This window comes from Gulbenkiania mobilis (genome assembly GCA_004346645.1).
GTDB lineage: Bacteria > Pseudomonadota > Gammaproteobacteria > Burkholderiales > Chromobacteriaceae > Gulbenkiania > Gulbenkiania mobilis.
In genome coordinates, this window is sequence record SMDA01000004.1 from 281,040 (window position 1) to 338,710 (window position 57,671).

The following is a 57,671-nucleotide window of genomic DNA, read 5'->3' on the forward strand; positions in this document are numbered from 1 at the left end:
CTGGAAGAGGCCTGTGGCCAGGCCGCGCTGTGGCAGGCTCAGGGGTGCGCCCTGAAGGTGGCGGTGAACGTGGCGGCACGGCAGCTGGCCGGGCCGGAGTTCGCGGCCGACGTGGCACGCGCGCTCTCGCTCAGCGGCCTGCCCGGCTCGCTTCTGGAGATTGAGGTAACCGAAAGCACACTGATGGCCGACCTGCAGCACACGGCCCGGCAGCTGGAACAGATCAAGGCGCTGGGCGTGGGGCTGGCGGTGGACGACTTCGGCACCGGCTACTCCAGCCTCGCCTACCTCAAGCGCTTTGCGCCAGATACGATCAAGATCGACCGTTCGTTCATCACCGACCTGCCGCAGGACAGCGAGAACGCTGCCATCGTCTCGGCGATCATCCAGTTGGCCAACGCCTTGGGCATGCAGACCCTGGCCGAAGGGGTGGAAACCCACGACCAGCGCCGCTTTCTGGCCGATCTGGGCTGCCATGCCCTGCAGGGCTTCCTCACCGGCCGGCCCCAGCCGCCCCACACGCTGGAAGCCCTGCTGGCCACACGGTTGGCCGAAGCGTCCGCCACAACGCCCTGAGGCGCCGCCAGACCGCGCGGCCGTTAGCCGGCCCCGATGGTTTTCAGTCGAAGCGCAGTGTGTAGCGCGACTCCACCGACGAGGCGGTGCCCGCGCGCAGCACCACCGACCAACTCTTGCTCAGCTTGTAGGCGAGTTTCACCGCCTGTTCGGCGCTGGTGATGCCGTATTCGTAGCCCAGATACAGCTCGCGGCTTACCTGCTTGCCCACGGTTACCACCTGTTCGGCCGGGCTGACCGAACCATTGGACAGTGTGCGCTCCCGGCGGGAGGTAAGACCGAAGTCGTCGAAGAGGCCGATGTCGTCATTGACCGACCCCAGCAGGTAGGCACCGGCCGAGGCAGCAATCGCCGCATCGTCGCCCCCGGTCCCCGAGGAGGCCCGGCCCAGCACCAGCCACGACAGTTTGTCACGATCCGACATCGGCTCGTCGGCGATCAGGCGAACCTGGGGCGCCGCCACCGGTCCGGTCACCTCCACTCCGGCGCCCACCGGCGACATCCGCCGGCGGGCGCGCACGTTGACACCCGGGTTGTCCAGCGGCCCGGCAAAGGCCACCACGCCCTGCTCGATGTCCAGATCCTGGCCGTAGGCCTTGTAACGGCCTTGCACCACGCGCACCTCGCCGACAGCGGCCGGCGCCATGCCGGGATTGGAGGTCACGCGCACCACCCCGGTCAGCTCCACATCCAGGCCACGGCCGACGAAGCGGAAGCGGTCCCCCAGATCGAGATCCAGCGCCACCGTCAGCGGCAGCGCGGACAGCGCCGAAGGCTGCTTCTCCTCCCGGCCACGGACGTACACGTCGTCCGATAGCTCAGGCTTGCCCGACTTGGGCAGATCCACGCGCCCCCGGTCGGCGCGCAGGCGTCCAGTGAGTGCGATGCGATCGGCGCCCAGCGTGATCTCGCTGGTGCCGGATACCACCAGACGGCGGTCGGGCCGGTCGAACACCTGGAAGCGAGTGAGCGTAACTTGGGCACGGGCATCCGGTTGGCTGCGGTTCAGGCTGAGCACGCCCGACCCCACTGCCTCGCCCTGACCGCTGGGAAAGCGCAGCCGGTCCACAACCAGCCGCTGGCCATCGAGCCGGGCAGCCAGTTCGCCATGATTAAGCGTAAGGCCGGTGCGACGGTCACTGAAGAGCAGGTCGCGCCCTTCGATTCGCCCCTGCCCGGCAGGCGCATCCAGTGTGCCGTTGAAGTTGATCGCTGCCGACAGACGGCCGCCGATCTCCAGCGCCGGCCCGCCGAAAGGCTCGAATACCTCCAGGCTGGGCAGTTCGGCGCGCAGTTCGGCGCGGATGGGGGTGTCACCGTTCGGCACGCCGTTAGGGGCCGCATAGCTGCCGCGGCCGCTGAGATCGCCATACTGACTGAGCACACGCGCCACGAACTGGGTGGCCCGACCATCGAACTCGGCGCTGATCTGGGCCTCGCGCAGGCCCAGCGGCTGACGCCGGCGGTTGTTGATCGGCAGCATTACATCACCGCTGACCCGGTTGACAGCGATGCGGCCGACCGGCTGGCCATTGCGCAGCGTGAGCTGCCAGGTGCTGTCCAGCACCAGCGTCTGTTCCACCGGCAACTTGAAGAGCGGGTCCAGATCCGCCACGCGCAGCCCGCTGGCTCGGCCGGCTGTCTGCAGGTTGCCTTGCGGATCGCGCAGGAAACGGTCCAGCACGATGGTGCCCGACAGGGCCCTCAGCCGGGTGGCACCGACGTCGATGCGCCCGTCTCCCACGTCCAGCGAGACCGGTGCGAGCAGCTCCACGCCGGGGCGGCCATCCAGGCTCAGCCGGCTGACCGTGCCCTTCCAGGCGGTGGTATTGGCCGGCATCCCGCCACTGGCGCGCAGGCTGACGCCATAGCCCAGGTCGCGGTAGCGCAGGCGACCATCGAGGGCAATCTGGTGCTGCGCACGAACCCCGTTGGCCGAAAGCGTGAGGTTGCTGACCGCCAGCGGACCAGCGTTGACGGCCTCCGCACCCATCTGGAGTTTGAAGGGGCTTCCAGCCTCACCGGTGATTTGTGCCTGCAGCGTCAGCATGCGGGCGCGGATGTCGCCAGGCAGGCGCAGCGCATCGGCACGCGCGTTGGCCCGCACCAGTGGCAGGCCATCGGTGGTGACGATGTCGGCGTTGCCGACCACACGGCCGGCGAAATCCGGCCCCAGCAGGGCGAGCGAAGGTGCATCCACCGCCACCTGCAGCCGGTCCCCTTTCTGCCCGTAGGCGCCCTTGGCGCGCACGCTGTTGCGGGCTAGCAGCAGATCGGCATCGATGTTCTTCAGCCGGCTACCCACCAGCGCCAGCGATGCCTTGCCGGTCACCGGTTCGCCGGAGAGACGACTGGGGTCGAAAGCCAAGGACAGGTTGGCCGAAACCCCGTGATGCTTGCCATCCTGTACCTGGGAGCCGCTCCCCAGCTGGCCATCGGCGCGCAGGCGGGCGTTGAGGTCGCCCTGCGGCCAGGCCTTGTTAAGGCGCGATGGATTGAAGCGGCTGAGCGTGCCCGTCAGGGCAAAGGGTTTTTCGCCTTCCAGCGCCAGCTCGCCCTTGGCTGCCAGCCGGCCATCTCCGGCAGCAAGCACCAGTTCGTCCAGGCGGACCCGCTCCGGACCGCTGGCCACGTACGCCAGTCGAGCCCGCGCCGACAGGTCGCGTGCGTCGATCCGCGCCTGCAGGATGGGCGCATCCAGCGAGCCCAGCAGGCGGAGCTTACCGGCCACGGTCCGGTCCGGTGCCGCGCCATGCAGCGCCCGCAGCCGCAGTCCGCCCACCTCGCCGAACAGGTTGAGGTTGCGCGGCTGCAGACGACCGAAAAAGGCCAGTTGGCCTTCGGTGAAGCGCGCTTCGCTCAGCCCCAGATCGAAGGTGTCCCCACGGGTGGTGAAGCTGCTGGCGAAGAAGCTCAGCGGCAGGCGCCCCTGGTCCACCGGGCCGGCCTCGGCATTCACCAGCGTCAGGCCGCCGCGCAGCCGGTCGTTGCCGGCCGGTTCGGCGTACAGCGCGAGGTTGAGCCGCCCACCGGGCAGAGCCGGCAACAGGGCATGTGGATTGACGCCACCCAGCCGCAGGTCCACGCGGCGGATGCGCTGGTAGAACGAGGGAGCGAACGGCTCGAATTTGCCATCCAGCAGGGCGACAATTCCCTGACCTTCCATCTCTGCATGCGCCAGCAGGTTGACCAGTGAGCCTTCCACGCCCAACCGGGTCCTTACCGGAATACGTTCCACCTCACCCTCGCCGGTGAGCTGGCCCGACAGCAGGAAGGGACGCTGGCTGCCCAGTGCCAGCGTCGCCTTCGCCCGGCCCCACGGCAGTTCGGCCCGCTCCACGATCAGGCGGTGGTGTGTGCCGTCGTAGCGGTACATACCCCGCAGATTACGGGGCACAACGCCACCACCAACCCCCTCGATGCTGGCCACCTCCAAGCGGCGAATCTGAACCGGCATCGGCAGCGACAGCTGGGCAGGCGGGGTCGGTCCACTAGCAGGCGGTGGCGTCTTGGAGGGCCGGGAAATCAGCTTCACATGGCCCAGCTTGAGGCGGTCAATGTAGAACTCGCCTTCCTGCCACAGCCGGCGCGGCTGCCACTTCATCTCCAGCCGGTCCATCTCCACATCGAAGCTTTCGGTGCGGTAGGCAAAGCCGTGCAGCACGAAGCCATCCCAGATGGAGCCCTCCACCCGCTCGGTGGACAGTTTCTGATGGGTGGTGACGCCGATGGTGCGCCACAGCCAGGCAAAGCCCACGGCATCGCCGATCACCCACGCCGCACCCATCATCGGGGCCACCACAGCCAGCACAAAGATGATGCTGAAGATGGCCAGCCAGTGGCGACGGTGCAGCCCCTTGCCGCCACGTCCGCGGCGGTGCCTGGGGGGCGGGCCTGCGGGCGGGGTGGGTTCGGGCGCGTCGGGTGGCAGTACGGAGGGTTCAGTCATCACAACTCGTCAGAAGGCAAGGCCAAGGCCGATGTTCCAGCGCAGCTTGCCATCCTTCGACCCGCGGGCGATGTCAAAGGCAAACGGCGCCACCGGGCTCATCCAGCGGGCACCAATACCCACCCCGGTGTTGAGGTCGAAGGTTTTCCAGCTGTAGGCGGCGTCGCCCACGTCGGTGAAGAGAGCCACGGCCCAGTCCCGCGCCACCGGGATCTGGTATTCGACGCTGGCGACCGCCAGCACCCGCCCGCCCAGCACTGCGCCCTCCGGACCGGGCACCCCCAGGCTCTGGTATTCGTGTCCACGGATGCTGCTGGCCCCACCGGTACGGAACAGGCGGGACTCGGGCACGGCATCGGTATCGCGCGCCCACACCTGGCCCAGCTCCAGCCTGCCCACGAAAGTGCCGTATTTCGGATACGGCGACCAATAGATCGCGCCCTTGCCGTAGCCGCGCACGAAGGTGGTGTTGGACAGGGCGCCGCCCAGCGTACCCGAGAGCTGGGCATCGATCAGGTAGCCGTTGCGGGGGCGCATATGGTCGTCGATCTCGCGCCGTGTCCAGCCCACACCAGGGATCAGCGCTTTGGTGTCGGTGGAGGGCTGGTTGACGATGGTCTCGCGTTCCATCACGTAGTCCACCCCGAAGCGGGCCTCGATGCTGTCGCGCTTACGGATGCGCCACAGGCCCGCCTCCAGCGTCTCGGTGCGCACGTTCTGCACCTCGCTGTTCTTATAGGTGGTGTTGATGATGTGCGAATAGCCGTTGCGGTTACGCGGAATGCCAAGGCCCAGCGACAAGGTCTGTTCGTCACGGTTCCAGTCGATCAGCGCGGAGCCGATGTAACCGCGGCGGAACACGTTGTAGTGGTCGTATGCCAGCCGCGTGCCGAAGCCTTCCTCCGAGCCATAGTTGAGGCCAAGCTCCAGCTTCTGCTTGGGAAACTCCGTCACCTTGACGTCCACCGGCACGCGCATCGCCTCGTCCAGCCGTGCCATGTCGGTGTTAACCACCGCACTGGAGAAATGCTGCGTCTGCTCCAGCGCCGACTGGTAGTCCAGCACCTTCTGCAGGGTGTAGGGGTCGCCAGGGCGGAAGTCCGCCTGGCCTTCGACAATCTTGCGCGGATAGCGCTGCGTGCCCTCCACCTGGATGGAGCCGAACGATACCAGCGGTCCGCTGTCCGCCACCAGCGTGATTTCGGCCGCATTGCGCGCCGGGTCCACGTCCACGCGGCTCTCGCTGATCTTGGCAAGTGGATAGCGGTCCACCGTCAGCAGGCGCCGCACGGCGCGCTTGCCGCTGTCCCACTCGTCCTGACGGAAGGGCGCGCCCAGCGGTAACGGCCAGGCTTCGAGCACGGCCGCAAGCCGGGCCTGATAGTCGCCGTCGTCGCGAATGGGACCGTCCAGGCGCACCGTCACGTCCTGCACCAGCGTGGACGGGCCCGGCTGCACGTGGATCACCAGTTGGGGCACGGGATCGTTGCTGATCCGTTCCACCCTCACCTGCGCATTGAAATAGCCCTGCGTCTCCAGAAGGGCGCGTGCCTCGTCGGGCGTTTCCTCGATCAGCGCGTCCAGCAGCTCCGGCCCCATGTCCGGGTCGTCACGCTGGTTGATGATATCCAGATGCGCGCCCAGGAGTCCGGCGATCTCGCCCGAGGCATCGATCTGCACGGTGTAGTCGAAATCGGCCGCGCAGGCTGCCCCCATGGACAGCAGCGACAGCGATACGGCCAGAAGGATGCGGTGGGACATGGAGGCGCACACAGGGAAAGACGCGCTCATGGTAATGAATCCGGACAGGGCTGGCCACGGGGCGCAGCGGCTACTGGGGGAGGCTTCGGCCAACCCGGGCCGCCGGCGCACCGGGCCGTGGCTTATTCTGTAGGCTTGAGGTCGATGCCTTCGATGTTCTGCACGATGCGCTCGCCGCCGCACTTGACGATGGCGGCCGACTGGCCGTTCACCAGCACGTTGACGCCCGCTTCCACCGGGTGGTCCTCCGCATTGCGGTCCGCGCCCCAAAACACGCTGTACACGGTGTGGCCATTGGGAATGTCCACGCTGTAGGAAATGTAGCGCCCGATGCCAGGCCATTGGCTGGTGGAAGCCGCACTGCGGGGCACCGACAGCATCATTTCCGGCCGGCCAGGCCGCCCGAAGCGGTAGCTGAGCGTGGCGCCCGCGTCGCACACCTCGACCTCTTTGCCCTGCGCCGTGGTGCAGGCGAACACGGTCCGGGCCTTGCCACAAGCCGCCCCGGCCTCGACGGCGGGCGCCAGCAGCAGCGCCGCGATGATCCATTGTTTCATTTTTCTCTCCCCCGTCCGTCGGAATGCGGACGTACCGCCAGCATGGCGAAGCCGGCGGGCAGCCGCAAGCAGCTTTTGCAAGGGCGTCAGCGCAGCAGTGTACGGTCGATCCAGGCATCCCAGTTGGTGTGACCATCGTCGAACCCGGTGGCGCGCAACAGTGCCAGACTGACCAGAATACGGAAGTGACGAAGTAGTCCTGCAGCCGGTAGAGGCAGGGCGTGCCGCCAGGATCCTTCTTCACGAACTCCAGCTTGCCGCTGTGGAACAGCGTGTTGCGAAAGTTGGCATAGGTCTGTAGCGAGCGGGCGGGTGCCTCAGGGTTGTCCTCGTACACCTGAAAACCCATCCGTTGCAGCAGATGGGCCATGGGTACCGCCACCTTGCGTGTCTCGTCGTCGCGCAGCGTACGGCGCACGTACGTCTCCAGCCCCGAGAACAGCAGGAAAAACGAGACTTCCAGATAGGGCCTGCGCTGACGGTAGGCCTCCGCCACCTTGAAGAACAGCGGACGGTATCCGCTCTCCTCGCAGAAGGCTTCGTCAGCAAGACGTTCGAGGGCGGCCTCGATGAAGGCCGGACGCGAGCGCGGCAGCCAGCTGTCCGGTGCGAGGATGGCTCCGCCCCCACTGTAGCGGCGGGACACCAGAATGGTAGCCGGCAGGCTGTGAAACGGGCCCTGGGCACCGGGCGGTTGCGGACGGGAGAGAATCACGTCCATGTGCTCGATGAAGGACAGGATAGCCTCCAGCCGGGCCAGCTGTTCACTGTCGGCGTGCGCCCCCACCAGCACGCCGGTGAGCTGGTAGCGCTCCGGATCGCGTGCCCATGCATGTGCCTCCGCAGCCACCGGGCTGCGCGGTATGAAGCGCCAGCCGGCCACGCAGAATTCGCGCGTGAACTCGTAACCGTAGATCCCACATACGAATGCCATGGCAGCTTTACCCTATCCAGTGCGGCAAGGATGGCTCCTTGCCGACGGCGGCAGCCCCCGGACCACCACCCTCTTCCTTTACCTCGACGACGGGCCAGAGCGGTATGGCGCATGCGCGCAGAAGGCGTGGAACAGCACGCGCTCTGCGCACCTTGGCTACCGAATGCGGTGCCCACGTATTGTCGGCCGCCGGCAATGCCAGCCACTACACGGGCACCCGAGCGGCACACTGTCGGCTTTCCCCAAGGGATTCCATCCGTGCCTTGCATTCCGGAGGCCCCCTGTAAAAGTGCCTCACCCTTTACGTGAGTCCGGCATGGTTCTCCACAGGGGACCCCCTTCCCCGACGTGGCCCCTTCTGCAGCGTGTCCAGATGCAGTTCGTCTGCCACGGCCGCTCCGGGCTCAGTGGCTGTGACACACCCTGTAGGCCCACGCCCCCCCGGGACGGCAGGGGGTTTCGTGTGGCCGGAGGGGGGCAGCGGCCTCAGGTCCGGCGCTGGGTCCGGTGGGTTTCTCTACCTTGAACAGGCTTGTCATGGCAGTGTCCGGGCACCGTTCGCCCCTGCGCCAGGCTGGCCCTGCGTAATGCAGGCCTACCTTTGGCTTTGCCTCAGACCCGCTCCTTTTCCTGTAACGCATGGCACTCGAAATGGAGCAGGCCATGCCAGCGGCCAGCCAGCTCAAAACTTCGCCGCGAATGGCCGAACTGCACGAAGCCGTTGCGTCTGAGCACGGCGCACGAGGCGGTGTTGGAAATAGCAGCGGTAGCTTCCACACGGCGCAGCCCGAGGCACCCGAAGGCCTGTTGCAGCACAAGACGGACAGCCTCGGTGGCATGGCCACGACCGTTGGCGGCGTGGGCAATGCGGTAGCCGAGCTCGGCCGAATGAAAGTGCGTGCGGCGCACGCGCGTGAGGTTGACCCGGCCCACCAGCACGCCTGTAGCGTCACGCAGCAGGAATTGGTAGGCCTGGTCTTCTGCCGCTTCCCGTACCGCCTGGGCGATGGCCGCCTGAATGCCCCCTTCAGCATAGTAGGCTGGCGGCCGGGCATTGACGTGGGCCTCGAAGAAAGCACGATTGGCGTGCTCGAAACGACTCAGGTCGTCGAGATCGTCGGGTGTGAGGGCAAGAAGCGACAGTCCGGGCATTGCAGGGCTCACAAGGGTGGGGCCGGCGGGTGGGCACAGCGCTCTTTGTAGCCCGGCCCGGCCATTCTGGAAAGGTGGCGCGACCGTGGCTGCCCGCCCTGACGGCACGGGCACTGCTCCGAAATGCAGATTCAGCACCGATGCCAGACGCAAAAAAGGCAAGCCCGATGGGCTTGCCTGTGCTGTGCTGCGGTTCGGCCAACCCTGCCGGCTGCAGGGGAGCGGTTTACTTTCTGCGCTGCGGCGGCAGGTCGGTGCAGCTGCCGTGAGCCACTTCCGCCGCCATGCCGATGCTCTCGCCCAGCGTCGGGTGGGGGTGGATGGTCTTGCCGATGTCGGTGGCGTCGCAGCCCATCTCGATCGCCAGGCACACCTCACCGATCATGTCGCCGGCGTGGGTGCCGACGATCCCGCCACCGATGATGCGGTGCGTGTCCGCGTCAAAGATCAGTTTGGTGAAACCTTCGTCCCGGCCATTGGCGATAGCGCGGCCGGAAGCCGCCCAGGGGAACACGCCTTTCTCGATGCGCAGTCCTTCGCGCTTGGCCTGCTCCTCGGTCACCCCTACCCAGGCCACTTCCGGGTCGGTGTAGGCCACGCCCGGGATCACGCGGGCGTCAAAGAAGGCTTTCTCGCCGGCGCAGTTTTCGGCCGCCACATGGCCTTCGTGCACCGCCTTGTGCGCCAGCATCGGCTGTCCGACGATGTCGCCGATGGCGTAGATGTGCGGCACGTTGGTGCGCTGCTGCTTGTCCACTTCGATGAAGCCGCGGTCGGTCACGGCGATACCAGCGTTTTCGGCGCCGATCAGCTTGCCGTTCGGCGCGCGGCCGGCTGCCACCAGCACCAGATCGTAACGCTGCGGCTCTTTCGGGGCCTTGGCACCTTCAAAGGTCACGTAGATGCCGTCTTCCTTGGCTTCTACCGCTACGGTTTTGGTGCCGGTCATGATGTTGTCGAAGCGATGGGCGTTCATCTTCTCCCACACCCGCACCAGATCGCGGTCGGCGCCCTGCATCAGGCCGTCCAGCATTTCCACCACATCCAGGCGCGCGCCCAGCGTGGAGTACACCGTACCCATCTCCAGGCCGATGATGCCACCACCAATGATGAGCATCCGCTTCGGGATGCTGCGCAGTTCCAGCGCTCCGGTGGAGTCGACGATGCGTGGATCCTGCGGGATAAAGGGCAGGTTCACCACGCGGCTGCCGGCGGCGATGATGGCGTTCCTGAAGCCGATCACCTGCCGGGCACCGGTCTTGTCCTGTCCTTTGCCTTCGGTGGCGTCCACCTGCAGGTGGTGCGGGTCCAGGAACTGGCCCACACCGCGCACGACCTGCACTTTGCGGGCTTTGGCCATGCCAGCCAGACCGCCGGTCAGCTTGGCGATCACCTGCTCCTTGTAGGCGCGCAGCTGGTCGATGTCGATGTCGGGTTCGCCAAAGCGGATGCCGTTGGCCGCCAGATGCTTCACCTCGTCGATCACCGCGGCGTTGTGCAGCAGCGCCTTGGATGGAATGCAGCCCACGTTCAGGCACACACCGCCCAGGGTGGCATAGCGCTCGACCAGCACCACCTTCAGACCGAGGTCGGCGGCACGGAAGGCGGCCGAGTAGCCCCCGGGGCCGCCCCCCAGCACCATCACGTCGCACTCGATGTCGGCGCCACCGCTATGGCTGGCCGCTGCCGGCGCCACCACCGGGGCCGTCGGTGCGGCCTCTGCGGCAGGGGCGGGCGCTGAGGCCGGGTTGGCCGAAGCACCGCTGCCGGCCTCCAGCACCACCATCACGTCGCCTTCGGACACCTTAGCGCCGACGGTGATCCTTACTTCCTTCACCACCCCGGCCGCTTCGGCCGGCACTTCCATCGTGGCCTTGTCGGTTTCCAGCGTGATCAGGCTGTCGTCCTTGGCGATGGTATCGCCCGGCTTCACGAATACTTCGATGACGTCCACATTGCTGTGCCCGCCGATATCCGGCACTTTCAGTTCGATCAGTTGGCTCATGCGAGTTTTCCTTGAGCTTGAGTCTTGAATGGCCACGCCAGGCGCGGCAGGTGGCGCGCGGGCTGGCCGGGCATGGGGGCAGGGGTGGCGCCTTCGCGCTTCGCCCCCTGCGACAGATAGAAGGCCCCGGCGGTCGGGTCGGCGTCCAGCACCAGACGATGGCCACCCCGCTGCAAGGCTTCGTCACGGGCCCGCGCCAGCCGCTTGCGGCCCAGCCCCTGCCGCTGCACGCCCGGGAGGACGAAGAGGAAATCCACCACCCATTCTCCCGTTACACCGCCTTCTGCCAGACAGACGAACCCGCAGCAGACGCCCCGGGCATCCACCGCCTTCCAGCCCAGGCCCGCCGCCAGTGCAGCGCGCGGCACTGCCAGCGCCTCCACCCAGCAGGCCATCCATGCGTCCGGATAGCCCACGGATTGCTTGGCCACCCGGGCGATGGCGCTCAGCAGGGGCGCATCTTCCGGCAAGGCACGCACCAACGGACAGGTCATGGCAGGTGGTTTACAGCATCAGCCGGCGGATGTCGCCCAGCACCTGTGCCAGATAACTGGTAAAGCGGGCTGCAGCGGCCCCGTCGATCACGCGGTGGTCGTACGACAGCGACAGCGGCAGCATCAGGCGCGGTGCGAACTCCTTGCCGTTCCACACCGGTTTGATGGCACTCTTGGATACGCCGAGGATAGCCACTTCCGGGGCATTGATGATGGGTGTGAAGGCGGTGCCGCCGATACCACCGAGGCTGGAGATCGAGAAGCAGCCACCCTGCATGTCGGTGGGCAGTAGCTTGCCGTCACGCGCCTTCTTGGCCAGCACGGCGGTTTCCTGCGCAATCTCGGTCAGGCTCTTCTTGTCGGCATCGCGTACCACCGGCACCACCAGCCCGTTGGGCGTGTCGGCGGCAAAACCGATGTGGAAGTACTGCTTGAGCACCAGGTTCTCGCCGTCCAGGCTGGCGTTGAACTCCGGGAAGCGGCGCAGCGCAGCCACTGCTGCCTTGATAAGGAAGGCCAGCGGGGTGAGCTTCACACCATCCGCCTTGAGCTCCTCGCCCATGCTCTTGCGGAAGGCTTCCATTTCGGTGATGTCAGCTTCGTCGAACTGTGTGACGTGCGGGATCATCACCCAGTTGCGCGACAGGTTGGCGCCGGAGAGCTTCTTGATGCGTGAGAGCGGCTGGGTCTCCACCGGGCCGAACTTGGCGAAGTCCACCTTGGGCCAAGGCAGCAGGTCCAGCCCGCTACCGTTGGTGGCGGCTGCGGAAGCCGGTGCCAGCGCCGCCGGGTTCTGCAGGGCGCCCTTGACGAAGGCCTTGACGTCGGCATCCAGAATGCGTCCCTTGCGGCCGCTTCCGCTCACGCGAGCCAGGTCCACGCCCAGCTCACGCGCGAGGCGGCGGACCGAAGGGCCGGCATGGGCCTTGGCAAAGGCGGCTTCGTCCACCGGCGCCGGCACCTTGGCCGAAGCCGCCAGCACGGTGGCCGGTGCAGGTGCGGCCGGAGCCGGCCGCGCCACCTCGGCGGACGGTGCCGCTGGTGCGGGCGTGGCGGCGGCCGGCTGCGCAGGCGAAGCCTTGCCCGCGCCAGCCTCGGCCTCGACGACCACGATCAGGTCGCCCTGGCTGACCTTGTCACCCACCTTGACCTGCACCTCGAGCACGCGCCCGGCAGCCGTGGCCGGCACGTCCATCGTGGCTTTGTCGGTTTCCAGCGTGATCAGGGTGTCGTCCAGTGCGATCACGTCGCCAGCCTTCACCGCCACCTCGATCACGTCCACGCCGCTGTGGCCGCCGATGTCGGGCACACGCACCTCGGTGCGGTCTCCTGTGGGGGCACGCTGCGCCGGGGTCTGCGGGGCAGTTTCGGCCAACGGTGCGGAGGCCGGCTGGGCTGCCGGTTCCGCCGGGGCCGAGGCTGCCACGGCACCGGCTTCCACCCGTGCCAGCACGGTGCCTTCGGACACCTTGTCACCCACCTTCACCAGCACCTCACGCACCACGCCAGCCGTCTCGGACGGCACTTCCATCGTGGCCTTGTCGGTTTCCAGCGTGATCAGGCTGTCGTCAGGTGCCAGGGTCTGGCCCGGCTGGATGAAGACTTCGATCACGTCCACGTTTGCATGCCCGCCGATGTCGGGCACTTTCAGTTCAATCAGATTGCTCATGCTTCGCATCCCTGACGGACGGCCGGGGCCGTCCGTTCGATCCTGTTGGCGAGGGCTTCGGCCAGGCCCTGCGCGGGCTCTGGCCGACCGGCGCTTACACTTTCCAGCTGGGCAGCTTGTCCGCGCTGATGCCGTAGCGGGCGATGGCCTCGGCCACGCGCGCCGCATCGATACGGCCTTCACGTGCCAGGGCCGACAGTGCGGCCACGGCCACGTGGTAGCGGTCCACCTCGAAGAACCCACGCAGCTTGGCACGGCTGTCCGAACGGCCGAAGCCGTCGGTACCCAGCACCACATAGCGGCCCGGCACCCATTCGCGGATCTGGTCTGCATAGCCACGCACATAGTCGGTGGCGGCCACGAACGGCCCGGTGCGGCCGGCCAGTGCGGCCTCCACATAGGCCTGGCGCGGTGCCTCGGTGGGGTGCAGCAGGTTCCAGCGCGCGGTTTCCATGCCTTCGCGCTTGAGCTGGTTGAACGAGGGCACGCTCCAGATGTCGGCGGCGATGCCGAAGTCGTTGCGCAGCAGGTCCGCCGCGGCAATCACCTCTCGCAGGATGGTGCCCGAGCCCATCAGTTGCACCTTCACCTCAGCCTCGCCCCCATCCTTGAGCAGGTACAGGCCCTTGAGGATGCCTTCCTCGGCCCCCTGCGGCATCGCCGGGTGGGTGTAGTTCTCGTTCATCAGGGTGATGTAGTAGAAGACATCCTCCTGCTCCACGTACATGCGGCGCAAACCGTCCTGCAGGATCACCGCCAGCTCGTAGGCAAAGGTTGGGTCGTAGCTGATGCAGTTGGGGATCAGGCCCGCCTGGATGTGGCTGTGCCCGTCCTCATGCTGCAAACCCTCGCCGTTGAGCGTGGTGCGCCCGGCGGTGCCACCGAGAAGGAAGCCGCGCGCGCGCATGTCGCCCGCCGCCCACGCCAGGTCGCCCACCCGCTGAAAGCCGAACATCGAGTAGTAGATGTAGAACGGAATCATCGGGATGCCGCTGTTGGCATAGCTGGTGGCCGCGGCAATCCAGCTGGACATCGCCCCCGGCTCGTTGATGCCTTCCTGCAGCATCTGGCCGTCCTTCGACTCCTTGTAAAACATCAGCTGGTCGGCGTCCTGCGGCACGTAGTTCTGACCTTGGGTGGACCAGATGCCGTACTGGCGGAACATGCCTTCCATGCCGAAGGTACGCGATTCGTCCGGCACGATCGGCACGATCTGCTTGCCGATGTTCTTGTCCTTGAGCAGCGTGCCCAGCATGCGTACGAAGGCCATGGTGGTGGAGAACTCGCGCTCGCCCGAATCCTTGAGCAGGCTGTCAAACACATGCAGCCCCGGCACCTGCATCGGGGCCTTCACCGGCCGGCGCGCCGGCAGATAGCCACCCAGCGCGGTGCGGCGCTGACGCATGTACTGCATCTCCGGGCTGTCTTCGGCCGGCTTGTAGTACGGTACGTTCGGCAGTTCCTCGTCAGAGATGGGGATGCCGAAGCGGTCGCGGAATTTCTTCAGGCTCTCCAGATCCATTTTCTTGGCCTGGTGGGCGATGTTCTGCGCCTCGCCGGAGGCGCCCATGCCATAACCCTTGATGGTCTTGGCCAGGATGACGGTCGGACGGCCGCGGGCATTGTTCACTGCTTCGTGGTAGGCCGCGTACACCTTGTGCGGATCATGGCCCCCGCGGTTGAGGTTCCAGATCTCCGCATCGGACATGTTGGCCACCATCTCGCGCAGCTCCGGATACTTGCCGAAGAAGTGCTCGCGTACGTAGGCGCCGTCCTTGGACTTGAAGGTCTGGTAGTCGCCGTCGACGCACTCGTCCATGCGCTTTCGCAGCAGGCCCTTGTTGTCCATCGCCAGAAGCGGATCCCAGCGGCTGCCCCAGATCACTTTCAGTACGTTCCAGCCGGAACCGCGGAAGTCGCCTTCCAGCTCCTGGATGATCTTGCCGTTGCCGCGCACCGGGCCGTCCAGGCGCTGCAGGTTGCAGTTGATGACGAAGATCAGGTTGTCCAGGCCCTCGCGCGCGGCCATGGAAATGGCCCCCAGCGACTCCGGTTCGTCCATCTCGCCGTCGCCGCAGAAGCACCACACCTTGCGCCCCGGCGTGCGGGCCAGGCCGCGGCTTTCCAGATACTTGAGGAAGCGGGCCTGATAAATGGCCATCAGGGGGCCAAGGCCCATGGAAACAGTGGGGAACTGCCAGAAGTCATCCATCAGCCACGGGTGCGGATAGGACGAGAGGCCGTTGCCGTCCACCTCCTGCCGGAAGCTGTCCAGTTGCTCCTCAGACAGGCGGCCTTCTAGGAAGGCGCGGGCGTAGATGCCCGGGGCGATGTGCCCCTGGAAGTAAACGAGGTCGCCGTCCTGCTCGTCGTTGGGCGCACGCCAGAAGTGGTTGAAGCCCACGTCGTAGAGCGTGGCGGAAGACTGGAAGGAGGCGATGTGCCCGCCGAGCTCCAGTTCCTTCTTGCCGGCGCGCAGCACCATGGCGATGGCGTTCCAACGGTTGATCGAGCGGATGCGGTGCTCCATCTCGTGGTCGCCCGGTGATTTCTTCTCGCGGCCGACGGGAATGGTGTTCTGGTAGGCAGTGGTGGCATCAAACGGCAGGTGGGCGCCGCGGCGGCGCGTCTGCTCGACCAGCTTTTCCAGAAGGTAATGCGCGCGCTCCGGGCCTTCGGCCTCCAGTACCGATTCGAGCGCTTCCGTCCATTCCTTCGTTTCCAAGGGGTCGATGTCGTCGGGGAAGGTTGCAGCCATCTCACATCCTCACAATCAGGTTGGCCGAAGCGGGGTTGCCCTCCGGCATGTTCAGCGCCGGCTCGCTTTTGAAGCCGGGTATCGAACACGATTATAAATGAACCTTTTTAGTCCGAATATTTTCGTTTGCGAACGGGTTCGAAGCCAAAGTGCAGTGTAAAGCTTGCAGAAAACGAAAAGGAATAGGCAATTAGGGTTATCACTCGAAATTGTCGGGACCGGTGCCGTTGGTGCGTTGCATCATGTTGTTTTTTGGCACCAGACGGCCTCCGCCGCGCTCCGCCTCAACTGCGGCCCTTCTTCGGCCGAGGCGTTTCCCGGATACGCCGCTCCAGTTCGCGCATGCGCGCCTCGTTGGAGGAACGCAGATAAAAGTCGTCGCCCGGTGCCTCCCCTGCCAGGCGGTACTGTTCCAAGGCAGCCTCGGCATTGCCCTCGAAATACAGCGCATTGGCCAGCGCCGAGTGATAGCGCAGCCGGTCCCGGTCGGCATACAGCCGTGCCTGCAGCCGGTAGAGGGCGCTGTCCGACGGGGTACGCCCCAGCTGCAACCGCAGCCGCTTCTCGGCCTCGCCGGTCTGGCCGCGCTCGATCAGCCAGCCGATCTCCCCCAGATACAGGCTGCGGTTGGAGGGGTAGCGGGCCAGTCCGTTGCGGTAAGCGGCGCGCGCCGCAGTCTCGTCGCCCGCATTGCGGGCGATGTCTGCCTCCAGCGACCAGAGCATCGGATGGTCCGGTAGACGATTGCGGGCCTCGTCCAGCGCTCGGCGGGCGGCTTCCAGATCCTTCTGCGCCAGCAAGGCACGGGCCAGCCCATACCACTGGGCCCCCTCGCTGAGGAACTGGCGGTTGGCCAGTGCCTGGCGGTAGTAGCGTACCGCCTCGTCCGGCCCCAACGCGGCCAGGCGCAGCTTCTCCCGTACCAAGAGATAGTCGGGGCTGTCCGCGCGCATCTTCAGCCCAAAGGCCGACAGGCGGTTCTGGGCTTCGCTGATGCGCTCCACCGTCACCGGGTGGGTGCGCAGGAAGGCCAACGCATTGTTGTTGTCGTTGAGGCGGTTGGCGTTCTGCAACCGCTCCATGAAAAGCGGCATGGCCCGCACGTCGAACCCGGCGTTGGCGAGATACTGCATGCCCACCCGATCGGCCTCACGTTCGAAGTCGCGCGAATAGGCCAGCTGGCTTGCCACCGTTAGCCCCAGACCGGCATTGAGGGCGCCGAAGGCGGCATCGCTTCCCCCTCCGGCCTTGGCAGCGAGAGCCCCCGCCAAGATCGCGGCTAGCAGCACCAACTGGTTAGGGGCCGCGCTTGCCTGCATCCGCGCCAAGTGATGCTGGGTGACGTGGGCGATCTCGTGCGCCATCACCGACGCAAGCTCGCTTTCGCTCTGGGTTGTGAGCACCAGACCACTGTGCACGCCGATATAGCCGCCCGGCATGGCAAAGGCGTTGATGCTGCGGTCGTTAAGGCTGAAGAAGGTGAAGCGCCCCCCCGGCATCTGGGCGCTCTGTGCCAACCGCCCGCCCAGATCGTTGAGGTAGGCGTTGATGTCGGGGTCGTCCGTCGCCTCGCCCGAATCGCGCATTGCGCGCATCAGCTCGGCGCCAATGCGCGCCTCTTCGGCAGCAGACAGGGTGGCTTCGGACACATCGCCCAGATCGGGCAGGTCCGCTTGAGCGGGCGGCGGAATGAGCAGGGCCAGCGCAACGAGCAGGCTCGGAAGGGAGGGTTTCATACTGCGCATGATAAAAGGGATGCGGCCGCCTGTGACACGGCCAACGGTCACGAACACCGCTGTTGGTGTCTGGACTGCCCCCGACGGTTCCCGGGCCGGATTCAGATGTGGAAGTCCGGCGCAGGCGCCAGGGCATCCCAAGCAGCACCGGCAGACAGCCAGACCCGGCCACCGAAGCGGGCCGGAAAGCCCGCTCGCTCCAGCACAGCCGCCACGGGTCCCTTCACTTCCGCCAGGTGCAGCGCAACGCCGCAGCAGGCCAGCTGGTCGTCCAGTGCCTGCAACATCGACACGGCAGTCATGTCCACACGGTTGACCGCGCTCATCACCAGCACCAGCCGGCTAACCGGGTGGGCATCTAGGCGCTGCAGGATAGCCTCGCGCACATGGCGGGCGTTGCCGAAATACAGGCTTTCGTCCACCCGCAGGAACAGCACGCCGGGCAAGGTGGCGGCGGCATCGAAGCGCTCGACGTTACGAAAGTGTTCGCTGCCGGGCAGACGGCCCAACTCGGCGATGTGCGGCCGGCCAGTGCGCGCCAGCCATACAGCCAGTGACACCACGATGCCGGCAACGATGCCGGTGTCCACCCCCAGCAGCAACACCGCCAGGAAGGTCACGGCAAAGCCGGCCGCATCGGCCCGGTCAGTGCCCCACGCCACCCTCAGCGGAGTCAGGCTGGTCATGCTCCCCACGGCGGCCACGATGGTGGCTGCTAGCACCGCCAGCGGCAGGTGCGTCAACAGGCCGGTGGCGGTGCTCATCACCAGCGCCAGCCCCGCCGCGGTGACCAGCGAGGCCAGCTGACTCTGGGCCCCGGCCTCGGCGTTGACGAGGCTGCGCGACAGCCCACCGGTCACCGGAAAGCCCCCGAAGAAGCCGGCACCCAGGTTGGCCAGACCCAGCGCACGCAGTTCGGCCTCCGGATCCACCGTTTCCCGCCGTGGCGCAGCGAGGAGCTGTGCCACCGACAGACTTTGCACGTAATTGACAAGGGCGATGAAGAAGGCCGGCAGGGCGAGATCGGTGAGGCGCACCGCTGGCAGCGCAGGCAAGTCCGGCAGCGGCAGGCCGCGCGGCACCGGCCCGACCTGGGGGAGCCCCGTCGCCCAAGGCTGGGTGGTGACCATGGCAATACCGGCGGCGACCGCAACGATCGGCGCAGTACGCGACAGAAGCAGGGCCACAGCGGGACGCAGGCCCAGCCCTTGCAGCAAGGGCCGCAGCCGGTTTCGGGCCCATACCAGCCACAGCAGCGCGGCGCCGCCTAGAAGCACACCCGGCCAGGCCAGCGACTCACGTTGGCCGAAGAGCCCGGCCAGCTGCGCCGGCAGTGTGGCCCCACCCCCTTTCAGGCCCACCAGCGGCCCCAGCTGTGAGACGACAATCAACACGGCAGAGGCCGCGGTGAAGCCCTCAAGCACCGGACGCGACAGCGCGTCGGCAATGAAGCCCATGCGGATACGCCCCATCAGGTACAGCAGCCCGCCCGACAGCAGCGCCAGCCAGGCGGCCAGCGCAAGGTAATCGGCACTGCCCGGCTCGGCCAGTCGTGACAGGGTGGCCGCCGTGAGCAGTGACGTAACCGCCATCGGCCCCACCGACTGCGCATGGCTGCGGCCGGCCAGCGCATACAACACCAGCGGCACTACACTCGCATACAGCCCTGCCTGCGCAGGCAAGCCCGCTACCAGCGCATAGGCCAGGCTCTGCGGCACCAGAAGCAGCGTGACCACCACCCCGGCCGTCAGATCCGCCGGCAGCCATGCACGACGGTACTGCCGCAGCCAGCCGGGCAGCACGCCAGTCATTGAAAGAGCCTGTCCAGACGGGGATAGAGCAGCATGCCCACCACCATGGCGGCCACGAACAACAGCGCCGGCGCCAAGCCGGCCCCGGCCAGCACCAGCGCCGGGCCCGGGCACAAGCCCGCCAGACCCCAGCCCACACCGAAGACCAGACTACCGAACACCAGCCGTGGCGTGACGTGCCGTGTACCCGGAAGGTGGATGGGATCCCCCAGAAGGGCCCGGTGACGCCCGCGCAGCGCGGTAAAGGCCGGCAAGGCCACCGCGATCGCTCCCGCCATCACCAAGGCGAGGCTGGGGTCCCACGCGCCGGACAGGTCCAGGAAACCCAGCACCTTGGCCGGATCGGCCATGCCGGACACGATCAGACCCAGTCCGAACAACAGTCCCACACCGAAGGCGGACAGCGCACGCATGATCTGGAGCCGTTTCATGGCATTGCCTGCAGCAGGTGGTTAAAGAGGTACACGGTGGCAAAGCCGGCCCCCATGAAGGCCAGCGTGGCCGCCAGCGAACGTGGCGAGCGACGCGCCAGACCGCACACCCCATGGCCACTGGTACAACCCGAGGCAAAGCGTGTCCCCACGCCGACCAGCACTCCGGCGATCACCAGCCGCAGCATAGAGGCCCCGAAAGTGGGCGCAAGCGTACTGCCGGTCACCAGACCGTACACCCATGGCGCCGCCAGCAGCCCCGCGAGGAAGGCCAGGCGCAACCAGGCGTCGGGCTGGCGCTCCAGCAAGCCTCCCAGCATGCCACTGATGCCAGCGATACGGCCGTTGACCCAGACGAACCAGGCCGCAGCCGCGCCGATCATCAGGCCACCGGCCAAGGCCGGTCCGGGAGAGAAAACTTGCCAGTCTATGCTCATACCACCGCTCCATCCTCAGCCGGGGCCGCTTCGGTCTCGGCGCAGAAGGCGCCATGCAGGGCCGACAGCATCAGCAACACTTCCCGACTGGCGATGCTGTAATGAATCCATTTGCCTTCACGACGGGTAGCCACCAACCCCTCATTGCGCAGCACGCCCAGCTGCTGCGACAGCGTCGGCTGACGGATACCGGTGAGCACCTCCAGTTCGGACACTGCCTTTTCGCCCTCCACCAGCTGGCACAGCAGCATCAGCCGGTCTTCGTTGGCCAGACTCTTGAGAAGGGCGGCAGCCCGGCTGGCATTGGAGCGCAAGACTTTCACGTCCATGGACGATTCCTTCATCTGCTTTGTGTCTTAAATTATATTGATGGATATTATATTTTTCAATATATTGTTTACGCCGCATCCGGCTCACCCGAGGAAGCCCGCATGAAACCGCTTGTCGCATCGTTCTTCGAACCGGTCACCATGACCTTCAGCCACATCGTTTATGACGCGCCCGGCGGCGAAGCCGCCATTGTAGACCCGGTGCTGGACTACGACCCTAGATCGGGACGGACTTGCACTCTTTCAGCGCAGAAACTGGTGGATTTCATCCACGCTCAGCGGCTCTCGGTGACGTGGCTGCTGGAAACCCATGCCCATGCCGACCATCTCTCGGCCGCACCTTGGCTGCAGGCGACGGTGGGCGGGCGCATCGCCATCGGCGCGCACATCCGCGAGGTGCAGGCGGTCTTCGGGAGGCTCTTCAATCTGGGGGCGGACTTCGCCACGGACGGCCGCCCCTTCGACCAGCTGTTCAACGATGGTGACACCTTCCGCATCGGGGCGCTGGAGGCCGAGGTGCTGCACGTACCGGGGCACACGCCTGCGGACGTGGCCTATCGTGTGGGGGACGCGGTGTTCGTGGGTGACACGCTGTTCATGCCTGACGTGGGCAGCGCCCGCTGCGACTTCCCGGGGGGCGACGCCGCCACGCTCTACCGTTCGGCCCGCCGTCTGCTGGCACTGCCGGATGAGACCCGGCTGTTCATGTGCCACGACTATCCGCCTGCCGGACGGGGGCCCGTCTGCGAAACCACCGTAGGGGCCAGCCGTTCGGCCAACCTCCACCTGCGGGACGACATCGACGAGGCCCGCTTCGTGGCACTGCGGCACGCGCGCGACCGCACACTACCGCCTCCGGCACTGATGCTGCCTTCGGTGCAGGTCAACATCCGCGCCGGCCATCTGCCGCCACCCGAGGACAACGGTCAGCGGTATTTAAAGATTCCTTTGAACCTGTTGTAGACTGAACCGGTGTTCAACAACGCGGGGCCCCGTTCAAGGCCCCTTCCGTCTGAATGGAGTCTTCCTCTCTTCCCCCCGCGCCGGCCCGGCTGGTGCACGCGCGCGGGGTACCGGCCTTCGGCATGTACCAAGGCCGGATCGAAACGCTCTCGTGGCAGCGCCTGAAGGCGCCCACTGCCAAGAGGCTGACCCGCCGGCTGCACCACAAGCGCTGGCAGTATGCCGGCATCGCCCACACCCGTTTCTTCGTGGGACTGGCCATCGTGGATGCCGGCTGGACCAGCGCCGCCTTCGCCTACCTGTTCGACCGCGATACCCGGCAGGTAGCGGCCTCGGCTTCGGCCAACGGTCTGCCCGGCACGGCGCGGCTGGAAAGCCGTCCCTTTGGCACTGCCCGCTTCCGCCACCGGCGCCTGACGCTGGACTGGGCCCGGGAAGGCGAGCGGCTGGTGCTGGCCGTGGATGCGCCCGGCTTGTGCCTGGCTGCGCACGTGCATCTGCCGGCTGACGCGCCGGTGATGGCAGCGATCGCCCCGGCCAACTGGCTGGCCCATTCCACCCACAAGACGGGTGCGCTCGAGATCAGCGGCTTTGTGGACACCGGCAGGGCCCGCTACTCGCTGGACGGCGCCCACGCCAGCCTGGACGCTTCCGACGGACTCCTGGCCCGAAATACCGCCTGGCAGTGGGCCAGTGCCCACCGACCGGACATCGGCTTCAACCTGCAAGCGGGCTTCATGGGGGATGCGGAAAACGCGCTGTGGATCGACGGCGAACTCTTCCGCGCCGGTGCGGCCCACTTCACCTTCGAGCAGACCGACCCGATGCGTCCGTGGACGATCCGTACCGATGATGGCTGCCTCGACCTCGTCTTCACTCCGGAGGGCATGCGCCGCGAAGACCGCAACTACTGGCTGGCCGCCAGCCGCTACGTGCAGCCGGTGGGCACCTTCAGCGGCACCGTGGTGCACCCGCTCACCGGTGCCCGCCGCTGGGTGGAGGGGCTGACGGGCGTGACGGAAGACCACGCTTCGCGCTGGTAAGGTACGGTGGCCACGCAGGACGCGCCCTTCCCGCGGCAAGCCACCCCTCCTTACAGGATACGACCGGATTAGAGCAAGACCCCGGCGCGGGCTGCCTGATCGTAGAGGCCGGGCAGCCTCCGCAGTAGCTACGCCCTGTTGCCGATCTCGTTGCTGGCCACGCTCTTCTCCTGCGCAGGGTGCTCAGTCACGGCTCGCGTACGTCGGTGTCGCGCTGGCAGGGGGCGGCATCGGCCTTCGCAGTGCCACACTGTCGCTCCTTGTGGCTGCGTACGTCCCCTCTGTGCCCGTTTCTTCAGCGTCTACAGACGCTTGGGGATACGCTCGATGTTAAGCACCCAGCAGAGCGCAACACGCCAGGCGCCGGGCATCACCCCCTTGGTCCTCGCCACTGTCTGTGACGGACTGCGCCTTGCGACCGGAGGTAACGTGGTGCACGCCAGGGCATCGACGCCCTCCGCCTACACTAAGCCCTGACCGGCCAAGGTTGGCCGAAGGCTTCGGCCAACCTTGGTCCTGCGGAACTTGGCCTGGAAGTACGCAAGCTCCACACGCTGGCCACTGGGTGAAAGACACCGGCATCGCCGGCCTGGGGATCGCCGAAGGGACGCTGCAGGTAAACATCCCCCACCTCGGCACACCGCTGCAAACAGTACGCTCTACCCCACTGGCGACAGTGCTTCCGGAACAGTACGGCGCAGTGACGCCGGCAGCGAACGCCTTCTAGCTCAGCCCTGGATGCGGCAGCGGTTTTTAGCCGGGGGCCGGCAGGCCGGGCGCTTTATGCGCACCTACAACACCACGAGGCGGTGCGACCGAACGCAGCGGTACGCCCCCCACGGCGGGTGTTCTGCCAAGCCGTAAGCACCGGCCCCGCTGCACGGGCCGCAGGCGCCCGATAGATGGCGGGGGTCGTGTGACAGGGCTACACGGGGCTTCGGCCAACCGGTCGACCAGCCTTAAAAACCAAGAAGCAAGGCGCGCCAGCATTGGGCCGGTGTCGCCTGCCGCCCGCGGCGGCAACACCCTGACCTGACGCAAAACCCTGTGCCAATCGGGGTTGGCAGGCCGGGCAGGCGTGGTAGCATTGCGCCCGCCAGACGTTTGTAGAGCAAACGCACCAATTCAGGCGGCCGGCGTCCGGCCCGCCGCCCCATGCAGAACAGGAGAACACATGACCATCTTGTCTCAGGTACTCGAACACAATCAGTCCTTCGTAACCAACCGCGAATACGAGCAGTTCAAGACCGACAAGTTTCCGCACAAAAGCCTGGCGGTCCTGGCCTGCATGGATGCGCGTCTGGTCGAGCTGCTGCCCAAGGCGATGGGACTGAAGAACGGCGACGCCAAGCTGATCAAGAACGCCGGCGCGCTCGTCACCCACCCGTGGGGCTCGGTGATGCGCAGCCTGCTGGTGGCGGTCTACGAGCTGCGGGCCGAAGAAATCTGCGTCGTGGCCCACCACGACTGTGGCATGCGCGCCATCGACCCGCAGCACATCCTGGACAGCGCCTGTGCCCGGGGCGTGAGCGAAGAGACGCTGACCACGCTGCGCGGGGCCGGTATCGATCTGGAAAAATGGCTTAAGGGTTTCGACAACGTGGAAGACAGCGTGCGTCACACGGTCGAGGTGATCCGCTCGCACCCGCTGATGCCCCACGACGTACCGGTGCACGGCATGGTGATCCATCCCACCACCGGCGCTCTGTCGGTGATCGTCGACGGCTACGCCGGCCGCACCAGCCAGGCCGCATGACACGCAGGCTGGGCTGCTTCGGCGGCACTTTCGACCCGGTACACCAGGCCCATCTACGGATGGCGCGGGCGTTCCGCGATGAACTCGGACTGGACGAGGTGCGACTGATCCCGGCCGGCCAACCCTATCACCGCACGGCAGGCCCCCAAGCCTCGGCACAGGACAGGCTGGCGATGGTGACGCTGGCGTTGGCCGACGAGCCGGGGCTTGTTGCCGATGGCCGGGAAGTGGCACGCCTGCGACCGGCCTACACGGTGGAAACCTTGGCCGAACTGCGCTCGGAAATCGGCCCCCAGGCCGAGCTGTGGTGCCTGATCGGAGGCGACTCGCTCGAGCAACTGGACACCTGGCACCGCTGGCAGGACCTTTTGGGGCTGGCCAACATCGCGGTGGCGCTGCGCCCCGGCTTCGATGCCGAGCGCCTGCCCCCCGCAGTGGCCACGGAATGGCAGGCACGCCAAGTCACTGATTTTTCAAAACGAACGCCTTCCGGTACAATGCGCCCCCTGGCGCTGCCACCTGTCGACGTGTCGGCCACCGACATCCGTAGCCGGCTGGCCCGTGGCGCCTCTGTCGCCGATGCGCTGCCACCGGCCGTGGCCGCCTATATTGCCCGCCACGGCCTGTACCGGACGCCCTAGGCGCACCGGCACCGAACCGGGCCACGACCCCGTGGCCCGCGCTCTTTACAGGGGACCTCTGCCGGGCACGCTCTCTGCCGCACAGCATGTCCCCGCCCAACCGAGTACACAAGGACACCATGGAAGTACAAGATATTGCGAAACTGGCCGTCGAGGCCCTTGAGGACATCAAGGGCAAGGACATCATCGAGCTGGACACCACCAACCTCACTTCGCTGTTCCAGCGCATGATCGTCTGCACCGGCGACTCCAACCGCCAGGTCAAGGCCTTGGCCAACAGCGTCAGCGTGGCGCTCAAGGAAGCTGGCGTAGAGCTGGTCGGCACCGAAGGCGAGCAAAGCGGCGAGTGGGTACTGGTGGACGCCGGCGACGTGGTGGTCCATGTCATGCTGCCGGCCGTTCGCGACTACTACGACCTCGAAGCCCTCTGGGGTGGCGAGAAGCCTTCGTTCGTACCGCCGGGCGGCAAGCCCTGGAAGGCCGTTTGATGCACCCCGGGTCGGGCACGCTGTCCGACCCTTCCGTTGCACTTGCCCTTCTGTGGCCATCGCCCAGCGGGGCGCTGCGGATCACACCGTCTCACCGATGAAGATTACCGTACTGGCTGTTGGCACCAAGATGCCGCGCTGGGTGGATGAAGCCTACCGGGACTACGCCAAGCGTTTCGGCCGCGACATCAGCTTCGAGCTGAAAGAGATCAAGCCCGAGAAGCGCGGCGGCGGCGTGACCGCGGAAAAGGGCATTGCCGCCGAGCACACGCGTCTGGTGGCGGCCTTGCCCCAACGCGCCCGGCTGGTGGTGCTGGACGAGCGCGGCCGCAACTGGACCACACTGCAGCTGGCCGAGGCAATGAAGGGCTGGCAGGCCGCCGGTGACGATCTGTGCTTCGTCATCGGGGGTGCCGATGGGCTCTCTGCGGAACTCAAGGCCCGTGCCGACGTTCTATTGCAACTCTCGGCGCTGACCCTGCCGCACGGCATGGTCCGTGTTCTTCTGACCGAGCAGCTCTACCGCGCGCAGTCCATTCTGCACAACCACCCCTACCACCGCGAGTGACGGGGCGCGGCCGGCCCGGGTTGAAAGCCAGTCCTTCGCCCGCAGCTAGAGAGCTCTCCCAACCGGAACCCCCTCTGCCCATGAAACCACGTTTCCTGCTTGCCCTACTGGCCGGTCTGGCATTCAGCCCGATGGCCTTGGCCGATCTGTACGGCTTTGTGGACGAAGACGGCCATGTGTTTCTGGCCGATCATCAGGTGGACAGCCGCTACCAGCTCTTCAGGAAAGGGAATGGCCCCGCCGCCGCGCCCCTGGAACTCAACACCCTGAACCGTCCCGAGGGCAAGGCCGTGGCCGGCCGGGGCCTGGCTGCCGCCATCAGGGCGCCTTCGGCCAACCCTCGCCTGAAGGCCAGCTTTTCCCGGCTGATCGCCCAGACCGCCCGCGAGCACAAGCTGGACGAAGACCTGCTGCATGCCATCGTCAACGTCGAATCCGGCTACAACGCCCAGGCCCTCTCGCCCAAGGGCGCGGTGGGGCTGATGCAGGTGATGCCGGCCACGGCCGAGCGCTTCGGTGTCACCAACCTCAACGATCCACGCCAGAACCTCAAGGCTGGCGCGCGCTACCTGCGCTTCCTGCTGTCACAGTTCGGCAATGACCTGCCGCGGGTGCTCGCGGCTTACAACGCGGGCGAAGGCGCGGTCCAGAAATATGGCAAAACGCTCCCCCCTTACCGCGAGACGCGCGATTACGTCGCCAAGGTGATGGCTTCGTATGGTCAACCCTATGCCGGCCCCGGCGCTTCCGGGCTCGAGAAAACAGTGGGCCGCAAGAAGCCGGGCGGACGTGTAAGTTTTACCATTTCCCCGGACGCACTCTAAGCGGCGAGCTGTTTGGCTCCTGCGCACGAAAACGGGCGCCCTCCCTAGTCGGAGGCGCCCGTTTACATTATTTTTCCCTTTTTAAACAGACGCTTGCGTGCCAGGACAGCACCATTTCGGCCCTGCACACAAGGAAAACCCCCAGCCGGGGGAAATCGGCTGGGGGCGCATCCACAGTCAAATCGGGAGGGGTAAAGCGGGCAATGGCTTAGGCAACGCTTCGGCCAACCCTACCACCGGTAAACCTTACCGGCCCCTTCCGCGGGCGTACCCCGCTGTCCCGCCCTCAGGCAGGACAGCGGTTTTCGCCAGCAGAATCATGATCTTAGAGGCGAACGCCTAGCAGGTCGCCTAGCGGTTCCGCGATGTCGCGGTACATGGCCTTGTGATTGAACACCCCGAGAAAGCCGGGGAAGTCTTCAGGAGATTGTAAAATTTGCCGAGCCTTGCGCGAAGTGAGCTTGTGCAGGCGCAGAATGCGACCATCCCAGTGAACGAGACGCGAGTCTTCCGCCAGCAGCAGTACGTCCAGCGCCTGATGGACCAGCTCTACGAGCACGATCTTGCTGCGGGTACGGCCTTCTGCCACGCAGATGGGGTTGAAAGCCTGTACAACGGGGAGAGTCATCGAGGCGGACTGCATACTCTTACCAACCTTTCTTCCTAATGCCTGTGGGAGCATTTGTGTAATTTCAGAGCCAGACGAGCGGCACGCGATGGCGTGTGTGCACGCATAAATGAGCAATTACCGTGCCCGATCTGAAAAAAGAAAGAAAAAGCCACGAAGGATTTCGTGGCTGGCAGTAAATGGCAGGGCCCGCAGGCCGACGTCAGCTTGCCAGGCGCACGCCCAGGGCGCGCAGTGCAAACCAGGCCTCGCCCGGCTCAATGCCCTTGATGATGCGGTCGATGCGTGCGCACTCCGCCCATGCTTCCATCAGGGCCCGGGGGCCCAACCGCGCCAGCGCTGGCTCGGCCAGGCGCTGCTTCTCCCCCCACAGCTTGAGTTCGCGCGCCATTTCGCGCACCGTACGGCCCGCCTTGCGCCCTTGGCGCAGACGGATCAGCGTGCGCACTTCCTCGGTCAACGCCCACAGCACCAGTACCGGCGCCTCTCCTTCAGCGGCCAGGCCGTCGATCATGCGCACCGTGCGCGGTACGTCACCGGCGAGCCAGGCTTCCGAGAGCTGGAAGACATCGAAGCGTGCCACATCGGCCACTGCTTCGGCCAAGGTGGTCAGGCTCAGCTCGCCAGGCGGATGCAGCAGGCCCAGTTTGTCGATCTCCTGACGTGCTGCCAGGAGGTTGCCCTCGACCCGGTCGACGAAAAAAGCAAGCGCCTCCGGGGTCATGGACTGCTTCTGAGCCGCCAGTCGCCGCGCCACCCAGGCAGGCAGGTCGGTGCGGCTGACGGGACGTGCTTCCACCACCACCGCCCCCTTCTCGAGCGCGGTGAACCACTTGCTGGAGAGCTGGGTGCGTTCCAGCTTGGGCAGGGTGACCAGCGTCACCGTGTCGGCGGGCGGATGCGCGACCAGGCGCACCAGTGCCTCACTGCCTTCGGCGCCGGGCTTGCCTGAGGGAATGCGCACTTCGAGAAGGCGCAGGCTGGCAAAGAGCGACAGGCTGTCCGCTGCACCTGCAAGCTGCGACCAGTCGAAGTCACCCTCGGCGGTCAACACCTCACGTTCGGCATACCCCGCCTGGCGGGCAGCCTCACGAATGGCATCCGCCGCCTCCAGCGCCAGCAGCGCCTCCTCCCCGTGGATCAGGTAAAGCGGGGCCAGCCCTCTAGCCAGCAGCCCCGGCAGCGCCTCAGGGCTGGCTTGTGGCATGCGCGGTCCCGACCGGCTGCGGCATGTCAGGACGAAGGAAGGACAGCCGGGTGACGATCTGCTCGGCGGCGTCGCGGCGCATGTCGTTCCACAGCATCGCCTCTTCTTGCTCCTTACCCAAGATATCCTTGTCGGAGTAGCCCATTTCACGGCGGACGACGATGGTCATTGGCGCACCGTAGCGTTCGCCGTTCTTGAGCAGCTCGGCGCTGACACGGTAGGTCAGCTGGTATTCGTTGACCTTGCCGCCGCGGTTGATGGTGAGGATGTCCCGGGCACTGGCCTCGCCGTACACCCGCAGCACTGCCTCGGCGCCCTTGGCCTGCGGCCAGAGCTGCACGCGTTCGTCACGGCGCAGAGTAGTGAGCAGGGCATCGCCCAGCGTCACATTCTCCAGCGATACGAACAGTGCGGTGAATGGCAGCGGCCGGGCCGGGCCCGACAGGCCCCGAAGATGGAAGCCGCAGGCCGAGAGGCCGACCATCACCAATACGGCGAAGGTCCACTGCATCAGACGGGTCATGCGTCGTCTCCTGAAAAAAAGGCCGGGTTGCCCCGGCCCGGGCCGCACTGCGGCTTATACCACGATATTGACGAGACGCCCCGGCACCACGATCACCTTGCGCGCCGGCTTGCCTTCCATGAACTTCAGTACATTCTCGTGCGCGAGGGCAGCCCCCTGGATAACGTCTTGTGGGGCATCCGCCGGCACGGTCACGCTGCCGCGCAGCTTGCCGTTCACCTGCACCATCAGCTCCACCTCGCTCTTGACCAGCGCAGCCTCATCCACCTTCGGCCAACCCTGTTCCAGCAGCTCGGTGCCCGGACGCAGGGCAGCCCACAGCGCATCGGCGATGTGCGGCACGATCGGGGAGAGCACGATGACCACTGCCTCCAGCACTTCCTGCGCCACGCTGCGACCGACTGCAGCGCTGCGGTCGGTCTTGTCGTAGGTGTTGAGCAGTTCCATCACTGCCGCGATGGCGGTGTTGAACTGCTGGCGACGGCCGTAATCGTCTGCCACCTTCTGGATGGTGCCGTGCAGCTTGTGGCGCAGTGCCTTGAGGCCGGCATCCAGCTCACCCCCGCTGTAGGCCGCCACCACGCCGCCCTCGGCATGTTCCCGCACCACCTTCCACAGCCGCTTGAGGAAGCGGAAGGCACCCTCCACCCCGGCGTCCGACCACTCCAGGCTCTGCTCGGGCGGGGCGGCGAACATCATGAACAGACGCGCGGTGTCGGCACCGTATTTTTCGATGAATTCGGACGGATCAACGCCGTTGTTCTTGGACTTGGACATCTTCTCGATGCCACCGATCGCCACCGGCTGACCGTCCACGCGGTGTGTGGCTGCCACGATCTTGCCTTTGCCGTCGCGTTCCAGCACCACGTCCTGCGGGGCGATCCAGTCCTTGCTGCCGTTGGGTAGGTCGCGGTAGAAGGTCTCGCACACCACCATGCCCTGCGTCAGCAGGCTCTTGAACGGCTCGTCCGACGACACCAGCCCTTCATCACGCATCAGCTTGTGGAAGAAACGCGCGTACAGCAGGTGCAGAATGGCGTGTTCGATGCCACCCACGTACTGATCCACCTGCAGCCAGTAATCGGCCGCCTGCTTGTCCACCATGCCGGTGGTGCAGCCGGGGCTGGCGTAGCGGGCGTAGTACCAGCTCGACTCCACGAAGGTGTCCATGGTGTCGGTCTCGCGCCGGGCTGCGCCGCCGCACTTGGGGCAGGTGGTCTCGTAGAACTCCGGCATCTTGGCCAGCGGGCTGCCGGCGCCGTCCGGAATCACGTTCTCGGGCAGCACCACCGGCAGGTCCTTCTCGGGCACCGGCACGTCACCGCAGCACGGACAGTGGATGATGGGGATCGGGCAGCCCCAGTAGCGCTGGCGGCTGATGCCCCAGTCACGCAGGCGGTATTGGGTCTTCTTCTGGCCGGCCTGTTTGGCCTCCAGATCGCCGACGATGGCTTCAAAGGCTTCGGCAAACGTCTTGCCGTCGTACTTGCCGCTGTTGACGGTCTTGAGGCCGTCCTTGGCGGCATACCAGTCCTGCCAGGTGGTGGCATCGAAGCGCGCCTCGCCCTCAAGGGGGGCATACACCTGCGTGATCGGCAGCCCGTACTTGTTGGCGAACTCGAAATCACGCTCGTCGTGCGCCGGCACGGCCATCACCGCGCCCTCGCCATAGCCCCACAGCACGTAGTTGGCGACCCACACCGGCAGTTTTTTGCCTGTGAGCGGGTGGATCACGAACAGGCCGGTCGGCATGCCCCGCTTCTCCTGCGTGGCGATGTCGGCCTCGGACACGCCGCCCTTCTTGCACTCGGCGACGAACGCGGCCAGTTCAGGGTTGGCCGAAGCGGCCTGTGTGGCCAGCGGATGCTCTGCGGCCACTGCCACGTAGGTGGCGCCCATCAGGGTGTCGGGGCGGGTGGTATAGACCTTCAGCTCGCCTCCGTGACCGATGCTGTCGGCATCGTAGGCGAACACCACGTCGGCGCCGTAGCTCTTGCCGATCCAGTTGCGCTGCATCGTCTTGACCTGCTCCGGCCAGCCATCCAGCTTGTCCAGATCATTGAGCAGCTCCTCGGCGTACTGGGTGATGCCGAAGTAATACATCGGGATCTCGCGCTTCTCCACCAGCGCACCCGAGCGCCAGCCACGACCGTCGATCACCTGCTCGTTGGCCAGCACGGTCTGGTCCACCGGATCCCAGTTCACCACGCCGTTCTTCTTGTAGATCACGCCTTTCTCGAAAAGACGGGTGAACAGCCACTGCTCCCAGCGGTAATAGTCCGGCTTGCAGGTGGCCAGTTCACGCGCCCAGTCGATGGCGAACCCCAGGCTCTTGAGTTGGCCGCGCATGGTATCGATGTTGGCATAGGTCCAGGCCGCCGGTGCGCCACCGTTCTTCAGTGCAGCGTTTTCCGCCGGCAGGCCGAAGGCATCCCAGCCCATCGGCTGCAGCACGTTGTAGCCCTGCAGGCGCATGTAGCGCGCCAGCGCGTCGGTGATGGTGTAGTTGCGCACGTGGCCCATGTGCAGCTTGCCCGAAGGATAGGGAAACATCGACAGGGCGTAGTACTTGGGACGGCTGGCATCCTCCACGGCACGGAAGGCGGCAGTCTGTTCCCATTTCTGTTGCGCGACCGACTCGATTTCGCGCGGGCTGTAATGTTCTTGCATGGTGATCTTTTTGTGAAAAGGCTTGAAAAGCGGGGAATTCGGTCGGGCCATTATAGCCGCGAGCAGGCCGGGCCGATAAGGGGCGCCAGGGTAGCGCCCGGCATCATCCGGCTCGGAGCAGCGACCAGAGCATTTCCGAAGCCATCACTACCATGAGGAGGGCAAACACCCGCTTGAGCCGGGCCACCGGCAGGCGATGGGCCATCCGCGCGCCCAGCGGCGCGAAGCATACCGTCACCGCCAGCAGTACCACCATGGCCGGCAAGTAGACGAAGCCCACCGAGCCCCACGGCAGGCCGGCGGCGGCGCGGCCACTGACCAGATAGCCCAGCGCGCCCGACACCGCGATCGGCCAGCCCAGCGCAGCGCTGGTGGCAATGGCCCGGTGGATGGGCACATTGCACCAGGTCATGAAGGGCACGCTCATCGAGCCCCCGCCGATGCCGACAAAGCTCGACACCACGCCGATCACCCCGCCGGCCGCAAAAGTGCCAGCCGCGCCGGGCATGGTGCGACTGGCCGCCGGCTTGAGGTTGAAGTACATCTGGGCAGCGATCACGTAGGCGTACGCGACAAAGAACCACTTGAGGGCTTGGCTGGGGATGCTGCCGGCGATCTGGGCGCCTGCGAAAGTGCCGATCACCATGGCCGGCACCATCCGCCGCACGATGCTCCAGTCCACCGCACCCTTCCGGTGGTGTGCCAGCACGCTGGAAAAGCTGGTGAACACCATCACCGCCAGCGACGTACCCACCGCCAGATGCTGAACATGGGCACCGCCGGGCGCGGCCGCTTCCAGCACCCACACCAGCGCCGGCACGATGACGAGCCCGCCTCCCACGCCCAGAAGGCCGGCCAGGAAGCCGGCCACCACGCCGGCGCAGACGAGGGCCAGCAGCAGGCCGGGAGCGGGCAGCAGGCCGAACAGCTCGTGCAAGGCCATCACAGCACTTCTTCCATGAGGTAGTTCCATTCCTGCGCCGTCACCGGCATGACGGACAGCCGGTTGCCACGGCGCAGCACCACCATGTCGGCCAGGGCAGGATGCCGGCGCAGCTCGGCCGGCGACACCAGCGGCGTGCGCGCCACGAAACGTACCGACACGCTCAACCAGCGGGGACTGGATGGGTCGGAACGGGGGTCGAAGTAGGGGCTGCCGGGGTCGAACTGGCTGCTGTCCGGCCCGGCCGCAGCCACGATTTCGGCCAACCCTGCAATGCCCGGGCGCGGGCAGGAGGAGTGCCAGAACAGCAGCCGGTCACCCGGTTGCATGAGGTCGCGCATATAGTTGCGTGCCTGATAGTTGCGCACGCCGGTCCATTCGAAAGCCTGCGCCGGCGCGGCAGCCAGGTCGTCGATGGAGAGGTCGTCGGGTTCGGATTTCATCAGCCAGTAGCGCACGGCTCGGCCCGGAAAGAAAAAGGGAGCTGCCGATTGTGGCCGGCCAGGCGGCTTTATGCAATCGGGGCGGACACCGGCGCTACGGCAGGCAAAGGTCGGCCGAACCGCCAGCAGCCGGACTCGGTGACAAGGTAGTCAAGGCGGATGTCCCAAGGTTCACGCGGGAGGACGGACACCCGCTGGCAGTCGTAGGCCACCCCCACGAGCAGGGGCTTGCGGAAATGGCGCCGGCGGGCCAGGTAAGCCAGCGTCGCGTCGTAGAAGCCGCCACCCTGTCCCATACGGTAGCCGGACGCGTCCACGCCCAAAAGCGGCACGAACAGCACGTCCAGACGCTCAGCGCGCCGGCGCGGGCCATCGTACTCGGGAATGCGGTAGCGGGGATGCAGGTACCAGCGGTCCTGCGCGCCCAGCGCGGAGAACCACAGTCGTCGGCCACGTGCCGGGATCACCGGCAGGAACAGTCGCGCCCCTCGAAAGAGTGCCTCGCTCATCAGCGGCTCCAGATCAAGTTCCGAACCGCACGCCAGGTACGCGCCCAGCCGTCGGCCGCGACCGATGAAACGACGGGCGTGGCGGGCGACGGCCAATGCGGCGCGGCGGCGTTCGGCAGCCGTGAGCGCCATGCGTCGGCGGCGCAGCGTCCGGCGCAGGCTGGCTTTGTCAGGGGGGGGAGAGGTGTCGTGCATGACCGCAGGGAGGAATGGGGATCCCCCCGCGAGTGTCGTTCTGGCGTAATCCGCTTGAACCCTGTTTCCAGGGGGTCGCCGGCCTCGCGCTTCGGGCGCATCCCGGAGGACGCGACGCACCTGCGCAGCAGATGCTAGCAACCAAGCGAACGCATTGGTTCAAAGGAATTATGTGCCATCACGTACACCGCAGGGGGATTTAAACGAAACCCGCGGTTCAGGCCTGCCCGGAGACCGGGCGGACCGTGCCGAGCGCAGCGTCGGCTGCATCGGCCATGGAACGAATCTTACGCTGAAACTGGGCCATTTCCAAGCCTTCGCCTAGGTTTGTTTTAAGCAAATCATGGGCAATGTTCAGCGCAGCCATGATCGCGATCTTGTCTGCATCCACGATGCGACCATGTGATTGTATGGTAGCAATTTTCTCGCCCAGAAGGCGAACGGCTTCTTCGAGAGTCTCGCGTTCGCTGGGGGGGGTGGCAATGGTGAAATGGCGACCCAGCAGCGAAACTTCAACCTGCACGGTATCACTCATGGGTTTCCTCCGCAGCCGGCAGCCGTTCGATCAGGCCGGCCACACGGCGACGCGTGTCCTCCAGACGGAACTGCAGTTCGGCATTGTCCTTGAGCGCGCGGGCGAGCGCCTCGGCAAAACGGCCGTTCTGGGTTTCGAGTTCGGCAATGCGCGCGATCAGCGCCTGCACCCGTGTTTCCAGATATTCGAGTTCGTGTTCCATGGGCGCGAGGATAGCCAAGCCATCAGGGCGGCGTCAAACCCGGGCGGGACCGCACCGCATCAATGCGCCGGCAGAGCTCGGCCGCCCCTTCAGCCAGCCGGGGACCTGGGCGGCTGACGGGGTCGGCGGCCACCACGAACCGTTGTCCGCGCGCTACAGCGGGCCAGGCATCCCAGCGCCGTAGCGGGGCCGGATCGGTGGCAACGATCACCTCGGGGCGTGCCGCCACCACGGCCTCCAGGCTGACCTGGGGGGCAGGCAGGGACAGCCGGCCAAAGACGTTGATGCCGCCGCACAGTCGGATCAGCGAGCCGACGAAGCTCTGGTCGCTAACAGTAAAGAGAGGCGCTTCGCCGATCTGGAAGAACACCCGCACCGGCCGCCGGTGCGCGTAGGTGCGCTCCAGCGCCGTCAGCCGTTCGCGGTACTGGCGCGCAGCCACCTCCGCCTGGGGGGCACTACCGGCGAGCGTGCCCAGGGCGACCAGTTCGCGCGCGACGTCCGGCAAGGCCAGCGGATGGCTGATAAACACTGGAATGCCCAGATCTTCCAGCCGGGCGATATCGCGGGGCGAGGTACCGTCACGCCAAACCACCACCAGATCGGGGCGCAGCCGCAGCACCGCTTCCAGGCTGATGCCGCTCAGGCCACCCACCTTGGGCAGGCGCTGCGCGGCGGGGGGCCAGTTGCTGTAGTCGACCACGCCCACCACCCGGGGCCCTGCCCCGGCCGCGAACAGCAGTTCGGTTGCGTGCGGGGCGAGGGAAACGATGCGACTGGCGGGGCGCGCGAGCGCGAGACGCCTGCCGGTGCCGTCCACGGCATCCAGCGCCAGGGCTGGCAGGCAGGCTAGCGACAACAGCAACAACAGGGACCTCATTTCAGCTCCAGGGGCAAACCGCAGGTGACCAGTGTCGCACGGTCAGCCAGGGCGGCCACGGCCTGGTTGAGCCGACCCAGTTCGTCGACAAAAAGACGGCTGGCGGCACCCAAGGGCACCACCCCCCAGCCGATCTCGTTGGTGACCACGAGCACCGTGCCCGGCAGGCGCACCAGCGTGGCCAGCAGGGCGGCGCGGGCCCACGCGTAGGCCTCGCTGTCGAAGCCGGACACGTCGTCGAGGAAGCGCATCAGCCACATACCCAGGCAGTCCACCAGCAGCACGCCGTCGGGACGGGCGTGCTGCGACAGGGCTTCGGCCAAGCCTTGTCCCGTCTCGACCACCTGCCAGCCCGCAGGCCGGCGGGCGCGGTGTGCCGCTACACGGGCGGCGAACTCGGTATCGCGCACATCGGCCGTAACCAGACAGCTGACCGGCCCGCCATGGCGGCCAGCCAAGGTCTCGGCCAGGGCGCTCTTGCCCGAGCGTGCCCCGCCCGTTATCAGGTGCAGCATGCTCAGAAGCTGTACTGCGTGCGCAGGTACCAGGTGCGGCGCTCAGCAGGATAGAGGTTGTAATTGGAGCCGTAGATGCTGCGGATGCCATAGCTGGCGTACTGCTCGTCCAGCACATTGCTCACACCGGTCTCCACCGTGATGTCGCGCATCTGATAGCGGTATTTCAGGTTGAGCACGGTGTGGTCGTCCAACTTGCGCCCCAGGGTATTGCCCTGGTCGTTGTCCATGAACTGCTCGCCTACATACTGCAGGTCGGCGGCCAGCAGGCTGCGCGGGGTCGCCTGCCAAGAGAGCCCGAGGCTGGCCAGATGCGACGGCACCATGGGCACGGTACGGCCCGACAGCGGCACAGTACCGGCTTGGCCTTCGCGGAAGGTGGCGTCCTGATAGGTGTACTGACCAGTCAGGCGCACGCTGTCGGAGACGGCCCAGCGGCCCTCCAGCTCCACCCCGCGCCGGCGGGTGGGGTCGAGGTTGCGGTTGTAGCCATTGCAGGTGCCCCAAGCGCAGGCGTAGGGGTCGTAGGGCGAATAGTGGATCTCGTTCTTCAGGTCGCTCTGGTAAAGCGCCAGGCGTGCGTAGCGGGTGGCATCCTGCCACTCCACACCCACCTCGGTGTCACGCGAGGTCTGGGGCGCGAGCAGCCGGTTACCGGTGGCCACGAGCTCGTCGGCATTGGCCAGGCGGAAGCTTCGGCCAACCTTGGCGTAGACCGCTGCCCCGCCCAGGTTCTGCCGCAGGCCGGCCTGCCAGGCCGACAGGGTATGCGCCTGCGATAGCCCGGGGGTAGCATCGCTGAAGTGGATGCTGTCCTCGCTCTTCTGACGACGCACGCCCAAGGTGTACTGGGTGGCATAGGGGCCCAGGACGCCCGACTGCTCCAGGAACATCGCCTGTTGCGTCTGGCGGCTGCGGCGCGGGGCCTCGAAACCGGCCTCACTGTTGTTGACCTCACCCCGCAGCCACTCACCGCCCACCACCAGCGTCTGGGCCTGCCCGGCAAGAGTGAACGGCAGGCGGACGCGCGGTGCGACCGACTGCTCCTTCAGGCTGCGCCGATCGGTGCTGTTGTAGGCACCGCCGTAATCGTAATCGCCGAAGAAGGCAAAGCTGTCCTTGTCGCGGCGTGCCACATCCACGTACAGCATGGCCTCGCCCAAGGCCTGCTGCCAGTGCAGCTGACTGCGGGTGGTATCGCTGTCGGCGTAGTCGGCCGGGGTGCGGCTGCCGGAGGGATCACGGCCGTACTCGTCCAGCCCGGTCCCCGGGTTGACGCGGCGCGGCCCGGGCAGACCGAGGCGCTGACTGTTCTGTTCCAGCGTCAGCGCCAGACGGCCGGTGGAATAGTTCCATCCAGCCACCATTCCGAGCAGGTCGGTGGTCTCGCTGGCGTTGCGGCGGGTGTGATCGTCGCGGATGCCGTCGGCGTAGAGCGCGATGTCGGCCACGGGGCCGGCTACCGTCAGCCGGGCGGCGCCACGGCGCCGGTCGTCGCTGCCGGCCTCGGCCAGCAGGTTGCCGTGCACGCCGGCCGCAGCCTTGCGGGTAACGATATTGATCACGCCGCCGGTGGTGCCACTGCCGTACTGCACGGCACCACTGCCGCGCAGGATCTCGATACGCTCTACCTGGGGCAGCGACACGGTATCCAGCCGCGGAGCAGCCAGGTCGTTAGTGGTCAGACGCACTCCGTCGACCAGGATCAGCGTGTTGCTGGAGGCCGCCATGCCGAAGCCGCGCAGATCCACCACGGCATGCGGCGAGGCACCGGTACGCACATGCGCGCCAGCCTGCAGCGACAGCAGTTCGGCCAACGTGCGGGCCGGGCTCGCTTCGATGGCGGCACGGTCGATCACGGTCACGCTGGCGGGCAGCGCGGAGACGGCAACGGGAACACGGGTGGCGGATACTTCCACCGGTTCGCCCTGAAAGACGGGCAAGGCGGCGGCCAGTACTGGGCCGCAAAAAGTGGCAGCAACGACGGCAACAGTCGTCCTGAGGCAATGCGAGGACATGAAAACACTCCCTGATGATGTCTGGCTTGACAGGAGTGCGGGACAGGACGCCGGGCGCGCGGCGCGGACACAGAATGGGCAGCGCGGCTTCCGGATGATCGCCTCCCCGCGATGCTCCTGGCGGCCCTGCCTTCCGGGCAGCAGCCGTGCGCAGGCCGGTCTCCGGGCTCGGCCTTGCGGGTACGCGCCTTCCCGCCCGACATCGGGGCAGTGGCATTTTCGAGCGTCCCTGGGCACCTGCGTGCCAGGCCTTACCGTTGCGGGGGCAGCGCCGGTCTTGCACCGGCTTCCCGTTTCACCCGCCATGGCGGGCACCTGCTGGACCGGAATTATAGCCGCGGCCCGTGCAAAAGGGCCGGCTTTTTCAGAGCTGCGCCGCCACGGGCGTTGCATTCGGCGCGCGGCAGGCTTAACGTGCGGACGATGAAAACCTGGACCCCCTCCCCCATTGCGCCACCGTGCGAAGAAAGCCAAACGGCTGCCCGCGCACGCCAGGCGCGCCTGACCAAGCCGGCCGGCAGCCTCGGCCGACTTGAAGACCTGGCCTGCCGCTTTGCCGGCTTTCAGCGGCGTGAACGGCCACAACCGCCCCAGGCAGCCATCACCGTGTTTGCCGCCGACCACGGCGTAACGGCGGAAGGCGTATCGGCCTACCCCTCGGCCGTCACTGCGGAGATGGTAAAGAACTTCGTGGCCGGTGGTGCCGCCATCTGCGTGCTGGCCCGTGCCGAGCAGGCGCGGCTGGAAGTGGTGGACGTGGGGGTGGATGCCGACCTTTCTGCACTACCAATCGTCCATGCCAAGGTCCGCCGTGGCAGCGGCAACCTGCGGCGCGCGGCAGCGATGACGCCTGCCGAGTGCGCGGCCGCCCTCGCCGTCGGCCAGGCTGCGGCCCGCCGGGCGGTGGAGGCCGGCGCCACGCTGCTGATTGCCGGCGAGATGGGTATCGGCAACACTACCCCCTCCGCCGCCCTGCTGTGTGCCCTGACCGGTGCGCTGCCCGAAGTGGCCGTAGGACGCGGCACCGGGGTGGACGACAGCACGCTGGCTCACAAGCGACGGGTGGTGGCAGACGCGCTGGCCCGCTTCGGCCAACGTCGCCAGCCCAGACCTCTGGACGTACTGGCCGAGCTGGGGGGGCTGGAGATCGCAGCCATGGCTGGTTTCTATCTCGAAGGTGCGGCATCGGGCGTGCCCTTGTTGGTGGACGGCTTCATCGCCACGGCCGCAGCCCTGGCAGCTGTGGCGATCGATGCAGCCGTGGCGCCGTGGCTGCTGGCCAGCCATCGTTCGGACGAGGCCGGACACGGCACCGCGCTGTGGGCCCTGGGGCTGGACCCGCTGGTAGGGCTGGGCCTGCGACTGGGTGAGGGCACCGGCGCAGCAGTGTGCCTGCCGTTGATCCGTCTGGCGCTGACGTTGCACGATCAGATGGCCACCTTCGACGAGGCCGGGGTGTCCGGGCGCGACGCATGAACATGCACCCGTACACGCTGACCCTGCTGCGCCATGGCGAGATCGACCATGGCGGCACCCTGGTCGGCAGGCGCGACTTGCCCCTGACCGACACCGGGCTTCTGCAGATGCAGGAAAGCTGGCAGCAACTGACACGGATTGCCCCGGTCACCGCGATGGCCACTTCCCCGCTGGCGCGTTGCCGTACGTTTTCGGTGGCGCAGGCGGTGACGGCAGCGGTGCCGCTCGTCGTGGAGGAGCGCTTCGCGGAACTGGACTTCGGCCCTTGGGACGGCCGCCCGCTGTCCAAGCTGGCGGAGGAGACCCCGGACTGGAGCCGTCGTCTGGCCGAAGGCACGCTGACAGTGTCGGGGGCCGAGACGGTGGAGGCGTTTCGCACCCGTGTGCTGGCGGGCTTTACCGCCTGGATGTGCAGCGCACGGGGCAGCCATCGGGTGCTGGTCACCCACGGCGGCGTCATCGGGGTCCTGCTGGCCGAACTTCTCGATCTCTCACTGGAGAGTGCCCGGCTGATCAACGTGCCGCGGGGCGGCTATGCCCAGCTGTCCATCCTCTCCGGTCATCCCGCCTACCTTACCCGCCTGGAAGGCCCATGCGCAGCCTGATTCTGGCCATCCAGTTCCTCACCCGTCTGCCCACGCCGCAACTGAAGACTTTCGATCCGGCTTGGCTCGCCGACAGCGCACGCTGGTTCGCGCCGGTCGGGCTATTGGTGGGCGGGGTGGTGGCCGCAGGATGGCTGGCGGGCAGCCTGGTGGATGCATGGCTGGCCGCCCTGCTCGCCCTGGTGCTGTGGGTGTGGGTCACCGGTGGGCTGCACCTGGACGGCCTGGCCGACCTGGCCGATGCCCTGGGTGCGGCCCACCGCGACCGCAACCGCTTCCTCGCCGTGCTCAAGGACCCCCATGTCGGCAGTTTCGGCGTGCTGGCGCTGGGCTTGGCCCTGCTGTCCAAGCTCGTCCTGCTGCACGGGCTGGCGCAGCAGCCTTCGGCCAACGTAGCGGTGCTGATCCTGGTGCCCGCCTGGGCGCGGCTGGGTGCCGTGGCCTGGTCGGCCTGCTTGCCCCCGCTGGCACCCGGCAGTGGCGAGCGCTTTGCGTGGCGCACGCACTGGCCCACCTTCTGGGCGGCTGTCGTGGGGCTGGCCGCAGCGTCTGCCTGGGCTGCCCCCGTTTTGCTGACGGCTCCGCTGGTACTGGCGGGCTGGGGGCTTTATCTCTACCGTCGCCTTGGCGGCATGACCGGTGACTGCCTCGGAGCGGGCATTGAAGTGTCCGAAACCATCCTGCTGCTGCTGGCGCTGCTGGGGCCGCGCCTGGCTGTCATACTGGCGTGACACGCTGCTGCTAGCCTGCCGCCCTTGCTCCTGCTCAAGGGTATGCCATGGCTGCCATCGAATACTCCTGTGACCCGGCCCGGCTGGACATCGCGGCCATCGTGCGCTTCCTGCAGCAGGAATCCGCCTGGGCCCGGGGCGAGTCAGCCGGACGCATCTGCCGTGCCCTGGAACACTCCCTGCCGTTTGGTGCCTATGCCGGCCCGGAGCAGGTAGGGTTCGCGCGCGTCATCACCGACCGCGCCACCTTTGCCTATCTCTCCGATGTGTTCGTGCTGCCCGGCTGGCGCGGCCGAGGGGTGGGACGCGGGCTGATGGCGGCGGTGCTGGCCCATCCGGACCTGCAGGACCTGCGGCACTTCCTGCTGGTCTCGCGCGAGGCCCGGCCCTTCTACCGAACGCTGGGCTTCGCCCCGCTGGAGGCGCCAGAGCGCTTCATGCGCCTGGCACGGCCGCACGTCCAATACCGGCCACATCCGTAATAGATCAAGGTTTGTCCGGTTTTTGCACCGGATAATGGTTGCTTCATTGTCTTTCAACCCCTGCCCATGAAGCTGACCGCATGAACACGGTGCCGCCCTCTCCCGCTCCTGCGTGGCGCGGCAGGCTGCACCTTGCCCGATGGCTGGCCTTCCCCGCACTGCTCCTCGTCCTGCTCGCCCTCTACTGGGGATCGCTCGAGCTGGCCCACCACACCTTGCGCCAGAACGCCCTGGACAAGGCGGCGGCACGTGCCACCCATACTGCAAGCGCGGTTGCTGTCCAGGTCAACACGATGGCCCAAGGCCTGGACTTCGTGCTGCAGAGCCTGATCGCCAGCTATAACGATGGCGGCACGGCCCGGCTCGACGAAAGCGTGGCCACCGTGATGCAAGCCTATCCGGACGGTACCTTCCTGCAGCTGGCGCTGGCCGATGCCAGCGGCCGGATCATCTACTCCAGCCTGGGCCATGCGCCCCGGGTATCGATTGCCGACCGGCCACACTTCCGTGCCCACCTGAAGGGCGGCACGCCCCGTCTGTACATCAGTGCCCCGGTGCTGGGTCGGGTATCGCACCGCTGGAGCCTGCAGTTCTCCCGTCCTGTGCTGCAGGACGGCGTGTTCCGCGGCGTACTGGTGGCCTCTGTCAGCCCCGACTACATCAGCCGGCTGTTCGGTCAGATTCAGGCGGGTCCGCACGACATGATCTCGCTGCTGCGCGAGGATGGCACCTATCTGGCCCAATCGCCCGGCAACAACCCGGTGCTGGGGCGCAAGGTGCCGCCCGATCGCCCCTTCCTGCGTCAGCGCCGTGAGGCTTCCGGCCTGTACGCTGCCACCTCGATCGCCGATGGCATCCTGCGCATCAACGGCTGGCAACGCGTGCCGGGTCTGCCCTTGGTGGCGATCGTGGGTCTGGACCGCGAGGATGTGCTGCGCCCGGTGGAGGCGCAGATCCACTCCGCTCGCTGGCGCGGGCTGTGGGGCACGCTGGTGTTCCTCAGCTTCGGCGCGCTGGTGAACTGGCTGCTGATGCGCCAGGTACGGCAGCAGCACCTGCTGCAGACGATATACGACATCGTCCCGGCCGGTGTACTGATGGTGGACCCATCCGGACGCATCATGGAGGCCAACGCCACGGCACACCGGCTGCTGTTGGCCGACACTCTGGCGGGCCGGACCCTGGCCGAAGTGTGCGGACCGCTGATGGCCAGCACCGACGGTGTGCATCGCCTGACCGAGATCGCTCGCTGGCTCACGCTGGGCGCCGGCCAGCGGCTGCATGGCATCTTGCTGCACCAGCCAGCTGAACCGGAACGACCCGCCCGCTGGCTGTCGCTGAGCGTGGCTTGTGCGCCCGATCCGCGGCTGGGCCTCGTGCTGGCGCTCAACAACGTCACGGCCCAACACGAAGCACAGGCGAGGTTGGCCGAAAGCGAGGAGCGTCTGACGCTGGCGCTGGAGGGCGGCTCGCTGGCGCTGTGGGACTGGGACATCCCTTCGGGCTGTATTGCCTATGACGGACGCTGGAGCCTGATCCTGGGGCGGCCGCTCAATCATCGCATCACCGACGTGACCGCATGGAAGAACCTGCTGCATCCGGCCGACCGCGAGGCGATGGAGGCCAGCATCCAGGCCCATTTCGCGGGCAGCGACAGTCGCTACGAGGCGGAATACCGTCTGGCGCGGGCCGATGGCGACTGGGTGTGGATCCAGGTACGCGGCCAGATCCTGCGCGACCCTGCCACCGGTGCACCGCTGCGCGCGCTCGGCACGGCACTCGACATCACGGCCCGCAAGTCGGACGAGGCCGAACGCGTGGCGCTGCAGAACCGGCTGGAAAAGCTCACTTCACAGGTGCCAGGCGTGGTGTATCAGTACCGGCTGCACCCGGATGGCCGCAGCAGCTTTCCCTACGCCAGCCCGGGCCTGGCAGAAGTCTATGGCCTCGCCCCCGAGCAGGTGCGCGAGGACGCGTCGCCCATCTTCGACGTGTTGCATCCGGCGGACGTCGACGCCGTGATGCGTTCGATCGCGATTTCGGCGCGCACGATGGAGATGTGGCAGCAGGAGTACCGCGTCTGTCATCCGGACGGAGTAGTGCGCTGGGTGCTCGGTCACGCCAAGCCGGAGCGGGAGGCGGACGGCAGCGTGCTCTGGCATGGCTACATCACCGATATCACCGCCCGCAAGGAAGCCGAGGAGGCACTGCACCAGCTGGCCACGACCGATACGCTGACCGGGCTGCAGAACCGACGCAGCTTCTACGAACGAGCCAATGCCGAGCTGGCGCGCACCCGCCGCCATCCCACCCTCGGTGGCGCGTTGGTGATGGTGGACCTGGACCACTTCAAGCGCATCAACGACACCTTCGGCCACGCGGTGGGCGATCGGGGGCTGCAACACGTCGCGCAGGTAATGCAGGATGCGCTGCGTGCCGAGGACTTTGCCGGCCGGCTGGGGGGTGAGGAGTTCGCGGTGTTCTTGGCGCACGCCAGCGAGTCGGGCGCCCTTCAGTTTGCAGAACGCCTGCGCGGGCGCATTGCGGTAACACCGGTCATCCTGCCCACCGGGCCGATCACGCTGACGGCCAGCTTCGGCTGCAGCGCCCTGGAAAACGGGGACCCGGCCATCGACACCGTACTGGCCCGTGCCGACCACGCGCTCTACCGCGCCAAAAGCGGTGGCCGCAACCGTGTGGAGGCATCGGCACCGCGAGCCCCGCTTTGAGGCCACACCAAGGTTGGCCGAAAACTGCCGTCCCGCTCAGGGCAGGGCGGTGGCCAGGCTACCAGGATGCTGTTTCACCACCGACCAGGGCAGCCAGCTCCAGTCGGGGTATTCGCAGGCGCGCGCCACACGGGCAAAGGACGGGCCCACATACAAGCCCTTGGGCGTGAAATACCAGCTGACGAACTGCCACACGCCCGGATCGGTATAGTCACAGCCCTCGGGCTCGGCCTTCATCTGGTGTGGATGAAGGCGCTGCATCGTGCGAACCAGCCAAGGGGCCAGCGTCTCGGTTTCGTAGCGGTACTCCGGCCGGCTGCCGTCCGGCTTGCGAGGCAGCCGTGGCGTGCCCTTGCCCAGCCACAGTAGGTCTTCCAGCTGCAGCTCGCGCCCGCTGGCAAGGTCCAGATTGAGTGGCCTGTCGCCGAAGTCCGGATGGGCCCCGCCGCAATCGTAGCTGGTGAAGATGCTGACGCTGAGCAGACGGGCATTGAGGAAACCGGGCGTCACCGTCTGTTCAAACTCACCGCCGCCATAGCGCGCCGCACCGCCACGGCAGTCAAAGGCCGCTTGTACTTCCTGCCACTGTCGCTCGGCCAAAAGCCGGTTGAGCCGGGCCTGTACGTCCTCCGAGAGACCGGTCTCGACACGGAACATGCGTACGCCGCTGACCGGTTCCTCCATCCACCGCAGCGAGTGCCCGGCGAAGGACTGCCGCCCCCCCGGCCGCAGCACCAGCCCGGAGAGGCGGGCGTAGGTATACGGGTCCTGCTGCTTCCAGGCACCCACCAGCGGGTCGAATGGCCGCAGGGCGGACACCTCCAGCGGCACCAGCACCACGGGCAGTGCGGTCCGTGCCTTCGGACCCTTCCACTGCCCCTGCCAGCCCTGGCCTTGGGCCTGCAGCGTGAAGTCGGTGCGGCTGCGGTCGTAGGGCAGGTTCTCGCCCAGCTGCAGCCGTCCATCCTGCGTGCGCTGTCCGGACAGGGCAATGTCCGCGTGGTATTTGCGATAGAAGTAGCGGCCTTGCACCTGTCCGTCCTTCCCGATCGCCAGCTCCATCACCACCGGCTGCGTGCCGATCCGTCCCTGATAGGTCTGGCCCACGGCCTGCGCACAGGCCGCCCAAAGCCACACCAGCATCCAGAACCCCCAACGGGTGTGTCGATTCATGCTGTCCTTCCGGTAAAGAAAAGCGCCGGCCCCCCGGTGGAGGCACGGCGCTGGATCAGGCTTCGGCCAACGCTTTCAGAGCGTGCCGGCCAGCTTCTTGTTGCGCATCATGCACAGCATATCGCAGGCGATGTGTGCGGCTGCCAAGGCCGTAACCTCGCTTTGGTCGTAGGCCGGGGAAACCTCGACCACGTCCATGCCCACGATGTTGAGGTCGCCCAGATTACGCACGATCTTGAGCGCCTGCGCGGTGGTCAGGCCGCCAGGCACCGGCGTGCCGGTCCCCGGCGCGAAGGCCGGATCCAGACAGTCGATGTCGAAGGTGACGTAGACCGGATGATCGCCGATCACCGACTTGATGCGCGCCAGCGTGGCATCGGTTCCGTTCTCGTGCACCCACGGCGCATCGAGCACGTTCATGCCCATGAAGTCGTCGTTCCAGGTGCGGATGCCTACCTGTACCGAGCGGGCCGGATCGATCAGCCCCTCCTTAACCGCTTTGTAGAACATGGTGCCATGGTTGAGCGAATCCGGGCTGTCATCGGGCCAGGTGTCGCAGTGGGCATCAAAATGCAGCAGGGCCAGTGGCTGTCCGTACTTTTCGGCATGTGCGATCAGCAGCGGATAGGTGATGAAATGATCGCCGCCGAAGGTCAGCATCTTGGCGCCCGACGCCAGGATGGTGCGGGCGTGTTCGATGATGGTGGGCTTGATCGTCAGCGGGTTGTGCGCATCGAACCAGCAGTCGCCGTAATCAATGACTGCCAGGTCCTCGAACGGATCGAAGCCCCAGGGAAAGGGCTTGAGCTCGGCCAGCTGCACGCTGGCCGCGCGGATCGCCGCCGGACCGAGACGCGCGCCCGGCCGGAAGGTGGTGGCCAGGTCCAGCGGTACGCCGGAGATGACCACGTCGGTACCGGCCAGATCACGGCTGTAATTGCGGCGCATGAAGGACAGCACGCCGGCATAGGTGTTTTCGATGGAAGAACCGTACAGCGAGGTACGGCGGATGGCGCCGTCGCCCAGGATGGTATCGGACATGGAGACTCTACCTGCCGAACACGCCGGCCGACCGATACCCGGACCACGCCGGCACCGGGCAGGCGGGGACAGGGAAAAGCCGGTGCGGCCGACGATTCCCGTCCATCTTTCACAGCCGACGGGTTGAGGCTGTCGCGCCCCTTGGCGCGCAGGAAGCAGCAGTGTGCCCGGAACGTGGGGATGCTTCAAGCCGTTTCAAGACGTGGCCGTCCGCCTGCCCGCCCGGAGCTTCAGTGGCCAGACGAAACGGCGGCGCGTCGCCTGCCCCCATGCGGCCTCCACCGCCTCCCAGCGTGGCCGGATCGGGTCTTTGCCGGTGGCTTCGATGGCGCGCTGTGTAGCAGACCAGGTATGCAGGTACCCCCAGAGCTCCTCAAGCGTCCAGTCGGCAGTGAGCGCCCAGTCCGGCAGGGCAATGTCCTCGAAGGGCCAGTCCAGCCCGTCGTAACCGGCTTCCACCTGGGCGCGTTCGGGCGGCCACCAGGGGCCGGTGTCTTCACGGTAAATGGCTTCCAGTTCCGTATCGAGCGGGCCCTCGGTGGAAAAGTGCGGATAGCACCACACCGCGATTACACCCCCGGGACGCAGCACCCGTGTGGCCTCCTCCCAGAAGCGTGGCAGGTCGAACCAGTGCAGCGCCTGCGCCACGGTGATGAGGTCGACGGTACCGTCGGCCAGGTGGGTATGCTCTGCCGGTTCGCAGCAGTAGCGCACCCGGGGGTGTGCATCCGCGTGCTCCAGCTGGGCCACACTGGCGTCGGTGGCCACCACATTGTCGAAATGGCTGGCCAGCGCTACGGCAGCCTGGCCGCTGCCTGTAGCCACGTCCAGCGCCAGCGCCCGCCCCGGGGCCGCTTCGGCCAACCGGGCGAACAGGGCATCCGGGTAGCGGGGCCGGTAGCGGGCGTAGTCGGCCGCCTGTACCGAGAAGTAATCCTTGAACGATCCCTGGCTCATGCTTGCGCCTCCACGGTGGATGGTCGCTACAGGGTAGACGACCCTTCCGGGTTTGGCAGCAGATCGCGGCAGGTGTTCCGTACAGGATTTTCCACCTCCGACGCCATTGAGTCTGCCGGCCGCGCCCCGGCACAAGGACGGAGCGATCGGGCGCTGTGGCCCTGCCCTCGCCTGCATGCCGGGTGCAGCAGGACGGCCTGCCGTCGCCGGACTCCACGGTGCGTCCCGCTGGCGGCGGCGGACGCAACAACGCCCGCCGGCGGCGCCGGACGGGCGTCAAAAAGGCGGGGCAGCTGGCTCAGCTGCCGATCACGCCGCCGTCGAGCTTGTGGATGACCACGGTGCCCGAGCGCGGGCGACCGGCAGCCGGGCCATCCGGCCAGCGCGAGATTGCTGTCGGCTTGGACGGATCGGAGCGCTCATCGGACGGTTCACCCGGATGCTGGATGTTGATGAACATGGTCCTGTTGTCGGGAGTGAAGGCGATGCCGGTGATCTCGCAGCCGTTCGGGCCGGTAAGGAAGCGGCGGAACTCGCCGGTTTCGGGGATCACCGCCAGCATCTGGTTGTTGCCCATGCCTTTGTATTCCTTCATGTTCACCGTCGAGGTGGACACGTCGGTCTGCACCCAGAGCACGCCGTTGTTGTCGAACTTGAGCCCGTCCTGGCTACCAAAGGCGTCGCCCTTGATGTTGCCCTTGTGCTCGGCCTTTTCGGCATCGGGGCGGCCGGCCAGGACGAAAATGTCCCACTTGAAGCCGCTGGCTGCCGGGTCTGCGCCGTTTTCGTTCCAGCGGATGATGTGGCCGAACAGGTTATTGGGGCGCGGGTTGGCGGCGTCCGGGCCGGGCTTGCCTTCCTTGCCGCGCTCGGAGTTGTTGGTGAGGGTGCAGTACACCTCGCCCGGCTTGTGCGGATGCACCGCAATCCACTCGGGGCGGTCCATCTTGGTGGCGCCCAGCACATCAGCGGCCAGGCGTGCCTTGATGACCACGTCGCCCTGATCGGCAAAGCCCTTGTCGGCGGTCAGGCCGTTCTGGCCGTGCACCAGCGGCAGCCAGCGCCCGCTGCCGTCCGCATCGAAGCGGGCCACATACAGCGTGCCTTCGTCCAGCAGGCTCATATTGGCCTTGCGGTTCTTGGGGTTGTAAGTGTTCTTGGACACGAACTTGTAGATGTACTCGAACCGCTGGTCATCACCCATGTAGACCACGGCATGGCCCGACGGTGCGATGGTGACGGTAGCGCCCTCGTGCTTGAAACGGCCCAGTGCGGTGCGCTTTGCCGGCTTGGACTTGGGATCGAAGGGGTCGATCTCCACCACCCAGCCAAAGCGGTTGGCTTCGTTGGGGTTGAGCTGCAGGTCGAAACGGAAGTCCTCCCAGGCCCACTTGTAGCCGGCATCCTTGGCCGAAATGCCGTAGCGCTTCTCCAGGTCGGAGAGCGCGCCCGAGTCATTGATGAACACCCCATCCCAGTTTTCCTCACAGGTGAGGTAGGTTCCCCAGGGCGTCTGACCGTTGGCACAGTTCTGCAGCGTGCCCAGCACTTCCACACCCTGCGGGTCGGCCTCGGTCTTCATCAGCGCATGACCACGGGCCGGACCTTGGATAGCAATGGGGGTGTTGGCATGGATGCGTCGGGCGTATTTCGACGGCCGCACCACACGCCAACCTCCTTTGCCGGTAGCCTCCACCTCGATCACCGACACGCCCACGGCAGCCTGGGCCTTCTTCACCTTATCGGCGTTCCAGTTGTTCATCCCCCCCACATGCAGCAGGCCGTCGTCGGTGTATTCATGGTTGACCGCCAGCAGGCCGTGCTTGGAGCCGGTGGCGCCCAGGGGCAGGGGGAAGTAGGCCATCCCGTCATGGTGCATACCGGCCTGAACGGCCTGCTCGTCGGCTGTATTGGAGGCATCCTGGCGGAAGGCCGGCATGCGGCCCGGGATGCCTACCGGGTCGCCCCAGGCATACAGCACCTCGGCCACATAGCCTTCGGGCACGATCACGCGGTCTTCGGTGGAGAAGCCCACCGGCTTGAAGCCCAGCACCGGCATCTTGCGGTTGAAAGGCACGCTGGCAGCTTCGGCCAAGGTGGCGAAGGTGCCGGAGAAGGCACCGGCCAGCGCCGCGGCCGAGCTGCCCTTGAGCAGGGTACGGCGCGAGAAGCGGGCATCGAGCACATCGGACAGGGCGGGGTTGGCGGACGGGTTGGTCACCTCCTCAACCCCGTGGTGTTTGAACAGCTGGCTCTTCTGACTCATGGTTTCTCCGGCAAGCGAGTGTGGTTTTGAAAACCCGCAAACCATAAGGCAGCAAGATGACAGACAGATCAAAGCGAAATGACCGTTGTATGACAGGTCATCGAGAAGGAAGGACAAGGGCCGCCTGAGAGCGGCCCTGCGGGGGAAGTGACGGGTTGCCCGGATATCAGCGGCAGGGGTTCACGTCCAGTGCGATGCCGGGCGTCAGACGCTTTTGCAGCGCGTTCAGCCGCGCCAGCTGCGCCGGTTCCAGCGCCCGGAACACCAGCGTGGACGCCTGCACCGTCTGGCTGCGCTGCTCCACCGCCACCTTGGCAAAGCCGGCGGCGCGGATGCGGGCAGCCAGCGCGCGGGCCGCATCCTCCCGGCCAAACAGGCCCAGCGACAGATGCCCGCGGAAGGCACCGTCATTCTGGACGATGTAGTTGTCGAAGCCCTTCTCCCTGAGTTCGGACGACAGGGTCTGGGTTTCGGCCTGGGTGGCCAGAGGCGGGTGATGCACCCAGAACCTGCCGCTACCCTTCTGGGCTTCGGTGGTACGGGTGTCGAGCTGTGCGGCCTTGAGCCCCAGTGTGCCCAGTCCGCCCTGCACGCGGGTCAGCAGCCGGCTGTCGAGCGGGCCCCACTGGGCACAGCTGAGCACGACCGCAGGGTTGGCCGAAGCGAGGGGTGGTTCGGCAGGGGCCGTCTTGGCAGGGGCCGCCGTTGCGCGCTCGGACGCGGGCGCAGAGGTAGGGCTTGTGGCTGCCGGCAGCGAGGTGGCGGGAGCGCTGGCGACGTCTCCGGCAGGCGCGGAGGCAGCCGCCAGTACCGGCGCGTCGGTCGCCTGCTCTGCCGCCCAACGGCCTGCGGGGACCAGCACCAGCTCGTCGGGGCTGACTTCTTGCGCCCGGATATCGACGGGCGGGTGCTCCGACAGGGTCGCATAGAATCCGACCAGGAGATTGAGCACCACGACCAGTCCGAATAACCACTTCATGAAGCGTCTGCCACGTTGAGTAAACCCAGAAGCACCAGATTATCCACGATCCGGCAGGGCTTTTCGAGGCTGGGGGCCAGCCGGGTCGCGTCGCCCCCGGTGACCAGCACCGGCGCGGGCGCACGTCCCGTGTGCCGGGCCAGGCGCAGCCGCAGCCGCTCGACGGCACCAGCCATCGCATCGCTCACCCCGCTGGCGATGGCGTCCTCCGTGCCCTGCGGAAAGGGCACCGGCTGTCCGGCAGGCCGGTCCAGCTGGGCGGTGTTCCGCGCCAGGCTCTGCAGCATCAGGCGATAGCCCGGCAGGATCAGCCCCCCCAGGTAATCCCCCTCAGCGGTCAGCGCTTCCACCGTGAGGGCCGTACCAGCCGAGGCCACGATGACATCGCCCGATTCCAGATGCCGGGCCGCCACCACGGCCAGCCAGCGGTCCGCGCCCTGTTCGGCAGGGTTGAGGTAATGGTTGACGATACCGCAGCCGGACGCGGCCGCGCGCACCCAGCGGACAGGCACCGTCAGGAAGGCTTCCAGCGCTGCCTGTACTTCCGGTCCGGCCACGCTGGCGCCCCAGGCCTCGCGAATCGGGTACGGCCGCCAGGCTTCGGCCAGGCTGAACAGGGTGTCGTGTGCCACCGCGCCTTCGGCCACCAGCCCGTGCGTGGCGTACAGCGCCCATTTCACCCGGCTGTTGCCGGCGTCGATCAGCAGTCTCATGTACGGCGTCTTCTGAGGCTGACTTCGCCCACATGGAAGGTGCGCAGCCCTTCGGGGGTTTCCACGAGCAGCGCCCCGTTGTCGTCCACCCCCCGCGCGATACCCTCCACCGGCTGGCCGTGGCTGAAGCTCACTCGCACCGGCTCGCCCACGAAGGCGGCATGGGCAGTCCACTCCTCACGGAAGGCGGCAAAGCCTTCGCGATTGAAGGTAGTGAGCACATCGTGTAACGCGTTGAGCACTGCAGCCAGCAACTGGTTACGTCCAAGCGGATGGCCGGCCGCGGCGAGATTGGCCACCGGCTGGTCGATCGGACCGGGGTCGGCCACGTTCAGCCCGATGCCGATGACCACGGTGGCCGGGCCGAGCGCATCCCCTGAAAGCTCGATCAGAATGCCGGCGAGCTTGGCCCCATCGATCAGCAGATCGTTGGGCCATTTGAGGGCTACCGGTACGCCCAGCGCGGTCAGCGCCCGCACCAGCGCCACGCCTACCGCCAGCGACAAACCAGGCAGGCCGGCAATGCCGCGCTCGAACCGCCACAGGAGCGAGAAGGTCAACCCGCTACCCAGCCGCGCCTGCCAGCGGCGCCCCAGCCGGCCTCGGCCCGCGCTCTGCCGCTCGGCGGCCAGGACCAGGCCGTGCGGCGCTCCGGCACTTGCGCGGATGGTGAGCTGGGTATTGGTGGAGTCGGTCTCGTCGACCAGCGCCAGTGTCCAAGTATCGGCCGCTGCTTCGGCCAACCCCTGCCGGACAGCGGCCATGTCCAGCCACTCGAAGGGTTGCGCCAGCTTGTAGCCTTGTCCCCGTACGCTGTAGACCTGCAGGCCGAACACGTTCTCGATGGTATGCACTGCCTGCCACACCAAGGTGCGCGAGCAACCCAGGCTGCCGGCGATCGCCTCGCCGGAATGAAACCGTCCATCCGACAGGGCGCGCAGCACCGCAAAGGCGTGGGCAAGCGGGCGACTGTCGGGCGGAAGGCCGGCGTGGGCGGCCGGGCCCGTCACACTCCGGCTCCGGAAGCGCGGATCTTCCTGAGAGTGGCGGTGGTAGAGGTATCGAACTGGAAGGGGATCGAATGCACCTGCCCGCCCCGCGCCAGGGTCTCGGCGCTGCCGACGATGCGGTCGATCGGCCAGTCGCCCCCCTTGACCAGCACCTCCGGCCGGATGATTTCGATCAGTCCGGCCGGCGTATCTTCGTCGAACCAGGTGACCAGCGCCACGCTCTGCAGCGCGGCGATCACGGCGGCCCGGTTTTCCAGCGGGTTTACGGGGCGATCCTCTCCTTTGCCCAGCCGGCGTACCGAGGCATCGGTGTTGAGGGCCACGATCAGGCTGGCCCCCAGCGCGGCGGCCTGTGCCAAGTAGGTGACATGGCCCCGGTGCAGGATGTCGAAACAGCCGTTGGTGAACACCAGCGGCCGCGGCAGGGAGAGGATGCGTTCGGCCAACCCTTCAGGCGGGCAGATCTTGCTTTCAAACGGCGGGTTTGGGTACTGCATGCGTTTCCTTGAGACTGGCTGCCACTTCCTTGCGGTAGCGGTTCAGCGCCTGGATCGTCTCGATCGGGCGCTCGAACAGGTTGGACAGGTTACGCAGGATACCACCCACCACCCGTGCCTCCCAAGGCTCGTCAAATTGGATCTGCCGGGTCAGCCAGTCCTCCAGCCACTCGGGGTCGGGCAGACGGCTCTGCACGGTGTCGTTCGGGAACAGGGCCTCGTTCACGTGCAGGTTGGTCGGATGCAGCGGCTTGCCCGAGCGGGCGCTGGACGCCATGAGCAGGCCGATCTTGGCAAAGGCGGCGCGGGCCTCATTGCCGAAGCGCTCGATCGCCTTCTTCATGTACTTGAGGTAGGCCCCACCATGACGGGCTTCGTCCTGGCTCAGGTGCTTGTAGATGGCCTTGATCACCGGCTCGGTGTGCCATTCGCTGGCACAGCGGTACCACTGGGTCAGCCGCACTTCGCCACAGAAATGCAGCATCAGGGTTTCGAGCGGCGGTGCCGGATCAAACTCGAAGCGCACCGCGTGCAGTTCCTCTTCGGTCGGGCATAGCTCCGGGCAGAAGCGCCGCAGGTACTCCATCAGCACCAGCGCGTGCTTCTGCTCTTCATAGAACCAGATGGACATGAAGGCGGAAAAATCAGAGTCGTGCTGGTTGTCGCGCAGGAACATCTCGGTGGCTGGCAGCGCCGACCATTCTGTGATCGCATTCATCTTGATCGTGTGCGCCTGCTCGTCGGTCAGACGGCTACCGTCAAAGTCGGCCCACGGAATGTCGTCGGCCATGTTCCAGCGGGCCTTTTCAAGTTGGCCGAACAGTTCGGGGTACAGCATGGGTCGCTCCTGGTGGGGGTAAGGCAGCCCGGATTGTAGGACAATCCGAGTCGTGCCGTCATGCCGTCACGCCATGGGTGCGCCTCAGCGGTTCCAGCAGTCGTCAGCCACCACGGTAACACCGCTTGCAGCGGAAGAAGCCCCGCGCGTGCCCTGATGGTCCAGCGTCAGGATGCGGCAGTAGTTGCGGCTGAACGCGCTGGTGAAACGGCTGGTGGCAGACGCGGTGATGGTGTACGAAAAGCTGGACGGCGTCACATAGCTCACGTCGAACATCGCATTGCTGCTGTCGGGCGTGCTGCAGGGCGCGGAAGCGTTGCAGGCAGCACCGCTGAAGCTGCCGGTGTTGCTGTAGCGCTGCTCCAGCTCCTGTGCCAGGCTCATCATACGGCTCTTCGCCTCGGCGATCCGGCCTCGTGCCACGTAATCGGTGTACGAAGGGTAGGCGATCGCGGCAAGAATCGACACGATCACCACCGTGATCATCACTTCGATCAGGGTAAAGCCGGTTTGGTTCTGGTTTTTTTTCGTCATCGGCAGCTTTCGGTTACTGGGCAGAAATCAGTTCGCGCCAGGATACACGCACGGGCAGGCGCATTTCCGAGGAAAGGTCTTCCGAGCCCAGCGTGCTTGCCATGCGTACCACCGAATGGTTGGGGCCACGCAGGTTGAGGAGCCCGCCGGACTGTCCGGTGATCTTGCGGCGTGAGGCGGCGGCGTCCCCGTCGCCCACGCCCCCTTGGCCATTGGTGTCGTAGATGGCGACCGGCAATTGCGCACCCGAGAAGAGGTTGACCTCGGTCACCCAAGTGTCGCCCCCGTTCGAACACAGGTCGGTCGAGGATACGCTGGTGGTGAACTGCACACGCCCCTGGAGCAGTCGGGGCGAGGCGAGGTTGCGCTCGGTGGAGGTCAGATTCATGAACCAGCCGTTCTGGGTGGTGTAGTTGACGCTGTTGGTGCTGGTGGTGGCAAAGGTTCCGACGATGGAGGAACCCTGCGGCGCGGTGGGCGCGCTACCGATCGTCTGCTGTACCAGGCTGGCGCTGGCGGTGTTGCCCAAGGCTACACCATTGTCGCGGATGCCATACAGCGTCTGGGTGGAAGTGTCGCTCCGGTCGTTGCTACTGTAGAGCTTGCCGGTTCCGAACAGGACCATGTAGCCCCCGGACGGATGGGCAGTCACCAGAGGCTGGGCGGTGATCGGCTGCCGTTTGACGCGGGAGTACGCACCGGTCGAGCCCGTAACCGACCAAGCTGTGAACAGGGGCTGGTTGGCCGAAGCATCGTTGCAAACACCGGTGGTACTGTTGCGTCCGTTGATGCAGAGCCCCCAGAGGGACTTGTCCGTGGTGGAGATGTCGAACTTCCACAGATTGCCGTTCAGGTCGCCGGCATAGATCAGGTCAGTGGTGCCATCCTGGTTGATGTCCACCCCGACCGGGCTGACGATGCCGTTCGGTGCAATCGGGTCGTCTCCGGTCACCGAAGCGTCGGCGGTCACGGCAGGCACGTCCAGGCGCCAGTAATTGGTGCCGCGCACCCAGCCGGTGCCAGGGCCATTGATGTCGAGCAGAAACACCGCTCCCTGCGTGCTGCCTGTGTTGTCGATGCCGCTGCCCACCAGAACCATGTAGCGGTAGGTGGTGCGGCCTTGTGCATCCACGCCGTCCTTCACCTTGATGATCTGGGGAGTCCCCACCGTCATCCGCAGGGCGCTGTCATCCGCCGAGGAGAACTCCCACATGACATCGCTGGTGCCAAACGCCTGGCCAGTCGCTGTGGCGTCGGTCACATCCAGAGCAAAAACCCCACGCCCCCCGGCCCCCGTAGTACCGACCAGCACAGTCCTCGCCTCATTCGCGCTCGCGATCGTGCGGCAGACGTTCGCGGCGGCCAAGGGCCCGTCCACATAGTATTCATGCGTGTAGCTCTTCGAGGTCAGGCGCGACAACTTGGAAAGGATGGCATTGGGCACGTAGGCAAACACCTCGGTACCGCCCGTGCTGTCATCGGTCGCCTTGAAAACGTGCAGCATGCCGTCGTTGGCACCCACCGCCACCATGGGGCTACGCGCCTGGATGGCAGCCTTCAGGGTGGCGTTGTAATCGCATTCAGCGGGCTTGGGCCCGTTGTTGGGAATGAACACCGGCGTGCTGTTAATGATGTCTCCCAGAGGCGAGCCTGTGGTGGGGTCATTGCCAGCAGCCGTACGCGGACGCATCTGCGGCGTGGCGTTGGTAGCTTCCTTGGTACGGTCACCGCGAAGGTAGTTGATGCGTTCGGCCGCATACGCATCCGCAGTACCGCCATAGCCATCCGAGCTGAAGTTGTCGGTCAGCCAGGTCCCCGCATTCGAGGCAAAGGATGCCCCCTGACGCGTGGCACGGTTGTAGGTGAAGATGTTGCGGTTGACAGCGGTCTGGGCTGCGATGCGTGCTGCAGCCGACCACAGGTAGGAGCCGTTGACCGAACCGTAGGCATCCATGCTGTACATCAGCAGATCGCCGCGCCAGTTGGCACTGCCACTGTTGGTCGAGGTCAGGCTGTAGGTGGGGCGGAAGATTCGTGTGGAGCCGTCCGGGCGCACGAAGGCACCATTCACGGCAGGGGTGACGAGCGAGATGTTCTGCTGCTCCGCTACGTTCTCGAACGCCTTCTGCAGGCTGAGGACCATGTTTTCCGGGTTGTTGGCCTGGGCAAAGTAATCGGGCACACCGTTGGGATAGGCATTGATCGTCTGGCTGTTGTTGGCCCATTCACTCTTGACGTCCGGCAAGCCGTTGCCGTTGCTGTCGGTAAAGCCACCGTATTTGGCGGCTTGGTAAAAGGCGTTGGTCGTTTCTCCTTTCGCGCCACCGTTCTCGACGGTATCGATCATGAATGCCTTCACTGTCTGCGTGCCGCTCAGGTCACTGCGCAGGTCCGAGGTGTTGGCAAAGAAAGCCAGCCCGGCGATGTAGGGTGGAGAGTTGGAAGAGCCAGTGTTGTTCGCAGGGTTGGCGCCCGTACGGCCGGTCCATGCATAGACATCCAGGCCACTGTCATCGCCCGGTATGCGCAGCGCAGTCTGGTTGCCGGAGGGTTGCCAACGGCTGCCGGGCAGGTCTGCGTCGCCGTGGGTGTTGGTGTCGCCGATGTACAGCAGGTAGTTCTTCTGACAACTGTAGCCGGAAGGATCGATCGGATCATCCCAGTCCGTGATCACCGGAAAGCCATCCTTCATGGCATCGCTCATGTTGGATGTATAGGCATCGACCGACCCCTTCTTGCGGTAATAACGCAAGGTGGCATAGAAGAGCTCGGCAGCCGGGTCGTAGGTCTTGTAGCCGGTGAAATCCCCGAACTTGTTGATGAAGTTGATCACCCCGCTATTAGAGATCGTCGTGGTGGCTGAACTGCTGCTGGCCGCATCGGCCGCATCGGGGTTGGTCACGAACTGACCGGTGGAGGCCGACCACTCCGCCCCAACGGTCAGGGCTGTGCGGCTCAGAGTAGTGATACTGGTCGACTGGTCCGTCCGCTTCAGGCGGGCACGCATCACTCCGCCGTCACGGTTGTAGCTGTCATCCTTGAGATAACTGAAGACCCCGAAGCGCATCTTGCTGCCGTTCTTCTGGATCAGCCCCACCGGCTTGTAGACCGTGTTTCCCCCTGAAGTGTAGGCCGCGCAGTTGCTCTCCAGCCCAATGGTGTTGTCACACACCTTTACCACGGCACGATAGGTGCCAAGGACGCGGTTGCTGCTGTCCTTGACGGTGAAGTCCCAGTTGAGGCTGGAAAACTTAACTGTGCCAAGGTTGAAAGGCGTGAGCGTGTTGGTGGAATAACTAAGTGTGCGTGCGTTGTCGGTAAAGCCATAAGTCTGGTTTTTGCCCGCAATCACCTTGGCGCGCCGCAGGTAAGTGGCAGAGGCCGTATCCCCAGCGGTGTAGTCAGCCGTTCCCCCAGTCGCGCCCAGTGCCCGGTTCCCCCCGGTAAGGGTGGCACGGAAAATGTCGATGGCCGACATCGTTGCCCAGTT

The 57,671-nt window shown here is 66.3% G+C and carries 49 protein-coding genes, 1 other RNA gene and 1 riboswitch (2 of these 51 cut by a window edge); of the genes, 13 read left to right on the forward strand and 37 right to left on the reverse strand.

Annotation, left to right across the window (positions count from 1 at the left end):
- Positions 1-576 carry the final stretch of a bifunctional diguanylate cyclase/phosphodiesterase gene (locus EV669_RS08230; RefSeq protein WP_132098372.1) on the forward strand. Its footprint begins 2,586 nt before the window's first position, so 576 of the gene's 3,162 nt are visible here — the last part of the coding sequence; the start codon falls outside the window, past its left edge; its stop codon occupies positions 574-576.
- Positions 577-619: 43 nt separating this feature from the next.
- On the opposite strand, the gene EV669_RS08235 is transcribed toward EV669_RS08230, so the two are convergent.
- The 13 genes from EV669_RS08235 to EV669_RS08295 form a co-directional block, all read right to left on the reverse strand.
- Positions 620-4,525: a translocation/assembly module TamB domain-containing protein gene (locus tag EV669_RS08235; RefSeq protein WP_132098373.1), complete on the reverse strand. Its 3,906-nt coding sequence runs from the start codon at positions 4,523-4,525 to the stop codon at positions 620-622.
- A 9-nt stretch (positions 4,526-4,534) separates the two neighbouring features.
- On the reverse strand, positions 4,535-6,316 hold the full coding sequence (locus tag EV669_RS08240; RefSeq protein ID WP_132098374.1) for an autotransporter assembly complex protein TamA: 1,782 nt from the start codon (positions 6,314-6,316) through the stop codon (positions 4,535-4,537).
- 92 nt (positions 6,317-6,408) lie between these two features.
- Positions 6,409-6,843, reverse strand: a complete 435-nt coding sequence (locus EV669_RS08245; RefSeq protein ID WP_055433373.1) for a hypothetical protein — start codon at positions 6,841-6,843, stop codon at positions 6,409-6,411.
- Positions 6,844-8,389: 1,546 nt separating this feature from the next.
- Entirely contained in the window at positions 8,390-8,929 is a 540-nt protein-coding gene (locus EV669_RS08250; RefSeq protein WP_132098375.1) for a GNAT family N-acetyltransferase, read from the reverse strand.
- Positions 8,930-9,155: 226 nt separating this feature from the next.
- Complete coding sequence (gene lpdA / locus EV669_RS08255; protein WP_132098376.1) at positions 9,156-10,934, reverse strand: dihydrolipoyl dehydrogenase; 1,779 nt, start codon at positions 10,932-10,934, stop codon at positions 9,156-9,158.
- Entirely contained in the window at positions 10,931-11,428 is a 498-nt protein-coding gene (locus EV669_RS08260; protein ID WP_132098377.1) for a GNAT family N-acetyltransferase, read from the reverse strand. The genes lpdA and EV669_RS08260 overlap by 4 nt, the downstream gene beginning before the upstream one ends.
- Before the next feature lie 10 nt (positions 11,429-11,438).
- Positions 11,439-13,097 (reverse strand): dihydrolipoyllysine-residue acetyltransferase, encoded by a 1,659-nt coding sequence (gene aceF / locus EV669_RS08265; RefSeq protein ID WP_054286627.1) that lies wholly within the window; start codon positions 13,095-13,097, stop codon positions 11,439-11,441.
- A gap of 94 nt (positions 13,098-13,191) precedes the next feature.
- Positions 13,192-15,855 (reverse strand): pyruvate dehydrogenase (acetyl-transferring), homodimeric type, encoded by a 2,664-nt coding sequence (gene aceE, locus EV669_RS08270; protein WP_054286628.1) that lies wholly within the window; start codon positions 15,853-15,855, stop codon positions 13,192-13,194.
- Between the two features lie 284 nt (positions 15,856-16,139).
- A complete protein-coding gene (locus EV669_RS08275) occupies positions 16,140-17,591 on the reverse strand; it encodes a M48 family metalloprotease (protein ID WP_132098378.1) in 1,452 nt (483 codons plus the stop codon).
- Between the two features lie 101 nt (positions 17,592-17,692).
- Positions 17,693-19,402, reverse strand: coding sequence for a SulP family inorganic anion transporter (locus EV669_RS08280; protein ID WP_055433380.1), 1,710 nt, complete (start codon positions 19,400-19,402; stop codon positions 17,693-17,695).
- Positions 19,399-19,833 carry a YeeE/YedE family protein gene (locus EV669_RS08285; protein WP_245622683.1) on the reverse strand — a complete coding sequence of 145 codons (435 nt, stop codon included), beginning with the start codon at positions 19,831-19,833 and terminating at the stop codon, positions 19,399-19,401. Before EV669_RS08285 ends, EV669_RS08280 begins: the two co-directional genes overlap by 4 nt.
- Entirely contained in the window at positions 19,830-20,270 is a 441-nt protein-coding gene (locus EV669_RS08290; protein WP_054286631.1) for a YeeE/YedE family protein, read from the reverse strand. The genes EV669_RS08285 and EV669_RS08290 overlap by 4 nt, the downstream gene beginning before the upstream one ends.
- Positions 20,267-20,599 (reverse strand): ArsR/SmtB family transcription factor, encoded by a 333-nt coding sequence (locus tag EV669_RS08295; protein ID WP_082446360.1) that lies wholly within the window; start codon positions 20,597-20,599, stop codon positions 20,267-20,269. The genes EV669_RS08290 and EV669_RS08295 overlap by 4 nt, the downstream gene beginning before the upstream one ends.
- A gap of 102 nt (positions 20,600-20,701) precedes the next feature.
- Between EV669_RS08295 and EV669_RS08300 the strand changes: the two genes are divergently transcribed.
- The 7 genes from EV669_RS08300 to EV669_RS08330 all read left to right on the forward strand — a co-directional run bounded on the left by EV669_RS08300 (position 20,702) and on the right by EV669_RS08330 (position 26,882).
- Complete coding sequence (locus EV669_RS08300) at positions 20,702-21,562, forward strand: MBL fold metallo-hydrolase (RefSeq protein WP_055433382.1); 861 nt, start codon at positions 20,702-20,704, stop codon at positions 21,560-21,562.
- A gap of 53 nt (positions 21,563-21,615) precedes the next feature.
- Positions 21,616-22,605, forward strand: a complete 990-nt coding sequence (locus EV669_RS08305; RefSeq protein ID WP_132098379.1) for a DUF2804 domain-containing protein — start codon at positions 21,616-21,618, stop codon at positions 22,603-22,605.
- A gap of 1,174 nt (positions 22,606-23,779) precedes the next feature.
- A complete protein-coding gene (locus tag EV669_RS08310; protein ID WP_054286635.1) occupies positions 23,780-24,361 on the forward strand; it encodes a beta-class carbonic anhydrase in 582 nt (193 codons plus the stop codon).
- Positions 24,358-25,002 (forward strand): nicotinate-nucleotide adenylyltransferase, encoded by a 645-nt coding sequence (gene nadD, locus EV669_RS08315; protein WP_132098380.1) that lies wholly within the window; start codon positions 24,358-24,360, stop codon positions 25,000-25,002. The genes EV669_RS08310 and nadD overlap by 4 nt, the downstream gene beginning before the upstream one ends.
- A 119-nt stretch (positions 25,003-25,121) precedes the next feature.
- Positions 25,122-25,490: a ribosome silencing factor gene (gene rsfS, locus EV669_RS08320; RefSeq protein ID WP_054286669.1), complete on the forward strand. Its 369-nt coding sequence runs from the start codon at positions 25,122-25,124 to the stop codon at positions 25,488-25,490.
- A 97-nt stretch (positions 25,491-25,587) separates the two neighbouring features.
- On the forward strand, positions 25,588-26,058 hold the full coding sequence (gene rlmH / locus EV669_RS08325; protein WP_132098381.1) for a 23S rRNA (pseudouridine(1915)-N(3))-methyltransferase RlmH: 471 nt from the start codon (positions 25,588-25,590) through the stop codon (positions 26,056-26,058).
- An 80-nt stretch (positions 26,059-26,138) separates the two neighbouring features.
- Entirely contained in the window at positions 26,139-26,882 is a 744-nt protein-coding gene (locus tag EV669_RS08330; protein WP_055433384.1) for a lytic transglycosylase domain-containing protein, read from the forward strand.
- Positions 26,883-27,207: 325 nt separating this feature from the next.
- On the opposite strand, the gene EV669_RS08335 is transcribed toward EV669_RS08330, so the two are convergent.
- From EV669_RS08335 to EV669_RS08395, 13 genes are all read right to left on the reverse strand, one after another.
- Positions 27,208-27,510: a hypothetical protein gene (locus EV669_RS08335; protein WP_235445629.1), complete on the reverse strand. Its 303-nt coding sequence runs from the start codon at positions 27,508-27,510 to the stop codon at positions 27,208-27,210.
- Positions 27,511-27,712: 202 nt separating this feature from the next.
- A complete protein-coding gene (gene holA, locus EV669_RS08340) occupies positions 27,713-28,717 on the reverse strand; it encodes a DNA polymerase III subunit delta (RefSeq protein WP_132098382.1) in 1,005 nt (334 codons plus the stop codon).
- The gene (locus EV669_RS08345) at positions 28,698-29,240 is read right to left on the reverse strand and encodes an LPS-assembly lipoprotein LptE (RefSeq protein ID WP_054286640.1); all 543 of its coding nucleotides are present in this window, start codon (positions 29,238-29,240) and stop codon (positions 28,698-28,700) included. Before EV669_RS08345 ends, holA begins: the two co-directional genes overlap by 20 nt.
- A 54-nt stretch (positions 29,241-29,294) precedes the next feature.
- On the reverse strand, positions 29,295-31,910 hold the full coding sequence (gene leuS, locus EV669_RS08350) for a leucine--tRNA ligase (protein WP_132098383.1): 2,616 nt from the start codon (positions 31,908-31,910) through the stop codon (positions 29,295-29,297).
- A 103-nt stretch (positions 31,911-32,013) separates the two neighbouring features.
- Positions 32,014-32,853, reverse strand: coding sequence for a sulfite exporter TauE/SafE family protein (locus tag EV669_RS08355; protein WP_132098384.1), 840 nt, complete (start codon positions 32,851-32,853; stop codon positions 32,014-32,016).
- On the reverse strand, positions 32,853-33,296 hold the full coding sequence (locus EV669_RS08360) for an EVE domain-containing protein (RefSeq protein ID WP_318271379.1): 444 nt from the start codon (positions 33,294-33,296) through the stop codon (positions 32,853-32,855). The genes EV669_RS08355 and EV669_RS08360 overlap by 1 nt, the downstream gene beginning before the upstream one ends.
- Before the next feature lie 68 nt (positions 33,297-33,364).
- The gene (locus EV669_RS08365) at positions 33,365-34,000 is read right to left on the reverse strand and encodes a 5-formyltetrahydrofolate cyclo-ligase (RefSeq protein WP_132098386.1); all 636 of its coding nucleotides are present in this window, start codon (positions 33,998-34,000) and stop codon (positions 33,365-33,367) included.
- A 19-nt stretch (positions 34,001-34,019) separates the two neighbouring features.
- Positions 34,020-34,199, reverse strand: a non-coding RNA gene (gene ssrS, locus EV669_RS08370) — 6S RNA.
- Positions 34,200-34,217: 18 nt separating this feature from the next.
- Complete coding sequence (locus EV669_RS08375; RefSeq protein WP_054286643.1) at positions 34,218-34,535, reverse strand: cell division protein ZapA; 318 nt, start codon at positions 34,533-34,535, stop codon at positions 34,218-34,220.
- Positions 34,528-34,737, reverse strand: coding sequence for a hypothetical protein (locus EV669_RS08380; RefSeq protein ID WP_054286644.1), 210 nt, complete (start codon positions 34,735-34,737; stop codon positions 34,528-34,530). The genes EV669_RS08375 and EV669_RS08380 overlap by 8 nt, the downstream gene beginning before the upstream one ends.
- Before the next feature lie 22 nt (positions 34,738-34,759).
- Positions 34,760-35,617: a cobalamin-binding protein gene (locus EV669_RS08385; RefSeq protein ID WP_132098387.1), complete on the reverse strand. Its 858-nt coding sequence runs from the start codon at positions 35,615-35,617 to the stop codon at positions 34,760-34,762.
- On the reverse strand, positions 35,614-36,132 hold the full coding sequence (cobU, locus tag EV669_RS08390; protein ID WP_054286646.1) for a bifunctional adenosylcobinamide kinase/adenosylcobinamide-phosphate guanylyltransferase: 519 nt from the start codon (positions 36,130-36,132) through the stop codon (positions 35,614-35,616). The genes EV669_RS08385 and cobU overlap by 4 nt, the downstream gene beginning before the upstream one ends.
- A 2-nt stretch (positions 36,133-36,134) precedes the next feature.
- Complete coding sequence (locus tag EV669_RS08395) at positions 36,135-38,150, reverse strand: TonB-dependent receptor (RefSeq protein ID WP_132098388.1); 2,016 nt, start codon at positions 38,148-38,150, stop codon at positions 36,135-36,137.
- A gap of 137 nt (positions 38,151-38,287) precedes the next feature.
- A riboswitch (cobalamin riboswitch) is annotated at positions 38,288-38,484 on the reverse strand.
- Positions 38,485-38,573: 89 nt separating this feature from the next.
- On the opposite strand from EV669_RS08395, the gene cobT reads away from it, so the two are divergent.
- From cobT to EV669_RS08420, 5 genes are all read left to right on the forward strand, one after another.
- Positions 38,574-39,626, forward strand: a complete 1,053-nt coding sequence (gene cobT / locus EV669_RS08400) for a nicotinate-nucleotide--dimethylbenzimidazole phosphoribosyltransferase (protein ID WP_132098389.1) — start codon at positions 38,574-38,576, stop codon at positions 39,624-39,626.
- Positions 39,623-40,231: a histidine phosphatase family protein gene (locus EV669_RS08405; protein WP_318271380.1), complete on the forward strand. Its 609-nt coding sequence runs from the start codon at positions 39,623-39,625 to the stop codon at positions 40,229-40,231. Before cobT ends, EV669_RS08405 begins: the two co-directional genes overlap by 4 nt.
- On the forward strand, positions 40,219-40,962 hold the full coding sequence (gene cobS, locus EV669_RS08410; RefSeq protein WP_132098390.1) for an adenosylcobinamide-GDP ribazoletransferase: 744 nt from the start codon (positions 40,219-40,221) through the stop codon (positions 40,960-40,962). Before EV669_RS08405 ends, cobS begins: the two co-directional genes overlap by 13 nt.
- Before the next feature lie 47 nt (positions 40,963-41,009).
- Complete coding sequence (locus EV669_RS08415; protein WP_132098391.1) at positions 41,010-41,444, forward strand: GNAT family N-acetyltransferase; 435 nt, start codon at positions 41,010-41,012, stop codon at positions 41,442-41,444.
- An 80-nt stretch (positions 41,445-41,524) separates the two neighbouring features.
- A complete protein-coding gene (locus tag EV669_RS08420) occupies positions 41,525-44,173 on the forward strand; it encodes a diguanylate cyclase (RefSeq protein ID WP_132098392.1) in 2,649 nt (882 codons plus the stop codon).
- Between the two features lie 36 nt (positions 44,174-44,209).
- On the opposite strand, the gene EV669_RS08425 is transcribed toward EV669_RS08420, so the two are convergent.
- The 11 genes from EV669_RS08425 to EV669_RS08475 form a co-directional block, all read right to left on the reverse strand.
- The gene (locus EV669_RS08425; RefSeq protein ID WP_132098393.1) at positions 44,210-45,346 is read right to left on the reverse strand and encodes a hypothetical protein; all 1,137 of its coding nucleotides are present in this window, start codon (positions 45,344-45,346) and stop codon (positions 44,210-44,212) included.
- Positions 45,347-45,421: 75 nt separating this feature from the next.
- The gene (gene speB, locus EV669_RS08430; protein ID WP_132098394.1) at positions 45,422-46,387 is read right to left on the reverse strand and encodes an agmatinase; all 966 of its coding nucleotides are present in this window, start codon (positions 46,385-46,387) and stop codon (positions 45,422-45,424) included.
- 195 nt (positions 46,388-46,582) lie between these two features.
- Positions 46,583-47,344 (reverse strand): class I SAM-dependent methyltransferase, encoded by a 762-nt coding sequence (locus tag EV669_RS08435; RefSeq protein ID WP_132098395.1) that lies wholly within the window; start codon positions 47,342-47,344, stop codon positions 46,583-46,585.
- Positions 47,345-47,642: 298 nt separating this feature from the next.
- A complete protein-coding gene (locus tag EV669_RS08440) occupies positions 47,643-49,610 on the reverse strand; it encodes a PhoX family protein (protein WP_055433395.1) in 1,968 nt (655 codons plus the stop codon).
- Positions 49,611-49,776: 166 nt separating this feature from the next.
- Positions 49,777-50,589: an SPOR domain-containing protein gene (locus tag EV669_RS08445; RefSeq protein WP_055433396.1), complete on the reverse strand. Its 813-nt coding sequence runs from the start codon at positions 50,587-50,589 to the stop codon at positions 49,777-49,779.
- On the reverse strand, positions 50,586-51,302 hold the full coding sequence (locus tag EV669_RS08450; protein WP_054286657.1) for a type III pantothenate kinase: 717 nt from the start codon (positions 51,300-51,302) through the stop codon (positions 50,586-50,588). The genes EV669_RS08445 and EV669_RS08450 overlap by 4 nt, the downstream gene beginning before the upstream one ends.
- Entirely contained in the window at positions 51,299-52,312 is a 1,014-nt protein-coding gene (locus EV669_RS08455) for a biotin--[acetyl-CoA-carboxylase] ligase (protein WP_318271383.1), read from the reverse strand. Before EV669_RS08455 ends, EV669_RS08450 begins: the two co-directional genes overlap by 4 nt.
- Positions 52,309-52,809 (reverse strand): adenylyltransferase/cytidyltransferase family protein, encoded by a 501-nt coding sequence (locus tag EV669_RS08460; protein ID WP_054286659.1) that lies wholly within the window; start codon positions 52,807-52,809, stop codon positions 52,309-52,311. The genes EV669_RS08455 and EV669_RS08460 overlap by 4 nt, the downstream gene beginning before the upstream one ends.
- Positions 52,784-53,647, reverse strand: coding sequence for a ferritin family protein (locus EV669_RS08465; protein ID WP_132098396.1), 864 nt, complete (start codon positions 53,645-53,647; stop codon positions 52,784-52,786). Before EV669_RS08465 ends, EV669_RS08460 begins: the two co-directional genes overlap by 26 nt.
- A gap of 84 nt (positions 53,648-53,731) precedes the next feature.
- Positions 53,732-54,181, reverse strand: a complete 450-nt coding sequence (locus EV669_RS08470; protein WP_055433399.1) for a type IV pilin protein — start codon at positions 54,179-54,181, stop codon at positions 53,732-53,734.
- Between the two features lie 13 nt (positions 54,182-54,194).
- Positions 54,195-57,671, reverse strand: the 3' portion of a protein-coding gene (locus EV669_RS08475) for a pilus assembly protein (protein WP_132098397.1). 351 nt of this gene lie beyond the right edge of the window; 3,477 of the gene's 3,828 nt are visible here — the last part of the coding sequence; the start codon falls outside the window, past its right edge — the gene reads right to left on this strand; the stop codon is at positions 54,195-54,197.

Coding starts and splice junctions, on each gene's coding strand:
- EV669_RS08360 (WP_318271379.1), bottom strand. CDS start 33,296: ATGAAATCCGAACCCGACGACCTCTCCATCGACGACCTGGCTGCCGCG.
- EV669_RS08460 (WP_054286659.1), bottom strand. CDS start 52,809: ATGCAGTACCCAAACCCGCCGTTTGAAAGCAAGATCTGCCCGCCTGAA.
- EV669_RS08415 (WP_132098391.1), top strand. CDS start 41,010: ATGGCTGCCATCGAATACTCCTGTGACCCGGCCCGGCTGGACATCGCG.
- holA (WP_132098382.1), bottom strand. CDS start 28,717: ATGCCACAAGCCAGCCCTGAGGCGCTGCCGGGGCTGCTGGCTAGAGGG.
- EV669_RS08250 (WP_132098375.1), bottom strand. CDS start 8,929: ATGCCCGGACTGTCGCTTCTTGCCCTCACACCCGACGATCTCGACGAC.
- EV669_RS08285 (WP_245622683.1), bottom strand. CDS start 19,833: ATGAAACGGCTCCAGATCATGCGTGCGCTGTCCGCCTTCGGTGTGGGA.
- leuS (WP_132098383.1), bottom strand. CDS start 31,910: ATGCAAGAACATTACAGCCCGCGCGAAATCGAGTCGGTCGCGCAACAG.
- EV669_RS08395 (WP_132098388.1), bottom strand. CDS start 38,150: ATGTCCTCGCATTGCCTCAGGACGACTGTTGCCGTCGTTGCTGCCACT.
- rsfS (WP_054286669.1), top strand. CDS start 25,122: ATGGAAGTACAAGATATTGCGAAACTGGCCGTCGAGGCCCTTGAGGAC.
- EV669_RS08275 (WP_132098378.1), bottom strand. CDS start 17,591: ATGAAACCCTCCCTTCCGAGCCTGCTCGTTGCGCTGGCCCTGCTCATT.
- EV669_RS08435 (WP_132098395.1), bottom strand. CDS start 47,344: ATGAGCCAGGGATCGTTCAAGGATTACTTCTCGGTACAGGCGGCCGAC.
- EV669_RS08375 (WP_054286643.1), bottom strand. CDS start 34,535: ATGAGTGATACCGTGCAGGTTGAAGTTTCGCTGCTGGGTCGCCATTTC.
- EV669_RS08365 (WP_132098386.1), bottom strand. CDS start 34,000: ATGCACGACACCTCTCCCCCCCCTGACAAAGCCAGCCTGCGCCGGACG.
- nadD (WP_132098380.1), top strand. CDS start 24,358: ATGACACGCAGGCTGGGCTGCTTCGGCGGCACTTTCGACCCGGTACAC.
- EV669_RS08310 (WP_054286635.1), top strand. CDS start 23,780: ATGACCATCTTGTCTCAGGTACTCGAACACAATCAGTCCTTCGTAACC.
- aceF (WP_054286627.1), bottom strand. CDS start 13,097: ATGAGCAATCTGATTGAACTGAAAGTGCCCGACATCGGCGGGCATGCA.
- EV669_RS08290 (WP_054286631.1), bottom strand. CDS start 20,270: ATGAGCATAGACTGGCAAGTTTTCTCTCCCGGACCGGCCTTGGCCGGT.
- EV669_RS08470 (WP_055433399.1), bottom strand. CDS start 54,181: ATGACGAAAAAAAACCAGAACCAAACCGGCTTTACCCTGATCGAAGTG.
- EV669_RS08405 (WP_318271380.1), top strand. CDS start 39,623: ATGAACATGCACCCGTACACGCTGACCCTGCTGCGCCATGGCGAGATC.
- EV669_RS08245 (WP_055433373.1), bottom strand. CDS start 6,843: ATGAAACAATGGATCATCGCGGCGCTGCTGCTGGCGCCCGCCGTCGAG.
- EV669_RS08345 (WP_054286640.1), bottom strand. CDS start 29,240: ATGACCCGTCTGATGCAGTGGACCTTCGCCGTATTGGTGATGGTCGGC.
- EV669_RS08425 (WP_132098393.1), bottom strand. CDS start 45,346: ATGAATCGACACACCCGTTGGGGGTTCTGGATGCTGGTGTGGCTTTGG.
- EV669_RS08300 (WP_055433382.1), top strand. CDS start 20,702: ATGAAACCGCTTGTCGCATCGTTCTTCGAACCGGTCACCATGACCTTC.
- EV669_RS08235 (WP_132098373.1), bottom strand. CDS start 4,525: ATGACTGAACCCTCCGTACTGCCACCCGACGCGCCCGAACCCACCCCG.
- rlmH (WP_132098381.1), top strand. CDS start 25,588: ATGAAGATTACCGTACTGGCTGTTGGCACCAAGATGCCGCGCTGGGTG.
- EV669_RS08465 (WP_132098396.1), bottom strand. CDS start 53,647: ATGCTGTACCCCGAACTGTTCGGCCAACTTGAAAAGGCCCGCTGGAAC.
- EV669_RS08420 (WP_132098392.1), top strand. CDS start 41,525: ATGAACACGGTGCCGCCCTCTCCCGCTCCTGCGTGGCGCGGCAGGCTG.
- EV669_RS08335 (WP_235445629.1), bottom strand. CDS start 27,510: ATGACTCTCCCCGTTGTACAGGCTTTCAACCCCATCTGCGTGGCAGAA.
- EV669_RS08240 (WP_132098374.1), bottom strand. CDS start 6,316: ATGAGCGCGTCTTTCCCTGTGTGCGCCTCCATGTCCCACCGCATCCTT.
- EV669_RS08440 (WP_055433395.1), bottom strand. CDS start 49,610: ATGAGTCAGAAGAGCCAGCTGTTCAAACACCACGGGGTTGAGGAGGTG.
- EV669_RS08380 (WP_054286644.1), bottom strand. CDS start 34,737: ATGGAACACGAACTCGAATATCTGGAAACACGGGTGCAGGCGCTGATC.
- EV669_RS08280 (WP_055433380.1), bottom strand. CDS start 19,402: ATGACTGGCGTGCTGCCCGGCTGGCTGCGGCAGTACCGTCGTGCATGG.
- cobU (WP_054286646.1), bottom strand. CDS start 36,132: ATGCTGCACCTGATAACGGGCGGGGCACGCTCGGGCAAGAGCGCCCTG.
- EV669_RS08445 (WP_055433396.1), bottom strand. CDS start 50,589: ATGAAGTGGTTATTCGGACTGGTCGTGGTGCTCAATCTCCTGGTCGGA.
- cobS (WP_132098390.1), top strand. CDS start 40,219: ATGCGCAGCCTGATTCTGGCCATCCAGTTCCTCACCCGTCTGCCCACG.
- EV669_RS08385 (WP_132098387.1), bottom strand. CDS start 35,617: ATGAGGTCCCTGTTGTTGCTGTTGTCGCTAGCCTGCCTGCCAGCCCTG.
- EV669_RS08330 (WP_055433384.1), top strand. CDS start 26,139: ATGAAACCACGTTTCCTGCTTGCCCTACTGGCCGGTCTGGCATTCAGC.
- EV669_RS08450 (WP_054286657.1), bottom strand. CDS start 51,302: ATGAGACTGCTGATCGACGCCGGCAACAGCCGGGTGAAATGGGCGCTG.
- EV669_RS08305 (WP_132098379.1), top strand. CDS start 21,616: ATGGAGTCTTCCTCTCTTCCCCCCGCGCCGGCCCGGCTGGTGCACGCG.
- EV669_RS08260 (WP_132098377.1), bottom strand. CDS start 11,428: ATGACCTGTCCGTTGGTGCGTGCCTTGCCGGAAGATGCGCCCCTGCTG.
- cobT (WP_132098389.1), top strand. CDS start 38,574: ATGAAAACCTGGACCCCCTCCCCCATTGCGCCACCGTGCGAAGAAAGC.
- speB (WP_132098394.1), bottom strand. CDS start 46,387: ATGTCCGATACCATCCTGGGCGACGGCGCCATCCGCCGTACCTCGCTG.
- aceE (WP_054286628.1), bottom strand. CDS start 15,855: ATGGCTGCAACCTTCCCCGACGACATCGACCCCTTGGAAACGAAGGAA.
- lpdA (WP_132098376.1), bottom strand. CDS start 10,934: ATGAGCCAACTGATCGAACTGAAAGTGCCGGATATCGGCGGGCACAGC.
- EV669_RS08295 (WP_082446360.1), bottom strand. CDS start 20,599: ATGGACGTGAAAGTCTTGCGCTCCAATGCCAGCCGGGCTGCCGCCCTT.
- EV669_RS08355 (WP_132098384.1), bottom strand. CDS start 32,853: ATGGCCTTGCACGAGCTGTTCGGCCTGCTGCCCGCTCCCGGCCTGCTG.